This window comes from Aeromonas sp. R1-2 (genome assembly GCF_040908505.1).
GTDB classification, from domain to species: Bacteria; Pseudomonadota; Gammaproteobacteria; order Enterobacterales; family Aeromonadaceae; genus Aeromonas; species Aeromonas veronii.
Window position 1 is genome coordinate 57,672 of sequence record NZ_JBFODU010000050.1, and the last position, 55,225, is coordinate 112,896.

The 55,225-nt window shown below is 57.2% G+C and carries 61 protein-coding genes and 1 other RNA gene (2 of these 62 only partly in view); 17 read left to right on the plus strand and 45 right to left on the minus strand.

Features of this window, described 5'->3' with window-relative positions; all coding sequences use genetic code 11:
• From AB5Y76_RS17205 to aroG, 5 genes are all read left to right on the plus strand, one after another.
• A protein-coding gene (locus tag AB5Y76_RS17205; protein WP_263717085.1) for an electron transfer flavoprotein subunit beta/FixA family protein crosses the window boundary here: on the plus strand, window positions 1-9 show its final stretch. The gene continues 759 nt to the left of window position 1, outside the view; 9 of the gene's 768 nt are visible here — the last part of the coding sequence; its start codon lies beyond the left edge, outside the window; it ends in the stop codon at window positions 7-9.
• Window positions 6-932, plus strand: coding sequence for an electron transfer flavoprotein subunit alpha/FixB family protein (locus AB5Y76_RS17210; protein ID WP_263717086.1), 927 nt, complete (start codon window positions 6-8; stop codon window positions 930-932). Before AB5Y76_RS17205 ends, AB5Y76_RS17210 begins: the two co-directional genes overlap by 4 nt.
• Window positions 933-1,157: 225 nt before the next feature.
• A complete protein-coding gene (gene serC, locus AB5Y76_RS17215; RefSeq protein WP_263717087.1) occupies window positions 1,158-2,246 on the plus strand; it encodes a 3-phosphoserine/phosphohydroxythreonine transaminase in 1,089 nt (362 codons plus the stop codon).
• Between the two features lie 227 nt (window positions 2,247-2,473).
• On the plus strand, window positions 2,474-3,757 hold the full coding sequence (gene aroA / locus AB5Y76_RS17220) for a 3-phosphoshikimate 1-carboxyvinyltransferase (protein WP_005351267.1): 1,284 nt from the start codon (window positions 2,474-2,476) through the stop codon (window positions 3,755-3,757).
• Between the two features lie 220 nt (window positions 3,758-3,977).
• Window positions 3,978-5,033 carry a 3-deoxy-7-phosphoheptulonate synthase AroG gene (gene aroG / locus AB5Y76_RS17225; RefSeq protein WP_139732290.1) on the plus strand — a complete coding sequence of 352 codons (1,056 nt, stop codon included), beginning with the start codon at window positions 3,978-3,980 and terminating at the stop codon, window positions 5,031-5,033.
• 125 nt (window positions 5,034-5,158) lie between these two features.
• Here the strand turns inward: aroG and AB5Y76_RS17230 are convergent, their stop codons facing one another.
• Entirely contained in the window at window positions 5,159-6,754 is a 1,596-nt protein-coding gene (locus tag AB5Y76_RS17230; RefSeq protein ID WP_263717088.1) for a methyl-accepting chemotaxis protein, read from the minus strand.
• 256 nt (window positions 6,755-7,010) lie between these two features.
• Between AB5Y76_RS17230 and hutW the strand changes: the two genes are divergently transcribed.
• Window positions 7,011-8,372: a heme anaerobic degradation radical SAM methyltransferase ChuW/HutW gene (gene hutW / locus AB5Y76_RS17235; RefSeq protein ID WP_263717089.1), complete on the plus strand. Its 1,362-nt coding sequence runs from the start codon at window positions 7,011-7,013 to the stop codon at window positions 8,370-8,372.
• 111 nt (window positions 8,373-8,483) lie between these two features.
• Here hutW and AB5Y76_RS17240 read toward each other — a convergent pair whose 3' ends face one another.
• Together AB5Y76_RS17240 and AB5Y76_RS17245 are read right to left on the minus strand one after the other, a co-directional pair.
• On the minus strand, window positions 8,484-9,887 hold the full coding sequence (locus AB5Y76_RS17240; protein ID WP_263717090.1) for a DEAD/DEAH box helicase: 1,404 nt from the start codon (window positions 9,885-9,887) through the stop codon (window positions 8,484-8,486).
• Between the two features lie 182 nt (window positions 9,888-10,069).
• Window positions 10,070-10,546 (minus strand): glutathione peroxidase, encoded by a 477-nt coding sequence (locus AB5Y76_RS17245; protein WP_263717091.1) that lies wholly within the window; start codon window positions 10,544-10,546, stop codon window positions 10,070-10,072.
• Window positions 10,547-10,896: 350 nt separating this feature from the next.
• Here AB5Y76_RS17245 and AB5Y76_RS17250 point away from each other — a divergent pair, with 350 nt between their 5' ends.
• Both AB5Y76_RS17250 and AB5Y76_RS17255 read left to right on the plus strand, forming a co-directional pair.
• Window positions 10,897-11,505 (plus strand): 2OG-Fe(II) oxygenase, encoded by a 609-nt coding sequence (locus AB5Y76_RS17250; RefSeq protein WP_368177769.1) that lies wholly within the window; start codon window positions 10,897-10,899, stop codon window positions 11,503-11,505.
• A gap of 204 nt (window positions 11,506-11,709) precedes the next feature.
• Entirely contained in the window at window positions 11,710-12,699 is a 990-nt protein-coding gene (locus AB5Y76_RS17255) for a D-alanine--D-alanine ligase (protein WP_263717093.1), read from the plus strand.
• Between the two features lie 169 nt (window positions 12,700-12,868).
• Here the strand turns inward: AB5Y76_RS17255 and mngB are convergent, their stop codons facing one another.
• The 10 genes from mngB to AB5Y76_RS17305 form a co-directional block, all read right to left on the minus strand.
• Window positions 12,869-15,523 (minus strand): mannosylglycerate hydrolase, encoded by a 2,655-nt coding sequence (gene mngB, locus AB5Y76_RS17260; RefSeq protein ID WP_263717094.1) that lies wholly within the window; start codon window positions 15,521-15,523, stop codon window positions 12,869-12,871.
• Between the two features lie 86 nt (window positions 15,524-15,609).
• A complete protein-coding gene (mngA, locus tag AB5Y76_RS17265; RefSeq protein WP_368177770.1) occupies window positions 15,610-17,211 on the minus strand; it encodes a PTS 2-O-a-mannosyl-D-glycerate transporter subunit IIABC in 1,602 nt (533 codons plus the stop codon).
• A gap of 131 nt (window positions 17,212-17,342) precedes the next feature.
• Complete coding sequence (locus tag AB5Y76_RS17270) at window positions 17,343-17,567, minus strand: hypothetical protein (protein ID WP_111900168.1); 225 nt, start codon at window positions 17,565-17,567, stop codon at window positions 17,343-17,345.
• The gene (locus tag AB5Y76_RS17275) at window positions 17,564-19,513 is read right to left on the minus strand and encodes a hypothetical protein (RefSeq protein WP_368177771.1); all 1,950 of its coding nucleotides are present in this window, start codon (window positions 19,511-19,513) and stop codon (window positions 17,564-17,566) included. Before AB5Y76_RS17275 ends, AB5Y76_RS17270 begins: the two co-directional genes overlap by 4 nt.
• A gap of 12 nt (window positions 19,514-19,525) precedes the next feature.
• Window positions 19,526-19,930 (minus strand): hypothetical protein, encoded by a 405-nt coding sequence (locus tag AB5Y76_RS17280; protein WP_368177772.1) that lies wholly within the window; start codon window positions 19,928-19,930, stop codon window positions 19,526-19,528.
• 2 nt (window positions 19,931-19,932) lie between these two features.
• The gene (locus AB5Y76_RS17285) at window positions 19,933-21,513 is read right to left on the minus strand and encodes a hypothetical protein (protein WP_368177773.1); all 1,581 of its coding nucleotides are present in this window, start codon (window positions 21,511-21,513) and stop codon (window positions 19,933-19,935) included.
• Between the two features lie 3 nt (window positions 21,514-21,516).
• Window positions 21,517-22,716, minus strand: coding sequence for a hypothetical protein (locus AB5Y76_RS17290; protein WP_368177774.1), 1,200 nt, complete (start codon window positions 22,714-22,716; stop codon window positions 21,517-21,519).
• Between the two features lie 87 nt (window positions 22,717-22,803).
• Window positions 22,804-26,397 (minus strand): curculin (mannose-binding) lectin protein, encoded by a 3,594-nt coding sequence (locus AB5Y76_RS17295; RefSeq protein WP_368177775.1) that lies wholly within the window; start codon window positions 26,395-26,397, stop codon window positions 22,804-22,806.
• Window positions 26,394-26,762 (minus strand): hypothetical protein, encoded by a 369-nt coding sequence (locus AB5Y76_RS17300; protein WP_016350137.1) that lies wholly within the window; start codon window positions 26,760-26,762, stop codon window positions 26,394-26,396. Before AB5Y76_RS17300 ends, AB5Y76_RS17295 begins: the two co-directional genes overlap by 4 nt.
• Window positions 26,759-29,602, minus strand: a complete 2,844-nt coding sequence (locus AB5Y76_RS17305; RefSeq protein WP_368177776.1) for a tape measure protein — start codon at window positions 29,600-29,602, stop codon at window positions 26,759-26,761. The genes AB5Y76_RS17300 and AB5Y76_RS17305 overlap by 4 nt, the downstream gene beginning before the upstream one ends.
• 94 nt (window positions 29,603-29,696) lie before the next feature.
• Here AB5Y76_RS17305 and AB5Y76_RS17310 point away from each other — a divergent pair, with 94 nt between their 5' ends.
• The 4 genes from AB5Y76_RS17310 to AB5Y76_RS17325 all read left to right on the plus strand — a co-directional run bounded on the left by AB5Y76_RS17310 (window position 29,697) and on the right by AB5Y76_RS17325 (window position 32,551).
• On the plus strand, window positions 29,697-30,395 hold the full coding sequence (locus AB5Y76_RS17310) for a hypothetical protein (RefSeq protein ID WP_368177777.1): 699 nt from the start codon (window positions 29,697-29,699) through the stop codon (window positions 30,393-30,395).
• 130 nt (window positions 30,396-30,525) lie between these two features.
• Window positions 30,526-31,197: a hypothetical protein gene (locus AB5Y76_RS17315; RefSeq protein ID WP_139747531.1), complete on the plus strand. Its 672-nt coding sequence runs from the start codon at window positions 30,526-30,528 to the stop codon at window positions 31,195-31,197.
• A gap of 217 nt (window positions 31,198-31,414) precedes the next feature.
• Window positions 31,415-31,699, plus strand: a complete 285-nt coding sequence (locus AB5Y76_RS17320) for a hypothetical protein (RefSeq protein WP_368177778.1) — start codon at window positions 31,415-31,417, stop codon at window positions 31,697-31,699.
• A 177-nt stretch (window positions 31,700-31,876) separates the two neighbouring features.
• Entirely contained in the window at window positions 31,877-32,551 is a 675-nt protein-coding gene (locus AB5Y76_RS17325; protein WP_368177779.1) for a hypothetical protein, read from the plus strand.
• An 89-nt stretch (window positions 32,552-32,640) separates the two neighbouring features.
• On the opposite strand, the gene AB5Y76_RS17330 is transcribed toward AB5Y76_RS17325, so the two are convergent.
• The 6 genes from AB5Y76_RS17330 to AB5Y76_RS17355 all read right to left on the minus strand — a co-directional run bounded on the left by AB5Y76_RS17330 (window position 32,641) and on the right by AB5Y76_RS17355 (window position 37,046).
• Window positions 32,641-33,390, minus strand: a complete 750-nt coding sequence (locus tag AB5Y76_RS17330; RefSeq protein ID WP_368177801.1) for a hypothetical protein — start codon at window positions 33,388-33,390, stop codon at window positions 32,641-32,643.
• A complete protein-coding gene (locus tag AB5Y76_RS17335) occupies window positions 33,390-33,836 on the minus strand; it encodes a hypothetical protein (protein WP_368177780.1) in 447 nt (148 codons plus the stop codon). Before AB5Y76_RS17335 ends, AB5Y76_RS17330 begins: the two co-directional genes overlap by 1 nt.
• Window positions 33,833-34,258, minus strand: a complete 426-nt coding sequence (locus AB5Y76_RS17340) for a gp436 family protein (protein ID WP_368177781.1) — start codon at window positions 34,256-34,258, stop codon at window positions 33,833-33,835. Before AB5Y76_RS17340 ends, AB5Y76_RS17335 begins: the two co-directional genes overlap by 4 nt.
• 1 nt (window position 34,259) lies before the next feature.
• The gene (locus tag AB5Y76_RS17345; protein ID WP_368177782.1) at window positions 34,260-34,733 is read right to left on the minus strand and encodes a Rho termination factor N-terminal domain-containing protein; all 474 of its coding nucleotides are present in this window, start codon (window positions 34,731-34,733) and stop codon (window positions 34,260-34,262) included.
• 103 nt (window positions 34,734-34,836) lie between these two features.
• On the minus strand, window positions 34,837-35,745 hold the full coding sequence (locus AB5Y76_RS17350) for a Mu-like prophage major head subunit gpT family protein (RefSeq protein ID WP_368177783.1): 909 nt from the start codon (window positions 35,743-35,745) through the stop codon (window positions 34,837-34,839).
• A gap of 80 nt (window positions 35,746-35,825) precedes the next feature.
• A complete protein-coding gene (locus AB5Y76_RS17355) occupies window positions 35,826-37,046 on the minus strand; it encodes a phage protease (protein ID WP_368177784.1) in 1,221 nt (406 codons plus the stop codon).
• A 73-nt stretch (window positions 37,047-37,119) separates the two neighbouring features.
• Between AB5Y76_RS17355 and AB5Y76_RS17360 the strand changes: the two genes are divergently transcribed.
• Window positions 37,120-38,274 (plus strand): HNH endonuclease, encoded by a 1,155-nt coding sequence (locus AB5Y76_RS17360; protein WP_368177785.1) that lies wholly within the window; start codon window positions 37,120-37,122, stop codon window positions 38,272-38,274.
• Between the two features lie 82 nt (window positions 38,275-38,356).
• Here AB5Y76_RS17360 and AB5Y76_RS17365 read toward each other — a convergent pair whose 3' ends face one another.
• Window positions 38,357-39,694, minus strand: coding sequence for a DUF6161 domain-containing protein (locus AB5Y76_RS17365; protein WP_148610706.1), 1,338 nt, complete (start codon window positions 39,692-39,694; stop codon window positions 38,357-38,359).
• Window positions 39,695-39,756: 62 nt separating this feature from the next.
• Entirely contained in the window at window positions 39,757-40,068 is a 312-nt protein-coding gene (locus AB5Y76_RS17370; protein WP_368177786.1) for a phage virion morphogenesis protein, read from the minus strand.
• A 172-nt stretch (window positions 40,069-40,240) separates the two neighbouring features.
• On the opposite strand from AB5Y76_RS17370, the gene AB5Y76_RS17375 reads away from it, so the two are divergent.
• A complete protein-coding gene (locus AB5Y76_RS17375; RefSeq protein WP_335838131.1) occupies window positions 40,241-40,384 on the plus strand; it encodes a hypothetical protein in 144 nt (47 codons plus the stop codon).
• A gap of 44 nt (window positions 40,385-40,428) precedes the next feature.
• Window positions 40,429-41,091, plus strand: a complete 663-nt coding sequence (locus tag AB5Y76_RS17380) for a hypothetical protein (protein ID WP_335838130.1) — start codon at window positions 40,429-40,431, stop codon at window positions 41,089-41,091.
• Between the two features lie 359 nt (window positions 41,092-41,450).
• Here AB5Y76_RS17380 and AB5Y76_RS17385 read toward each other — a convergent pair whose 3' ends face one another.
• The 12 genes from AB5Y76_RS17385 to AB5Y76_RS17440 form a co-directional block, all read right to left on the minus strand.
• A complete protein-coding gene (locus AB5Y76_RS17385; protein ID WP_368177787.1) occupies window positions 41,451-42,749 on the minus strand; it encodes a DUF935 domain-containing protein in 1,299 nt (432 codons plus the stop codon).
• Complete coding sequence (locus AB5Y76_RS17390; RefSeq protein ID WP_368177788.1) at window positions 42,749-44,317, minus strand: terminase family protein; 1,569 nt, start codon at window positions 44,315-44,317, stop codon at window positions 42,749-42,751. Before AB5Y76_RS17390 ends, AB5Y76_RS17385 begins: the two co-directional genes overlap by 1 nt.
• On the minus strand, window positions 44,317-44,892 hold the full coding sequence (locus tag AB5Y76_RS17395) for a DUF3486 family protein (protein WP_106843604.1): 576 nt from the start codon (window positions 44,890-44,892) through the stop codon (window positions 44,317-44,319). The genes AB5Y76_RS17390 and AB5Y76_RS17395 overlap by 1 nt, the downstream gene beginning before the upstream one ends.
• A 14-nt stretch (window positions 44,893-44,906) precedes the next feature.
• On the minus strand, window positions 44,907-45,203 hold the full coding sequence (locus AB5Y76_RS17400; RefSeq protein ID WP_068982158.1) for a hypothetical protein: 297 nt from the start codon (window positions 45,201-45,203) through the stop codon (window positions 44,907-44,909).
• Entirely contained in the window at window positions 45,200-45,514 is a 315-nt protein-coding gene (locus AB5Y76_RS17405; RefSeq protein WP_016350122.1) for a DUF2730 family protein, read from the minus strand. The genes AB5Y76_RS17400 and AB5Y76_RS17405 overlap by 4 nt, the downstream gene beginning before the upstream one ends.
• Window positions 45,495-45,722, minus strand: coding sequence for a TraR/DksA C4-type zinc finger protein (locus AB5Y76_RS17410; protein ID WP_368177789.1), 228 nt, complete (start codon window positions 45,720-45,722; stop codon window positions 45,495-45,497). Before AB5Y76_RS17410 ends, AB5Y76_RS17405 begins: the two co-directional genes overlap by 20 nt.
• A 167-nt stretch (window positions 45,723-45,889) precedes the next feature.
• Entirely contained in the window at window positions 45,890-46,111 is a 222-nt protein-coding gene (locus tag AB5Y76_RS17415) for a hypothetical protein (RefSeq protein WP_005353373.1), read from the minus strand.
• Window positions 46,104-46,421, minus strand: coding sequence for a hypothetical protein (locus tag AB5Y76_RS17420; RefSeq protein ID WP_368177790.1), 318 nt, complete (start codon window positions 46,419-46,421; stop codon window positions 46,104-46,106). Before AB5Y76_RS17420 ends, AB5Y76_RS17415 begins: the two co-directional genes overlap by 8 nt.
• Window positions 46,418-46,993 carry a glycoside hydrolase family 108 protein gene (locus AB5Y76_RS17425; RefSeq protein WP_368177791.1) on the minus strand — a complete coding sequence of 192 codons (576 nt, stop codon included), beginning with the start codon at window positions 46,991-46,993 and terminating at the stop codon, window positions 46,418-46,420. The genes AB5Y76_RS17420 and AB5Y76_RS17425 overlap by 4 nt, the downstream gene beginning before the upstream one ends.
• 440 nt (window positions 46,994-47,433) lie before the next feature.
• Window positions 47,434-48,015, minus strand: a complete 582-nt coding sequence (locus AB5Y76_RS17430; protein WP_257124841.1) for a hypothetical protein — start codon at window positions 48,013-48,015, stop codon at window positions 47,434-47,436.
• Window positions 48,016-48,020: 5 nt separating this feature from the next.
• Window positions 48,021-48,359, minus strand: coding sequence for a hypothetical protein (locus tag AB5Y76_RS17435; RefSeq protein WP_257124840.1), 339 nt, complete (start codon window positions 48,357-48,359; stop codon window positions 48,021-48,023).
• Window positions 48,360-48,470: 111 nt separating this feature from the next.
• Window positions 48,471-48,905 carry a Mor transcription activator family protein gene (locus AB5Y76_RS17440; protein WP_368177792.1) on the minus strand — a complete coding sequence of 145 codons (435 nt, stop codon included), beginning with the start codon at window positions 48,903-48,905 and terminating at the stop codon, window positions 48,471-48,473.
• Window positions 48,906-49,035: 130 nt separating this feature from the next.
• Between AB5Y76_RS17440 and AB5Y76_RS17445 the strand changes: the two genes are divergently transcribed.
• Together AB5Y76_RS17445 and AB5Y76_RS17450 are read left to right on the plus strand one after the other, a co-directional pair.
• Window positions 49,036-49,413 carry a hypothetical protein gene (locus tag AB5Y76_RS17445; RefSeq protein WP_368177793.1) on the plus strand — a complete coding sequence of 126 codons (378 nt, stop codon included), beginning with the start codon at window positions 49,036-49,038 and terminating at the stop codon, window positions 49,411-49,413.
• Window positions 49,414-49,483: 70 nt separating this feature from the next.
• Window positions 49,484-50,278: a toll/interleukin-1 receptor domain-containing protein gene (locus AB5Y76_RS17450; protein ID WP_368177794.1), complete on the plus strand. Its 795-nt coding sequence runs from the start codon at window positions 49,484-49,486 to the stop codon at window positions 50,276-50,278.
• Here the strand turns inward: AB5Y76_RS17450 and AB5Y76_RS17455 are convergent.
• The 12 genes from AB5Y76_RS17455 to AB5Y76_RS17510 form a co-directional block, all read right to left on the minus strand.
• Window positions 50,265-50,729, minus strand: a complete 465-nt coding sequence (locus AB5Y76_RS17455) for a gp16 family protein (RefSeq protein WP_368177795.1) — start codon at window positions 50,727-50,729, stop codon at window positions 50,265-50,267. The genes AB5Y76_RS17450 and AB5Y76_RS17455 overlap by 14 nt on opposite strands.
• Window positions 50,729-50,995 (minus strand): hypothetical protein, encoded by a 267-nt coding sequence (locus AB5Y76_RS17460; protein WP_368177796.1) that lies wholly within the window; start codon window positions 50,993-50,995, stop codon window positions 50,729-50,731. Before AB5Y76_RS17460 ends, AB5Y76_RS17455 begins: the two co-directional genes overlap by 1 nt.
• A complete protein-coding gene (locus tag AB5Y76_RS17465; protein ID WP_368177797.1) occupies window positions 50,982-51,239 on the minus strand; it encodes a hypothetical protein in 258 nt (85 codons plus the stop codon). The genes AB5Y76_RS17460 and AB5Y76_RS17465 overlap by 14 nt, the downstream gene beginning before the upstream one ends.
• 45 nt (window positions 51,240-51,284) lie before the next feature.
• Window positions 51,285-51,354: hammerhead ribozyme type II (locus tag AB5Y76_RS17470), an RNA gene on the minus strand.
• A gap of 7 nt (window positions 51,355-51,361) precedes the next feature.
• Complete coding sequence (locus AB5Y76_RS17475; RefSeq protein WP_368177798.1) at window positions 51,362-51,556, minus strand: hypothetical protein; 195 nt, start codon at window positions 51,554-51,556, stop codon at window positions 51,362-51,364.
• Between the two features lie 12 nt (window positions 51,557-51,568).
• Complete coding sequence (locus tag AB5Y76_RS17480) at window positions 51,569-52,189, minus strand: DUF3164 family protein (protein WP_167567774.1); 621 nt, start codon at window positions 52,187-52,189, stop codon at window positions 51,569-51,571.
• Between the two features lie 10 nt (window positions 52,190-52,199).
• The gene (locus AB5Y76_RS17485; protein WP_368177799.1) at window positions 52,200-52,379 is read right to left on the minus strand and encodes a hypothetical protein; all 180 of its coding nucleotides are present in this window, start codon (window positions 52,377-52,379) and stop codon (window positions 52,200-52,202) included.
• 19 nt (window positions 52,380-52,398) lie between these two features.
• Window positions 52,399-52,647: a hypothetical protein gene (locus tag AB5Y76_RS17490; protein ID WP_005353401.1), complete on the minus strand. Its 249-nt coding sequence runs from the start codon at window positions 52,645-52,647 to the stop codon at window positions 52,399-52,401.
• 56 nt (window positions 52,648-52,703) lie between these two features.
• Window positions 52,704-53,255 carry a transcriptional regulator gene (locus AB5Y76_RS17495; RefSeq protein ID WP_041217404.1) on the minus strand — a complete coding sequence of 184 codons (552 nt, stop codon included), beginning with the start codon at window positions 53,253-53,255 and terminating at the stop codon, window positions 52,704-52,706.
• Window positions 53,239-53,817, minus strand: a complete 579-nt coding sequence (locus AB5Y76_RS17500) for a hypothetical protein (RefSeq protein WP_052143514.1) — start codon at window positions 53,815-53,817, stop codon at window positions 53,239-53,241. The genes AB5Y76_RS17495 and AB5Y76_RS17500 overlap by 17 nt, the downstream gene beginning before the upstream one ends.
• 69 nt (window positions 53,818-53,886) lie before the next feature.
• Complete coding sequence (locus tag AB5Y76_RS17505; protein WP_029300291.1) at window positions 53,887-54,609, minus strand: AAA family ATPase; 723 nt, start codon at window positions 54,607-54,609, stop codon at window positions 53,887-53,889.
• A gap of 42 nt (window positions 54,610-54,651) precedes the next feature.
• A protein-coding gene (locus AB5Y76_RS17510) for a DNA-binding protein (RefSeq protein WP_368177800.1) crosses the window boundary here: on the minus strand, window positions 54,652-55,225 show its final stretch. It continues 1,640 nt past the right edge of the window; only the last 574 of its 2,214 coding nucleotides appear in the window; its start codon lies off the right edge, out of view; its stop codon occupies window positions 54,652-54,654.

A 55,225-nucleotide genomic window follows, 5' to 3' on the forward strand; every position in this document is an offset into this window, starting at 1 on the left:
CTGCCATGAGCGTGCTGATCATTGCCGAACATCATCAGGGCCATCTGGCCGACAATGTGGCACAACTGGTCACCGCCGCCGGATCCATCGGCGGTCAGGTTGACCTGCTGTTGCTCGGGCAGGGGCTGACCGAGGCGGGTGAACAGGCGGCTGCCATTGGCGGTGTCGACAAGGTGTTGCTTGCCGAACATCCCCGCTTGGCCGACGGGCTGCTGGATGGGGTGGACAAGCTGCTGGCCAGCTGGTGCGAAGGTTACAACCACTGCCTGATGGCGGCGAGTGCCATGGGCAAGGCGCTGCTGCCACAGGTGGCGGCTCGCCTCGGGGTGGAGATGCTCTCCGAGGTGACGGCTATCGAGAGCAGCGACACCTTCCTGCGCCCCATCTATGCGGGCAATGCCATTGCCAGAGTGGCAAGCTCGGCGCCCGTCAAAGTGATGACGGTGCGGGCCACCGCGTTTGCCAAGGCGGCGACGGGCGGGCAGGCTCTCATCGAACGCTTGGCCGTGCCCGAATTCGTTGGCCGTACCCGGCTGGTCGAGCGCCGCGCGGTGCGCTCCAGCAGGCCCGAACTGACCGCCGCCCGGGTGGTGGTCTCCGGTGGCCGGGCACTGGGCTCCAAGGCGCAGTTTGCTTTGATAGAAGCGCTGGCCGACAAGCTGGGCGGTGCCGTGGGGGCATCGCGAGCCGCCGTTGATGCGGGATATGTCGCCAACGATCTGCAAGTGGGGCAGACCGGCAAGGTGGTGGCGCCCGAGCTCTATATCGCGGTCGGTATTTCGGGCGCCATCCAGCATCTGGCGGGGATGAAGGAGTCGAAGGTGATTGTGGCCATCAACAAGGACAGCGATGCCCCCATCTTTCAGGTGGCGGACTACGGGCTGGTGGGGGATCTCTTCACTCTGCTGCCGGAGCTCACCGCCAAACTGTAAATTTGTCAGAAATGGCTGAGCTGTGGTCGTTTATGCGCTCTGCCCGCCATTTCTGTGCATGTTCCCTGCAAGCCCTGACCCGTTCAGGGCTTTTTCTACTGCAAGGGGGATGCAGAGTGACGGTAAAAGGTTGAGCCAGCTCCCAAAAAGCCTTTGATCCGCTGGCTGCTCTTGTGTAAAACCTGACAAGTCATCGATTACTCTCATCCACTCACGGAAAGCGTCATGAGCAAACAGATTTACAACTTCTGCGCCGGCCCCGCCATGCTGCCGGTTGAAGTCATGGAGCGCGCCCAGCGCGAATTTTGTAATTTTCAGGGGCTGGGAGCCTCGGTCATGGAGCTTTCCCATCGCGGCAAGCCCTACATGGCGGTTGCCGAGAAGGCTGAAGCGGATCTGCGCGAGCTGCTGGCGGTACCGGACAACTACAAGGTGCTCTTCATGCACGGCGGCGGCCGCGGTCAGTTCTCCGCCGTGCCCATGAACCTGCTGGGCGGGGCCAACAAGAAAGCGGACTTTCTGCTGACCGGTGTCTGGTCCCAGAGCGCGGTGGATGAAGCCAAAAAGTATGGCGATATCCAGACCTTCCAGGGGGTTGCCAAGAACGAGCAGGGGAGCTCTCACCTGCTGCCGACGCCGGCGTTTCGCACCGATGCGGCCTATGTTCACTACTGCCCGAACGAAACCATTGACGGCATCGAGATGTTCGACATCCCGGCCACCGGCGAGGTGCCGCTGGTGGCAGATCTCTCTTCCACCATTCTCTCCCGTCCTCTCGACGTGAGCCGCTTCGGCATCATCTATGCTGGCGCTCAGAAAAATATCGGGCCGTCCGGGCTCGCCATCGCCATCGTGCGCGATGATCTGCTGGATCAGGCGAGAGCCGATGTCCCCTCGATTTTTGACTACAAGCTCACCGCCAAGAACGACTCTATGTTCAACACGCCGCCCACCTACGCCTGGTATCTGGCCGGTCTGGTGTTCGAGTGGCTGAAAGAACAGGGTGGCCTCGAGGCGATGGAAGCGCGCAACAAGGAGAAGGCCGACTTCCTCTATGACTATCTCGATCAGTCGAGCTTCTATGGCAATCAGGTGGATGTCAGCTGCCGTTCGCGGATGAACATCCCGTTCCAGCTGAAAAATGCCGAGCTGGACAAGCAGTTCCTGGCCGAATCGGAAGCCGCTGGCCTGCTGGCCCTCAAAGGACACCGCATTGTCGGTGGCATGCGTGCCAGCATCTACAACGCCATGCCGCTGGAGGGAGTGAAGGCCTTGGTGAGCTTTATGGATGGCTTTGCCAAGCGCCACGGCTGAGAAGAGAGTACTCACATGCTTGCTGGCGGCCTCTCGTAACAACTCGTGAGCCGCTTCCAGCTATTGCAGTGATTCAAGACGCCGGGGATACCCCGGCGTCTTTTTTTCAACAGAACCAGCGCGCTGGCGTTTGCCGTGCGATTTCCCCTGAAAGTGCCCTTGCCGAGCGGGACGCAGGCTGTTAACGTCCGGACAGGCGTTTATTTTTGAGATAGCACAGGAAGTCTATGAATTCGTTGCGTTTGGAACCCATTTCTCGTGTGGCCGGTGAGGTCAATCTGCCCGGCTCCAAGAGTGTCTCTAACCGTGCGCTGCTGTTGGCGGCGCTGGCTCGTGGCACCACCCGTCTGACCAACCTGCTCGACAGCGATGACATTCGTCATATGCTGGCTGCGCTGACCCAGCTCGGGGTCAAGTACAAGCTCTCTGCCGACAAGACCGAGTGTACCGTGCAGGGTCTGGGTCGCAGCTTCGCGGTGAAAGAGCCGGTCAATCTGTTCCTCGGCAACGCCGGTACCGCCATGCGACCGCTCTGCGCCGCCCTGTGCCTAGGCTCCGGTGAATACACCCTGGGCGGTGAGCCGCGCATGGAAGAGCGTCCCATCGGCCATTTGGTGGATGCCCTGCGTGAAGCGGGTGCCCATATCCAGTACCTGAAACACGATGGTTATCCGCCGCTGGTGGTGGATGCCAAGGGGCTGTGGGGCGGCGATGTGCATGTCGACGGCTCCGTCTCCAGCCAGTTCCTGACCGCGTTTTTGATGGCGGCGCCGATGGCGGCCGGTGATACCCGGATCCACATCAAGGGGGAGCTGGTCTCCAAGCCTTACATCGACATCACTCTGCACATCATGAAGCAGTTCGGGGTGGTCATCGAGCACGACAACTACAAGCTGTTCTACATCAAGGGCAACCAGACCTACATCAGCCCGGGTGACTTTCTGGTGGAAGGTGATGCCTCCAGCGCCTCCTACTTCCTCGCGGCGGGTGCCATCAAGGGCAAGGTACGGGTCACCGGTATCGGCAAGCACAGCATTCAGGGTGATATTCACTTCGCCGATGTGCTGGAGAAGATGGGCGCGCGCATCACCTGGGGTGATGATTTCATCGAGGCCGAGCAGGCGCCGCTGCACGGAGTGGATATGGACATGAACCATATTCCCGATGCGGCCATGACCATCGCGGTTGCCGCGCTGTTTGCCGAGGGGCCGACCTCCATTCGCAATATCTACAACTGGCGGGTGAAGGAGACCGATCGTCTGCACGCCATGGCGACCGAGCTGCGCAAGCTGGGCGTCGAAGTGGAGGAGGGGCATGACTTTATCACCGTGACCCCGCCGACCCAGCTCAAGCATGCCGAGATCGATACCTACAACGATCACCGTATCGCCATGTGCTTCTCGCTGGTGGCGCTGTCGGATACACCGGTCACCATCAATGATCCCAAGTGCACGTCGAAGACCTTCCCGGATTACTTCGACAAGCTGGCCAGTATCAGCCAGCGTGGCTGATCACTGACAAACCCGTCATCACCGACGCTTCGGGCCCGCGCTGAGCGGGCCTTTTTGCCTTCCTCATCCGCACTTCTATTTCGCCTAGCATCATTTCAATAACTTGCAAGATTGATATATAAAATAGTTTTGTGATTGCTGTAATTTCCTATTTACACATGCCCTGTCGCGGGCTATGTTGAGATTTCCTAATCGCAGTCATCTAGCAGGAAGCCTTGTCATGCAGCATCAAACCGACGACGTTCGTATCAGTGAAATCAAAGAGTTATTACCCCCGGTTGCGGTGCTTGAGAAGTTTCCGGCTACCGAGGTGGCCTCGTCCACCGTTTTTGAATCCCGTCAGGCCATTCACAATATCCTGGCCGGCGAAGATGATCGTCTGCTGGTGGTGATTGGCCCTTGCTCCATCCACGATCCGGTTGCCGCGCTGGAGTATGGCAAGCGCCTCAAGGCGCTGCGCGACGAGCTGAAAGGTCAGCTGGAGATCGTGATGCGGGTCTACTTCGAAAAACCGCGCACCACAGTGGGTTGGAAGGGGCTGATCAACGATCCGTACCTCGACAATAGCTGCAAGATCAACGACGGTCTGCGCATTGGTCGCAAGCTGCTGCTCGATCTCAACGACATGGGGCTGCCGACAGCCTCCGAGTTCCTCGACATGATCACCCCGCAATATGTGGCGGATCTGATGAGCTGGGGCGCTATCGGTGCCCGTACTACCGAATCCCAGGTACACCGCGAGCTGGCCTCCGGTCTCTCCTGCCCGGTGGGCTTCAAGAACGGCACTGACGGCACCATCAAGGTTGCCATCGATGCCATTGGCGCTGCCAGTGCGCCGCACCACTTCCTGTCGGTCACCAAATACGGTCACTCCGCCATCGTGGCGACCCGCGGCAACCCGGACTGTCACATCATTCTGCGTGGTGGTCGTGAGCCGAACTACAGCGAGGCTCATGTTGATGAGGTGGTGAAGGGGCTGGAGAAGGCCGGTTTGCCCCAGAAGGTGATGATCGACTTTAGTCATGCCAACAGCAGCAAGCAGTTCAAGAACCAGATGGTGGTGGCCGAGGATGTGGCTGGCCAACTGCGTGCCGGTAGCAAGGCGGTGTTTGGTGTGATGGTGGAGAGCCATCTGGTGGAAGGCCGTCAGGATCTGGTGGAAGGGTGTGAACTCACCGTCGGCCAGAGCATCACAGATGCCTGCATCGGTTGGGCTGATACCGAAGTGTTGCTGCGCAACCTGGCGGATGCCGTCGCAACCCGTAACGCCCGTTAAAGCTATCCTAGCGGCGCTGTTAATCGTCAACGCGCCGCTGGAACAGAAACCTGCCGTTCGGCCAAATCGAATCCATCAAGCAAAAGCGCGACCCTCGGGTCGCGCTTTTTCATTTGTGAAGCGGATTACCAACGGTAGGTTTTCAGCAGCGCCTCCAGTTTCTGACACTGCTCCACCAACTGAATGCTGGCGAGGTTGGCGGCGTGCGCCTGACCCAGGGTGTCGTTGGAGGTGTTGCGAATATTGCTCACCGAGCTGTCTACCTCATGGCAGACCCTGTCCTGTTCTTCGGCCGACTGGGCCATCTGGGCGTTGAGGTCGTTGATGCGGGCGATGCGCTCGATGATGTTCTGCATGGCTGCCAGGGTCGCTTCGGTCTTGCTGATGCTCTCATCGGCTTTGCTTTTTGCATCCCCGATCACCGTAACTGCGCTCTGGGCCTCTTTTTGCAGGGCGGCGATCATCTGGGAGATCTCCTCGCTGGCGGCGCGGCTGCGATTGGAGAGGGCCCGCACTTCATCGGCCACCACCGCAAAGCCACGGCCTTGCTCACCTGCCCGCGCCGCTTCAATCGCAGCGTTGAGGGCCAGCAGGTTGGTCTGATCGGCAATCCCCTTGATCACCTCGAGCACACCGTCAACAGCCAGGCAGCGGCTGTCGAGTTGCTGGATCACCTGATCCACCCGATCGATCTCTGCCGACATCTCGCCCATATCGGTGATGGAGTGCTGGGCGAGGCGGCTGGTGTCAGCAGCATCCTGATTGGTGAGGGCGGAGAGCTCGGCGCTGTGGCGGGCATGTTCGCGCACTTCGTGAGAGCTGGCGGCCAGCTCGCTGACGGCGGCGGCGACCTGGGTGGTCATCCCCTCTTGCTGGCGGGCCGAGTTTTCGGTCTGGGTCGCCACCTGACGGATCTGGTTTGACTCCTGATAGAGCTGGTGGGTTGCCCCTTCCACCTCCTGCAGGCTGTGGCGGAAGCCCTGCACCATATCATTGACGGCGCGTGTCATCTGGCCCAGTTCATCCCGGCTGTGATTGACCAGGGGGAGGGCGAGATCGCGCTCTTTGGCCATCCGGATCATGGTGAGCTGCAGCTGGCGCAGGGGGTGTTTCACGTAGCGTTGCAATACCCACCAGAGCAAGCCGAAGCCGAGACTGAAGACGGCGGCCAGGCTGCCGCTCAGGATCAGGTTGTTGTGGCGGATCTCGCCGAAGGTGTGGCTGAGGTCATAACTGATCCGGACTGCCCCCATCACGGTCCCCTCATTGACCTGGTGACAGGTGAGGCACTGGGTGCCGCGATACTCCTTGTAGGCTTTGAACGGTTTGATCAGGGTGAGCCGGTTGCCCTGCTGCTCCAGAATGGCTTCGCCCTGATTGATGGCTCGCTCATCGAGGGGATCCTGCACTTTCTGATCCGGGTGACCCGGGCCAAACAGGTTGCTTACTGCTGGTGCGCGCACCAGACGGGCCTCAACGATACCCGCTTCACTCTTGAGTTTGGTCTGCACTATCTGCCGGTTGGCCATGCCACCTGTCATCATCAGCACGTTCACCTGATCCATATAGGTGTTGGCCATGCTCTCAACTTTCTCCTCAGCCAGCCGGATGGCGAGATCCCGTTGCAGCCAGGCGGAGAGTTCGAAACAGAGGCCAAAGGTGGTGCTGATGACCAGCGCAAGAGGGAGGAATATTTTCCAGTTCAAGGAGAGGTTATGCATTTTGGGCAAGTTCCATGCGCTTGGTGTTGTTATGTGATCCCGTATCATCTTGATCGTAGACGAAGAAACGGTGGGAGATGGTTCTCTATCGGCACACGATAACCACTCTTGAGTAAATAATCTGTTAAGCAGATCGGTAATGCAGGTTGCCAAAATGCCTTTCGGGAGGGGGGCTGCTCCTCGGGTTGATCCAGAACAAATTGCCAGTAACGATAATCGTTATCATTGTCATTATTTGCTGATAATAGTGACCATCATGAATCTGACCCCTTCCATGACCGGTATTGCCACGCCGGATCCCCTCAAGTTTGCTTTTAGCGCCAAGACCTCGGCTCACGCCAGTCGGGGAGGGATGCGCCCCTTCCCGCTGGATGAGGCTGGCTGGCAGAGCTGGTGGCAGCGAGAGAGTGAAGCTGAGGAGCGCGCCCTCTACATCCACATTCCGTTTTGCCGAAAGCGCTGCAGCTTCTGCAATTTCTTTGAAAATGGCGCCAATCCGGCGCGGATCAACCGCTATGTCAACGCCTTGTGCGCCTCCCTTGCGCAGGCGGCTGACACCCCGCTGGCGCAGAGCATGCCATTTTCAGCCGTCTATGTGGGGGGCGGTACGCCGACCGACATGAGCGCCGACGAGCTGGCCATGCTGGCCGCCGTGATCCGCCGTTTTCCGCTGGCGGCGGATGCCGAGGTGACGCTGGAGGGACGCCTCAACGGCTTTGATGATGAGAAATGGCAGGTGGCGTTGGCGGGGGGCTTCAACCGTTTCTCATTCGGGGTGCAGAGCTTTGATACCCGGGTGCGTCAGCAGGCGGCCCGTTTCGATGACAGGGAGACCTTGCTGACCCGTCTGGGTGAGCTGACCCGGGATGATGCGGCTGTGATCGTGGCGGATCTCATCTTTGGTCTGCCCGGTCAGGATGATGCCGTGTGGCAGCAGGATATCCGCGATGTGATGGCAAGCGGTGTACACGGGGTCGATCTCTACCAGCTCATCGCCATGCAGGGCACCAATCTGGAGCGGGCGCAGGAGAAGGGCACCCTGGATTGGCTCGCCGATGGCCAGCAGCGGGCGGCCATGTATGCCTATGGCGGGGCGCAACTGGAAGCTCACGGCTGGGAGCGTCTCTCTTGCAGTCACTGGCGGCGCAGCCCGGCCGAGCAGAGTCGTTATAACCAGATGGCCAAGCGCGGTGCCGAGATCCTCCCCTTTGGTGCCGGTGCGGGGGGCAACATTCTTGGTCACGGTTTGATGTATGGGCGGGATCTGGCCCCCTGGCATGACGCGATGGCCAGTGGCAAGCGGGCGCCCGGGATGGTGATGGGACGCAATCCCAATGCAAGGATGGACGGTCTGCTGCGTGGTGCCCTCGACAGCGGTGTGCTGGCACTGGATCGTCTGCCAGCGCCTTTGCTGACCCATCTGATGCCGCTTTTTGCCGCCTGGCAGCAGCACGGGCTGGCCGAGGTCGAGAATGCACGGTTGCAACTCACCCTCGCCGGACGCTTCTGGAACGTCAATATGCAGGCTGGCTTGTTCGAGTTATTGCAGCTCAATCCGCTCGATGGTTCAGCGCCGCCCAGCCATGGTACTGCCGCGGTACGCCATTCGCTGGTTTGAGCCCGAGCTGAGCATTGGCACGGAGCACTTGCACGACTCCGTGCGATCCATAACGAAAGAGGGAGCCTTGCAGGCTCCCTCTTTTGGCTTGGCAGTTAGCGTCGCGCGAGCTTACTCGTCGCTGCTCTCCTGATAGCTGTCGCGCATTGCTTTGGGCAAGCGGCGCATCGGCGCAAAGCCGATATCCTCGCCCACTACTTCCCGCTTGCGGGACTTGTTTTGAGAAGACTGGGCGGGATTTTTGCTGGCGTCACCCTTGGCTTTGCCCTTGCCCGCGGCTGGCTTGCCCTTGGCATTGCTGCTCTTGGCGTTGGCATGACCGCGAGCCCGAGGCGGGTTCTGCACCGGCTTGCTGCCCGGCAGAGTCTGGCGACTCGGCTTGCCGCTTGGCTCATACCCTTCCAGGATCTCCACGGTCAGGGATTGGCCGATCAGGGCTTCGATCGCCTTGAGCTGACCCAGCTCGTCCTGACTGACCAGCGAGATGGCCTCGCCGCCACGACCGGCGCGGCCGGTACGGCCGATACGGTGGATGTAATCCTCCGCCATCTGGGGCAGTTCAAAGTTGATCACGTAGGGCAGTTGATCGATGTCCAGACCGCGGGCGGCGATATCGGTCGCTACCAGCACCCGCACCTCGCCACTGCGAAAATCGGCCAGCGCCCGGTTGCGGGCACCCTGGCTCTTGTCACCATGGATCGCCACGGTATTGAGACCATCTTTTTGCATCTGCTGGGCGAGGCGGTCGGCGATCTGCTTGGTGCGAACAAACACCAGCACCCGCTGCCAGTTGCCACGGCCAATCATGTGGGAGAGCAGCTCGCGGCGGCGTTCCCGATCCACCTGAATGATGCGTTGGGTTACCTGCTCGGCAGCAGTATTGCTGGGGTCAACCTCGATCAGGGTGGGGTCGTTCAGCAGATCATCGGCCAGCGCCTTGATGTCGTTTGAGAAGGTGGCAGAGAAGAGCAGGGTTTGCCGCTCTGCAGGCAGCGCCTTCATTATGCGGCGGATGTCGACGATAAAGCCCATGTCGAGCATGCGATCCGCTTCATCCAGCACCAGCACTTCCAGCTGGCTCAGGGTCAGGGCGCCCTGGGTCAGCAGATCCAGCAGACGGCCCGGGGTGGCGACCAGAATGTCCACCCCCAGCTTGATGGCGTCCAGATTGGGCTTGATGCTGACACCGCCATAGGCGATCAGAGTCTTGAACGGCAGGTGGTGGGCATACTTGATGATGCTCTCGCCCACCTGGGCTGCCAGTTCGCGGGTCGGGGTCAGTACCAGTGCGCGTACCTGACGACGGCCACGACCGTGGTTGGCCAGCAGACGCTGCAACATCGGCAGGGTGAAACCGGCCGTTTTGCCTGTGCCTGTCTGAGCGCCGCCGAGCACATCCTGACCGGCCAGAATGGCCGGAATCGCTTGCTGCTGGATGGGGGTTGGCTGTTCGTAACCCAGCTCCTTGACGGCCCGCAGAATATGCGGAGACAGACCCAGTTCGTTGAATGACATGTTCGAGAGAAACTCCTGAGATGAGCCTTTGGCTCAACGGGCAGCCAGCATGTTGGGGCCAGCCACGATATGGAAAAGATAGTGGGGCCGTAATATAGCAAAAGAGCGGCCGCTGCGCAGTAGCTGTCGCACCGGCCGCCACACAATCGTTCAACGCAGTGGCGTAAAACGGTGCGGGAGCATCAGAGCATCTCGTGGATCTGCTCGGCCAGACTCTCCGGTTTGGCCTGGGGGGCAAAGCGCTCCACCACGTTGCCATCGCGGTCGATCAGGAACTTGGTGAAGTTCCATTTGACGTTTTCCAGCCCAAGAAAGCCCGGTTTCTGTTGCTTGAGCCACTGATAGAAGGGGTGGGCATGCTCACCGTTGACATCGCACTTGGCCATGATGGGGAAGGTGACCGGATAGTCGAGGGAGCAGAAGCGGGCGATCTCGTCCGCATCCCCCGGCTCCTGCTGACCGAACTGGTTGCAGGGGAAGCCTAAAATCACCAGCCCCTTGTGGCCTAGCTCCCGATAGAGCGTTTCCAGCCCTTCATATTGGGGAGTAAAGCCGCAGCGACTGGCCACATTGACCACCAGCACCACCTTGCCCGCCAGTTGAGTCAGCGGGTAGGGGGTACCATCCAGTCGTTGCAAAGTGAGATCGGGCAGAGGCATAAGAAGATCCTTTCGTGGGTGATGCGCGGGTTGTGCCGTGAGTGGTTCGGTCGGTGACAGAGACAAGCGCCGGATGAACAGCAACATGGCGATGCGGCTACGGTATCGGTTGGCTCTTGGCACCGCAAGGAGGCCGCGGCGCCTCCTCATCCCGATTGCAAGGGCCATCACAGTTTCGACAGCCAATACGCTCTTTGGCAGGGCGGGATCACAACTGGCGACAAAAATGCGGGGCGGCGGGCAGCAACTCGCGTATTGATGTTGGGACTTCTCAAGAGAAGCAAACCGGTTTGTGACTTTGCCGGTAAGTCGCTACAAAGCGCCCTCTTTCCACTCATTGTGAGCCAATCTTGGACTATCAAGCTGCCATGGATGCCATTTACACCCGGGGATGGGTGATAGTGGATGATTTTTTGACCGCCGCCGAGGTGGATGCCCTCAAAGCCTGTTTGCCAGGCGAATGGCAACCGGCCGGGATCGGCCGTGACGCCCTGCACCATGGCAATCCCGATATTCGCCGTGACCAGATCCACTGGCTGGAGCCCTCCCTCGGTGCGCCGGTGGCTGACTACCTCGCCCGGATGGAGTCCCTGCGTCTTGCCGCCAACCGGATGCTGATGCTGGGATTGTTCGACTACGAGGCACACTTCGCCCGCTATCGCAGCGGGGATTTTTACGCCACCCATCGGGATGCCTTTGCCGGTCGCTCCAACCGCCGTCTTACCACCGTATTTTACCTCAACAACGACTGGCTGCCCGAAGCGGGTGGAGTGCTGCGCATGTATGACGACAAGGAGCAGTTTCTGATGGATGTCAGCCCCAAGGGGGGGCGGCTGGTCATGTTTCTCTCCGAGGAGTTTCCCCACGAGGTACTGCCTGCCAATCGCGAGCGCTACAGTATTGCCGGCTGGTTTCGGGTCAATGGCAACGGCATGGGAAGGGTCGATCCCCCGCGCTGAGGGGCAATGTGTCCCGATTTTGACACAGGAGAGACTTTTCACTGCAAGAAGTGGGGTCATGGGTCTCCCATCAGCTGACAAGGGTTGATCTCCCTTGCTACACTGGCGCGCACTTATGTTCGTATCTGGCTTCGTCCGGTTTTTATGGTGGTTGGCTTATCAAATGGTCATGACGAGGCCGCTTTTCCCAAGGGATCACATCTAATGAAGAACATGCATGTCTTGCTGCTGTGCGGCGGCGGTGGCTCAGAGCACGAAGTTTCTCTGCGCAGCGCCAATTTCCTCGAGCAACAACTGGGCCTTCTGCCCGGTGTCGAAGTGACCCGCGTCGAGATGTTCGCCGATCGCTGGCTCAGTGCCGATGGCCGCGAGTGCAAGCTGGGGCTCGACAAGCTGCTTTCGTTCGACAGCGTGGCCCGTCCGGTGGATTACGTGGTGCCCTGCATCCACGGCTACCCGGGTGAGACCGGCGATCTGCAATCCTTCCTCGAACTGGCCGGATTGCCTTATCTCGGTTGCGATGCCGAGGCGAGCAAGATCTGCTTCAACAAGATCAGCACCAAGCTGTGGCTCTCCGCCATCGGCATTCCCAATACCCCGTACCTGTTCCTGACCGAGCAAAATGAGACGGCGCTGGCCGAGGCCAAAGCCGCGCTGGTCAAGTGGGGCAAGGTCTTTATCAAGGCGGCCTCCCAGGGCTCTTCCGTTGGCTGCTACTCCGCCAGCAACGAAGCGGACCTGGTAAAAGGTATTGCCGATGCCTTCGGTTACTCCGAACAGGTACTGATCGAGAAAGCGGTCAAGCCGCGCGAGCTGGAAGTGGCGGTTTACCAGTACGGTGACGAGCTGGTGGCGACCTATCCAGGCGAGATCTGCGTGCCGCAGGACAAGTTCTACACCTATGAAGAGAAGTACAGCAGTGCCAGCCATACCGAGACGGCACTGCGTGCCGAGGGGCTGACCGAGGCGCAGGCTGACGCTATTCACGAGTATGCCCTCAAGGCGTTCCGTCAGCTGAAACTGACCCATCTCTCGCGCATCGACTTCTTCCTGACCGAGGAGGGGGAGATCCTGCTGAATGAAATCAACACCTTCCCGGGCATGACCTCCATCTCCATGTTCCCGAAACTGCTGGAGCATCATGGTCACCGCTTCGCCGACTACCTTGAGCAGATCCTGCGCAAGGCCAGCTAAGCGCGCTCTCCCGCTCGCGGGATGAAGCAGAACCCAATAAAAATCCCCGCCAATTGGCGGGGATTTTTTTATGTCTTTATCAAGCGGGGCAGGCCAGCTTGAAGGGATAAACAGGCGGGGAGGGGATGACTCTTCCCCGCCTGTTGCTACCTGTGGGTGTTACCGGTGGTTAGCCGCGAGCCACCCGAAAGCGCACGCTGCGGGAGTGGCAGGGCGCCAGCTCGCCAAACTCGCCAGCGGCCAGTTCAAGGGGCAGGGGTTGCTCATCCATCCGCACCGCTTGCCAGTCGCTCAGGGTGTGTTCGCTGCTCACCTTGCCCCCTTCCAGTGCCGCTTGCTCGCTCGGGTTGTAGACCCGGATCACCAGCGCCTCTTCATCTTCGGCCTTTTTCAGGGCGCTCAGCACCGGACCGGAGGGATCCATGGTGAGCAGGCTGAAGTGGAGCGGGGTGGTGAAGCTCGCCTTGTTGAGCTTCATGGCATCGAACGGGATCTTGTTGTAGCAGCGCACCGGGGTGAGGTAGCTGCGCGCCGCCTGCATCACGTTGGCGCTGATGTGATCACCGGCAAACGCCAGCAGGCTGAAACGGCAGCTGAGCTTGCCGCGCACCTGGGAGTCCGGGGTCGGCAGCTTGATGCCGGAGGGGCGACCCGGGCGCAGCAGCAGCTCCTCTTTGCCGAGTACGCCTACCCCGCGTAGCAGGGTGAGCGCCAGGGTGTCGCACTGCTCGCCGATCACTTCAAACTCACGCAGACCGTCGCTCAGCACCGCCAGACCCTGCTTGCCATCTTGCAGGGCGACGAAGTTCATCAGCTGCCAGACCGGAATGGGGGCCTCTTTCCACCCTTCTGCTTCCCAGTTCGCCATGGCGCTGTCGCGGGTAGGGCGGGTGATGCAGCCAAACTGGTTGTCAGAGACCACAGTGTCGCTCGGGAAGGGGGTGGGGATCAGCACCCGCACTCTGTGATCATCGGCCTGATTGTCGAGCTCCAGTTCGATGTCGATGCGCGGACTCTGATGTGCAAGCGTGATGCGGCAGGTGACATCGAGGTGACCGCTGCACTGGCGGCTGGCCCGCTCGGCGAGGTTGGCTGGCACGGCCATGCGAAGTTTGAGCGTAGCGATGCTCTGCCACGCTTCATGGGTGATCTCACGGGTCACCGCAAACTCGGTGGAGTAACGCAGCCACTCGTCCCGCGATGGCGAGTAGTCATACTCGTCGCCATCATCGGAGCCCTCTTCCAGCATGAGTACCTGATCAAAGGTGGTGCCGCGCAGCTTGTCCAGGATCTGCAAGGTGCCGTTGTCGTTGAGGGCGATGCGGTAAAAATCGTTCTCCAGCAGCTCGCCGCGGGTGGTCACCGATTGCTCCAGTCCCGGCTGGTTGCCTTCGATATGGAGGGCGCAGTAGCCCATGGCCGGCAGGGGATGGCAGAGCTGGATGTCGTACTCCATAAAGGGGTCGTAGTTGCCGTAGTGCACGATCTGCCTGTCCACCAGTCCCGGGTCAATCTCGCGTCTGGCGCGGATGAAGTAGGGGACCGGCTGGCCCGCTTCATCGCGCAGGGCAAAGGATTGGGCGCGAATGCGGATGCTGGTATTGATCACCTCCTGACGGGGGAAAGGCATCAGGTTGAACAGGCAGAGCTTGTCAGCCACCTGCATGCCGTCTTCGCACAGCGCCACCGGCATGTTGTCGACAATCTTGCGCATGTAGAAGCGGATCAGGTTCTCGGCCATGTCGTCGGCCAGAATGAAGCGGGTCATCACCTCCTGATGCACCTTGTCGCTGCAGCAGCAGCCGATGCTGTCATGGGCGTGGTTCTTCATGATCTCCTTCCACATCTTCTCAAGCAGCCCGTGGTGGTACTCGAAGCCGAGTGCCCAGGCGATGCTTGCCAGCGGTTCGAGGATGTTGACGATCTTGTTCTCGATGGCGGCGTGAGCCAGCTTGATGTCCATCCGGGTGGAGGAGATGGTGCGGTGTACCCGCATGTATTTGCCGTCGTTGAACTCCCCCTTGAGGGTGGCCAGCTGGTCGCGGCACGCCTCGATGCGCTCGAAGACCTGCTCGAAGCGGCTCATGTGGAATTCACGCTGGGGGTAGATCTCGCGCAGCTTGTCGATGATGGCGAAGATGTTCTGCTGCAGCGGCATCTGATCGTGGCCGTTGGGCAGCAGGATATCCTTGGTCACCGAGGCCTTCTCCAGCACCTCGAAATAGGATTCGAGCCGCTTGCGCAGGCCAGCCTCATCTTCCGGCAGGTACTTGCCGATGGCGTAGCCGAGCGGCAGTACCTGGGCGGTCACCTCGCTGCCGTCGTTGCTCTGCCAGAGAAACTCGGTCTTGTCGGTACCGTGGCGCTCGGAGCAGCCGCGCCAGAACATGGCACGGTCAATCCCGAAGCCGTTGAAAATGTGGGGCAGTTGGGAGGACATGCCGAACGAGTCTGGCAGGTAACCGATCTTCATCGGCTCGCCAAGGCTCAGGCAGTCACGCATCCCGTAGAGCAGGTTGCGCAGGATGGACTCGCCGCTCACCTGCATGGTGTCGGTCTGGGTGTACCAGGGGCCGATGATGAGCTTGCCCGATTCCACCAGCGCCTTCACCCGAGCCTTGTTCTCGGGCTGGATGGCGAAGTAATCCTCCAGCACCGCAGTCTGGCCGTCGAGCACATAGAACTTGTAGTCTGGGTCGGATTCAAGCCGCGCCAGGATCTCTGCCATGTTGTTGACCAGCAGGATGCGGGACTCCTCGGTGGTAAAGTACCACTCCCGATCCCAGTGCATGTGCGGCGTGATGTGAACTCGTGAAACTGTCATGACAATGATCCTTTGCTGACGCACGGCGGCCCTTGCCTGCCGTGCGGAAAAATAGTCTGTTGAAAAAGCGGCTGTGAAGATGAGCCTTACTCTGCGGCGACCACCTGATAGGTGCCGCGCTGCATGGCGTGACGGCGCCAGCCGATCAGCACCACAGTGGAGATAAGGGTGCCCACCAGCGCCGCACCGAGCCAGACGGCGGCCGCCATCAGGGCGCCGTGGCCGCCATCGTGGAGCAGGAACAGGGAGAAGATGCCGGCCCCCGGGGTGGAGAGACCAATCCCCATGGCTCCCACCATGGCGCCGGTGACCACCGAGCCTGCGAGGAAGGAGCCGATCACCCGGATTGGATCTTCGATGGCCATCGGAATGGCGCCCTCGGTGATCCCTGCCAGCCCCAGCAGCCAGGTGGACTTGCCGGTCTCGATCTCGAAGGTCTGGAACAGGCGCGGCGCCAGCAGGGTGGAGAAGGTGACGGTAAAGGCCGAGACCATCTTGACCGCGCCGAAGATGGCGTAAGGGCCGTAGACCCCGTTGGCCATGGCGCCGAGGCAGAAGGCGTAGGCCGCCTTGTTGACCGGGCCACCCAAGTCAAACGAGCACATAAAGCCGAGCAGGGCGCCCAGTACCAGCGCATTGGTGCCGGAGAGGCCGTTGAGCCACTCGGTGAGGCTGTTGTTGAGCCAGGCTACCGGCTGGCCGATGACAAACAGCATCAGGCTGCCTGCCACCAGGGTGCCGATCACCGGATAGAGGTAAAAGGTGAGAAAGCCGTTGAAGTTGGGGCTAAGGCGCACATGCTGCTTGACCCAGCGCATCAGGTAACCGGCGATAAGACCGCCGACCACGCCGCCGAGGAAACCGGAGCCAATCATGTTGGCGGCCAGTCCCGCCGCAAAGCCCGGGCCAAGCGCCGGTTTGTCGGCCAGCGAATAGGCGGTATAGGCCGCCAGCACCGGCACCATCAGGGTGCCCAGCATGCCACCGCCGAGTTTTCGGTACATCCAGAGCCAGGAGTTCTCGGTGTCAAACAGATGTTGCAGGCCGAAGATCTGGGCCAGCAGCACAGAGACGGCGAGCACGGTACCGCCTGCCACGATCAGTGGCACGGCAAAGGAGATGCCGCTCAGCAGCGCCTGCTTGAGCTCGGTCTTGAGGCTCACCTTTTTGCCGGTCGGCGCGTCGCTCTGGCTGGGGTTTGGCGTCGGGGCGGTGCGACCGGCCTTGGCCGTTTCCAGCGCGTCATTCAGGATCCGCTCGGCATGGCGGATGGGCTCGGCCACCGGCGTCTCGATCCGGGGGATGCCAGCAAAACGCTCCTGCTCTTTGATTGCCACCTCGGCGGCGAAGATGCAAGCCACCGCAGCATCGAGCGCCTCTTGCGGCAGGCGATCCTCGATGCCGTTGGCACCCTGCTTTTCGACCAGTACCCGAATGCCCAGCTTGCGCCCCGCCTTTTCCAGATACTCGGCAGCCATATAGGTGTGGGCGATCCCCGCCGGGCAGGCGGTGACACAGACCACTGTAGGTTGATTTGTATTTGATTTGTCTTCTTTTTCTGGTTGCTTGCCACTATCCCCCTCACCATCAAGCAGTACCATCAGTTGCTCGGCACTTTGAGCCGCCAGCACCGCCTCGCGGGTATCGTCATCCACCAGGGCAGTGGTGAGGGTGGTGAGCAGTTGCATGTGGGTGGAGCTGTAGCCCGCCGCCGAAAATGAAAAAGAGTTACGGGGAAAATGAAAAGCTATCGGCCCAGTAGTTTATCAAACTTGGTGGCACCGGAATCACTGAGTTTGATAAGCAAGTTAAACCGGCATTAAACCTCTATCTCATAGGTCGGTAAATCCGGCGCCTCTCCTGCCAGCTCCCCTCCCCTGTAAAATGCCTTCTTGCCGATGGCTACCCCGGTGCCCCGTACTGTGACCGTTCCACCCGCCAACGCGGTGAGAGTGGTGGTCGTGGTGCCTACTGCTGTCACGGTACCAACCTGCAAGGGATCAGCGCCCGGTACCAGCTCAAGGAATCGCTTAAACAGGTTCATACAAATCGCTCCACACTCAGTTGCTGGCGCACCGTCATGGCCCTGTTCTGCAGCGCAGCAGAGACCCTGACGCCCCGGTTGTAACCCTTCCAACCGTCCACGGCGAGCAGCGCACCCGGCAGGATCAAGCCGGTATCAGCTGACAACGGCAGTTCAATGGTCTGGGTACGCTTGGGCATAGTCTTGGCCAGCCCCACCACACCCTGGGCACGGGCGGCCGTCACATCACACACCAACGGGTGGGTGATGGTCGGCGCTTGTTGCTCGCCAGCCGTACCCTGGCGCACCACCCGCGCACTGATGCCCTGGTGGCCACCGCTGACCCAGATCCCGTTGGCGGCATGACCCGGCTGGAAGTCACTGCCCAGGGTGGTAATGATGGCGCGGGGGATCGCCACATCGGCCTCTGCAGTATCGAGCTGCCACGGCACCGTTGGATAACGTGGTTTGATGACCAGATGACGGTTGCGCTGGTGTGGCAGCACAAAGCCACCGGCCGCCTCGGCCAGGTACCTGACCACCTCGATCGGGGTCTGGTTATCCAGGCTAAAGAACCCGGCAGGCACCAACCAGTCAGCCGCTTGCCAATCCAGCGTCCAACCCACCGGCAATACGGCCGCAGCCAGCTGGGCCATGGTCGCGGCTGCACGCTCACTCACCGCCTGCGCCAATACATGAGTCGGCGACAAGTAAGCGGTGCGAGAGCGTCCCGTCAGCGTTGCCGACTCACGGCCAAAGCTCTGGCTCGATTGCCAGCCATCACACACGCAGTCCCATTGCTGCCTATTGATATGGATGCTGACCTCTTCCTCATCGGTCAGCGCAGCCGCCGCGATACGGGGGATTTGAGCGCTGAACTGCCACGCCCAGGAGTCGGTATCGAGTTCGATACTCACCGCAGTAGCTGGGATATCTAGCCCATCGCGTACCCGCACGATCTTTGCTGTATTGCTCACCAGATAAACCCTCCGGGTTGGAATGACAATTGCCGCATCACAGCCCTGCCAGACGAACTCCAGCTCTGCCGTGTCGCGCTTGCGACCGAACGCCAGCCGCAACACCCGCTTATCGGGGCGAATCGATGGTTTAGGTGGTTCTGGCGGCGGCATTTTGCCCTTGGGTGGCCACATGGCCTCGTCCCAGCCATCACGCCAGCCCTCTATCAGCGGCTTGCCGTGGTGCCAGGCTTGAGCGGCCACCCCTTTACCGATGGGGATGCCCTCTTGCCACTGGTCAGCCTGCCAAACCTGGTCAAAGCGCGGCGGGTTGGTGAACCCGACCAGGCGCCAGCTGCTGACCGGCGCCGCCTCAACCCACAGAGACTGATTCGCCACATGGCCAGCGGCCAGGCTGTCATAGCCCTGGCGGCTCTGCTGGCTGATCGGCAGCCCCTCGGCAAAGCGCTGTCGATTGGCCATGAACGTCTGGGGCATCTGCTCGCCCTGCTCGGCCACCTGCTGCTGATACGCGGCGGCCTGTTGCCACAGGGATCGGTTGGTTGCTCGCTCGTTGCCTGCCTTCTGCCATTCGCTACTGAGGGCCTGGTAATGGCTATCCGCCCGCTCCCAGGCATCCCCCATTGCACTGGCAGGGCCTCGGAATACGTTCTGGTCATACTCCCCGGCGAGCATCGGCACCGGGATGCGGGATGTGCTGGCAATGGTGCATTCAATGACGAACGTGCCTACCAGCTCCCCATGGCTATGGGTTTGGCTGGCAATCACCGCATCAAGTACCACAGAGCCGTCCAGCATCGCGCGGGAGCGATGCGGGGCGCCAGCCAATACCGATGCGAGTACCAGACCAGGTGACGCACTCAGGCGTGGCGGCAAGTTGGTACTATTCAGGATGCCGACCAGGCGCACCACGTCGGACTGGTTCAGCTCCAGCTGACCATTGATGCTGCGAGCCTTATGCAGCGCTAGGCTGGCATCCTTTCTGGCCATATGGTTCCCCGGTTACGGTTCAGTGATTGTGGCGGTATTGATGCGGATCAGCGCACCGACAAAAAACTCCGCTGCGGGCAGCTCCAGATCGGCGCCACTGCCCGGTACTCCGACATCGAGATCCGCCACAAAGGCCCCATCCCGGTCAACAATGCGCCCCCAGGTGGGGGCACCGCTGCCAGTGGCCATCTGCTCCGCCAGGGGTTTCAGGGTCAGCACCCCACCAGCGATCGTCTTGGCGCAAGGGTGGCTGAACGTCAGCACCACCAGAGCCAGCTGGTCAGTCGTGGCCGCCCCCGGTGCCGGTTTGGTGCCGGTGTAGATGGTCAGCTTGGCACTCGCCCCGCTGCCCGTATCAATGGCCGTGGCCAATAGCTGGGCGCGACTGGTGCGCAGCCCTTCGGCATAGGAGATCATGGTTATTTCCTCTTGATCGGGGCAAGCTGGGGGAATGATGCAGGTGCCCCCCCACCACCAGGCGGATAGGGTTTTGGCGCCTGATAGTCGGCAGCCACAGCGTTGTAGTCGGCGGGGCCATATGCCGGGTCATCCTGGGCGACCACCATATAACGGCGATTCAGCCACAGCAGATCGAACCGATAGACCCCATCCGATGCGCGGCTGTAGGTCTCGCCAACCAGCTCACCATCCTGGGTAAAGCAAAGAACCCGGCGCCGCACTCCCATCCCGCTGATGGTCACCGTACTTTCAATAAACCCCTGCTCCACGTTGCGCACCCCATCGCGGATCCAGAAATAGTCCCGACCCTTGCATAACAACTGCTGATTCATTGGTTGGTTAATCAATCGGCCAGCGACAAATGGTGGGGTTCCTTTCCACGCCACATCTTGCGGCACGAACTGAGCGCGAGCCTCCTGGTTGGCCACGGTGACGGTCATCGGGGTAGTGAACAGCACATAGGTAAACTCGACCTGTAGGGGTACGGACTCAAGCCCTATCTTTCGCAGGGTTTGCCCTGGTTGCAGCTCTATCCATATTTTTGCTTTCGGCGGCGCAATCATTTTGATTGAACGGACGAAAATCTTGGTCTGGTAGTAGCCAAACACCTGGCCGTTGATGGTCGTAAGGCCAAGATATGGTGCATCTGCGGGGCCCTCTGTCGTTACCCCGCCAACTGTCAGCGTTGCCTTGCCATTGAGATAGGCAAGCGTTGCAACCACTGCACCAGCCGCATCAAACAGCACCCCAGTTTGACCAGGCAAAATCCCCCTGGCCAAGGTGTAGGATGGCGCGATACCAGAGGCGACCAGGCCAACCCCTGGTTGGTGGACAATAGCGGCACCGGTTGGCAATACCAAGTCAGGCTGCAAAATGGCGTACTGCTCTGCCGTCAGCGCGGCAAAGTCACCGTTAAACCCTGATGGCGCACTGGCAATCCTCAGATAGCTTCCAGCTGAACAGCCTGACCCACCGGTATAGGTTTCAAAGGCCCGCATATTGGTAAAACGCAGAGTGGTGACAGATGCCATGGCGCAAACCAAGGTAAATGACGCATTGCGATTATCCAGGCCATCATCGGTATAAATCAGACTGGTGTCGGTAAAGGTCAGCTCACCATAGGTTGCAGGATATGGCCCACGCTGCGGAGCCTTGGTCAGACTTGCCAACGTCTTGCCGTACCATAAACCGCTGCGATAGTTACCGTCAGTTCTGGTACGAATAGCCCCAACCACATTGCCCACAGCATCCAGAAACTCCAGATCCATATCGCATAGATCATTTACCCAGCAGTTATTGTATGCCCCTAACTTAAAGCGATACCCCAGTGGCCGGAACTGGATAGAGCCACTCCATGTCCCTGTATCTGCGGAAGAGCTTCGGTTGAAGTTATACCGAAACAGACCAATATCCGCCGTGTCACCAAACCAGTCTGCCCACTCGGGGCCTGTGGTAGCCGTTACATCACAGGTGGCGTCATACGTGACTGTTCCCGCTTTGGAAACCATCAGCCACCCTTTTGACGGCAAGAAAGTCGCCATGACTTACCTCCATGGGCCGGTTAAGTCGAACCCCATCATGGTGACTTGCCCCCATGTGTAGTTGTTCTCCTCAAACCCTACCCGAATAAACCGCAATAACTTTCCTGGTATGGCTGGCAGGTCTTTGAAGTTTTTTCGATCCCAAGCCGCAACCGTAGCGAACGGGCACACCAACCCCGGCAAATAACCACGCAGATGGTTACCGGCCTCCATCACGATGGTGGGATCCGGGGTCACATAAATGCCGTTGTCAGGGCCATTGGGGATGTTCAACCCGTTACCAAACCGACCGAACAACCCTTTAAACCACCAGTTAATGGCACCAAACAGCTGATGATATGGGCGGGCGATAGCTCGACAGTTCGAGTTATCAAAATACGGATACTGATTACCCCAGCTAGTATTACCTCCTGACCCGCCAGCCCAGTTACGGCCAGCATCATCTGCTGCCGTGGTCGGATAGTGGTTAAGAACGGCGTGATAACGGTCACCGGGGCGAATAGAACGGATATAGCCAAAGCTATACATGAATTGCCAGTTACCAGCAGCATAAGCTGGCATGAAGTAAAACAACTGGCTATCACCCACAAGATCCCAGCGTTTATTTGAATAGCGCCCGGTACAGGGCCAACGGTGCTCAAAAATCGTGGTGTAGGTATTGATATCAACTACATCCTCAACCATCGCTACCTTGGCCAAACAGGCACCGTAGCTGGCACCGATCCAACCACTAAATGCCGTGTTGTCGATACGCAAGGAGACATTACCCGACTCGTTAACATTGGTAGGGCGCACGATAAAGGTTTTGCTGTCGCCGCTTTCAAAGGTCATCGTCCACCCCAACGGGGCAACCTTCATGGTCATGGCTGCGCCGCTGCCTGCTGCACCAGGGTTACCACCGTCAATCTCAAACCAGACCTGAGTGGCGGTGACCTGCATCACTCGATGCTCGCCGTTGTAGGCGGCAGGCGATACCCCCTCGACCAGGACAACTGAGTCTTGCAGATAAGCATGACCACCGGTAAAGGTCGCCACTGCCCACCCCTTGGCAACATCAAAGGCCAGTGCATTGATGGTCAGAGTGCCAAAGCCAGTAACTAGCACCGCCTTGAGCAAGGCAGCCAAAGTACCAGCAGTTGTGTCGCCCAGGTTTGGGGCCCCCTGCATTTCACTGGCGAACCACTTCACCGGATAAACAGCCATATATGTACTCTCCATGGCGGGGCGCGGTGCCCCATTGCCAAAAGGTGGTGGGGCGCTCTCTGAGAAAAGAGTGCCCTACCCGGTTTGTTAACGGTTGACGTTGCCCCTGAGCTGGGCCTCGAAACGGTCGGTATCTACCGCCGCCACCGACTGCAAGATGGTGCGGATAAACCAGATCGGGTAATTGGCGGCGTAGGTGTTGAACCGCAGCACGTTGCCCGCAGCCCACCCGGCGCCCCAGCCACGGCGGTCAAGCCTGAAATAGGGCTGGCCGTTGTTGGGGTTGATGGGTGAAAAGTCGGTATTCACGTCCCCCACCGCAATTTGGCCCACATGCTCGCCGACCAAAATAAACGTGGTGGAGGTCTGGAAGATGATGGCCCATCGCTCTTGCAGCGTCGCCCGGTTGGTCACCACGATCGGGAAGTCCGTATCGTTGTATTCCGCCGTGCAGGGGTCGCCAATCAGAAAATCAGACCAGTTATTTGTCCAGGTACGTTGGTCGAACAGCGCCCCATAACGGGCCCACAAGTCACCGATGATCAGGGCGCTGGAGACCAGGGTATCCGCCGCCTCATAGTTGTGGCTGAGGGGCCGAGCCAGGGTGATCCGGCCAGAAATCTCCACATCGGTGGCCAAGCTCATATCCTCGATCCGGTGAACCACGGTCAGCGGCTCTACATAGCCGGTCAGGTTCAGCGGGCTGGCCAAGGTCACCATCCCGCTGTTCATGTTGACGCTGTAAAGCTGCGGCGCCAGCTCCTTGCCGTTCTTGTCCTCCACCCGGCAATAGGCCAGCCGTTCGCGCCCGGTGTTGAGCTGCTGCCCCGCCTGTACACCCATAGGAAAGGCGCTGCGCTTGGTGGAATGCACCACCACGATGTAACCCTTGCGAATGAAGGGCACCCGGCCATCGGATGGCAGGCGCACCGGATCCAGCTTGATGAGATCCGCATCGAGCGGCAGATAGCTATAGACCACCGCATTAAACCGGATGGTGTCAGCCACCACCGACAAGGGGCGCCAGATCTTGCCATCGACCACCATATCCGGGTCGTACCAGGGTTTACCCTCGTTGCCCGCAGCCGTCACCAGGCGGCCAAAGCGCACCGATACCACCCCGGTCTGATAGTCCACCTTGCCGGTTACATCCTGGCTGGTGATGGTGCCATCGCCGTTGGCGGTCACCTCAAACCGGCGTCCGTCTGCGGTGTTGCCACTCAGGTAGAGGCTGGATGGGGCAATGGGTGCCCCCGGCGTCCTGAATGTCACCTCGTCCACCGTCTGGGCCACCAGGCTGGTGACCAACGAACTCAGGGCTGGCACGGGCACCGCGCCAGGGTTCCAGACCGTGACGGTCGCCTTGCCGGTGGCATAATCCAGTGTCCCGGCCTGCTCACCGGCCCCGGTGGCGGGGTCGATGTTGCGATAGAGGATCCCTTGCCTGTCCACATAGACAGACCCGCCCAGCGCAAAGCGCACTGAGTTGGCCAGGATCGCCTCGCCGTTGCGCGGGGTGATATCCAGCACCAGCGGGGTAGCCTTCACGGTGTCCTGGCCCGCTTGGCTTGCATTATTGCTGCGGTACTCCACCTCGACCCAACCACTGTCGTCCACCGGGAACAGGTAGGCGGCCTGCACATAGTAGATTTCCACCAGTGTCCAGCGCTGGCGGGCAATGGTGTTGCCGTGACCATCGCCATAGGTACCGATGGTGCGCCACTCATAGCGGGTTTTCGGAATGCCGCCCTGGCCATCCGGCTTGATGGTGATCTGGCCGGTGGTGTAGTTGACGCTGCCCCGTTCAACCCCTGCCGCATCCAGTAGCTTGCCCGCGCCGTTGTCGCGCACACTGATGATCGGGTCACGGGTAGCGATCACCAGTTCGGTGTCGTCCTTCACTTCCTCATAAAGGGCATTCCAGCGCAGCGAGACCATTCGGGGGGTCAGGTTTTGCTTGGCCAGCTGCATGGTGATCGTCCCGTCCGGGTTGCGGGCCGGGTAGTCAAAGCGTTGGGTGTCCGGGTCGCCGTACTGGTAAACAACCTGGTACTCCTGACCGCCATCGGGCAGGGTCGCTACCCGCAGGGCCAGATCGCCGGTCACATAATTGATGGTGCCGGTGGCATCCCCGGTCAGCTGACCCGCCCCGTTGTCGATGGCGGTTTTGGTCGCACCACCGGCTTGCCAGGTCAGGGTCAGGCTGTTGGGGGTGATCCCCTCATGGGCCAACTTATGGGCCAGCTGCACCGGATCCAGCACCATGCTGGCGCGGTTGAGGTAAGAGACCTTGGTACCCCAGCTGAACATGATCGCGCTGTTCACATCCGGCAGCGCCCCCAGGGTCAACACCACAGAGCCGGTGGTGAAGTTGAGCAGGCCAGAGCCATAGGATTTGTCCTGGCCAAACAACTCCCCGCGCCCGTTATCTTTCAGGTCGTACCATTTGCCCTGGGCCAGATAGCTGACGGTCAGCGAACCAGGGCAAGGGGTGGGCAGCAGGGTCGCGGTGTAGGCATAGCCCCGGTTGTTGGCGGCGATCTGGATCTGGGCCGTGTCAGCAATGCGCGATGGCATCACTGCCGGGCGAAAACTCACGGTTTTGCTGGCCGCGCCATAGTTCGGGCACTGGCTGTTGAAGGTCAGCAGGCCGCGCCCGTAGTCGATAGCCCCCACCACGGTACCGACCAGGAACAGCTCGCCGCCCTTGTCGGTGATCACCGCCGCACCGATGGTGACCGATACGCTGCCCGGCATGGCACCAATCCCTAGGAACAGCCCTTGACTAGGGCTGACCGGTGAGGTGGTGGTGAAGGTGTGGGGACTGCCCACCCCGGATTCCAGCAGGGCGCCCAGCTCACCGGCAGCGGTCAGATCCACCACCGGGGTTTCACTGCGGGCACTGGGTACCAGCTGGGTGAAAATGGTCTTGGCCTGCACCCGCATTGCCCCCAGCGCCGCATCCGCGACCAGCTTGGTGGTCGAAAAGTAGTTGGCGGCATCGGCCACCACGGTTTCCCGCAGGGTGGTCTTGGTGGTTGCCTGGTCATAAGGGCTGGGCTGCTCCCCTTCAAAGGTGTGGCGCAGCGGGTCAGTGATCACGCAGGTGACCACGTTGCGGGTGAACTCGCCCTGATAGCCAGCCACCCCGAACTTGCGCAGCTCGGCGGTTACCCGGTCAACCCGTACATACTGCTCAACCTCGTTCCCCTTCCCTTCGTTGCCGACCAGTACCAGCACCTCCCCAACCTCCGGCAACCGTACCTCTACCCGTTGCAGGATGCGGATCGCCCGCTGCCCTTCCAGCTGGGTATCGTAGAGCACCCCTTGCCACTTCGGGCCTCTGGCCTGATAGCGTTCCAGGGTGTTGCGGGCGTTGCCTCTGGTGTCGTTGTGGTCTTTGGTGGTCATCAGCGTCAGGTTGACGCTGGGGTCACTGGGCGGCAGCAGCACCATGGCATTGGCGCCATAGTAGGTGTCGGTGTCGTCCGTCTGCACCGCCAGAAACGCCTTGCGCATATTCACGGTGCCATAGGCCCGATCCATGTCGCTGACATCAGGGAACAGACTGTTATGGTTGCCGCTGATGATCTCGCGGCCAGTGATGCGACCACCGCCGTCATCGGTATCAACCAGGCGCTGGCTGGCCAACAACACGATATCGCCAGATAGAATGGTCATGGGGTTACCTCTGTGAGATTCAGGGTCAAGGCATAGGGGTCGCCCCCTTCCGGGTCGGCCATCTCGATCAGTGGCATGGCCACCACACCAGGGCGGCGCCACACCACGGTGCGAGCCAGGCCATCGAGCAGGGTCAACGTCATCAGCCGGGCCACCTGAGCCTCCAGCACCTTGATCTCCAGCACCTTGGCGCGGGAGCAATGCCCGCTCAGGGTCAGCGGTCGTCCCTCGGGCTTGGCGGTCTCCTCCACCAACAGGGCGCCGCTCAGGGTCGGGGTCACCACCTGCTCGACCGGCGCCCACTCGAACTCGTCGCGCCAGACCAGATCATCTGGTAGCAGCACGCTGTTTAAGGTCACGTTCATTGCCGCAGTCCTTGCTGTTTAAGAAGGGAAATCAGGGCATTCGCATTGGCCTCATCCGCCTGCAGTTCGGCCGAACCCCCTGCCCCTTTGAGCTCGATGGTGATCCGCTCGGACAACAGCCTGCGTGTCCCTGGGGTGTTGGTGCTGGGGGTAGATGGCGCGACAGCCGGGGCCGGTGGCTGGGCGGCGGCCTGATTGGTTTTGGCACTCTCTTTGGCCAACGCTTTGTTGAGCTCCTCTTTGAGGCGAGCCTGCATCGCCTCCATCTCTTTTTGGAACTTCTCGCCGTAATACTTGCTCCACTCGCTGTAGGCCGGAATATCCTTGACCTTCTGGCTGTAGCGGGCCAGTTCCTCCTCCACCCCGGCCAGGGTATTGGCCAGCCCCTCGGCATTACCGCGCAGGCTATTGATATCCACGCTCTTGTAGTAGAAAGAACCGGCGTTCACGGTACGGGTGATATCGCCTCGACCTCCGCCCCCGCCGCTACTGGCAAGGCTGGCATTGGTCTGCTTGGCTTCATCCTGTACCCCTTTAAGCCCCGCCCGCATCGCATCGGTGGCGCCTTTGGCCCGTGCGGCGGCCTCATCAAAACCATCACCAATGGCCGCGACGGCCTGCTTGGTATCGCCACTCCCCCCTTTCACCTTGGCCATGGCATCGGCTGCGATGGCCATCGACCGCGCCAGCGCATCCCCGGTGATCTTGCCCTGGGCGGCAAGTTGCTTCTGACGCGCGATCAACGCATCGATCTCGGCGGTGGTCTTGGCGCTGTTGTAGGCACTGGCCAGCGCCTCCTCGATGGCGGCGCTACTGGCCCCCGTGTGCGCCACCAATACATCCAGGGCGCCGATGGTCTTCTGAAAGCCCGCACCGATACGGCCATTGGCCCGTTCGAAGTCCAGCCCCAACGCCTCAAACGCCTTGGCCAACTGGGCCGGGCCATCGGCGGCGGTTTGCTTGGCCACCGCATTGATCTCGGCCAGATAATCACGGGAACTCTTGGCCTCATCACCCAGCGCTTTAACGGCTGCGGCGCCTTGTCGCCAGCTTCCAGTGGCCTCGTCGTAATGCACCTTGCCCTCGGCGACTAGGCGATCGAGATCCGCCATGCTGGTGATGGCAAACCCCAGCTCCGTTGACAGGGCGGCAAACTGACCATTGAGGCGGGCCTGAGTCTCGGAGCGCAGCCCCTGCGCCTCCCGGAGTGCCAGCTCAGCCTGCACCAGCTGGCGCAGGGCAGAGGCAAACTGGGTGATCTGGATGATGGACTCGACCGCCATGGCGGCCAGCAGCCCCTTAACGGCAGCGCCCAGTGCCCTGACCCCAATGGCAGCTCCTGCTGCTGCCGTGCCCGCTGTCGTCATGCCGCCTGCTGCTGTCGCGGTCGCCGCGGGTATGGCAATAAACTGGGCGTAGAGGCTGCGCAGATCACCAATCCAACCCGCGATTTTCAGGCCGACCCAAGCCTGAGCCAGCACGGTCAGCGCGGTGCGCCACTCATAGAGGGTCTGGATCAGTGACTTGAGGGTTTCCCCCATGGTGATAAAGCCATCGGAGAGGCGCTTGGCCCACTCCTGCAGGCGGCCATCCCTGGCCATCGCCTCAAATTCGGCATTAAGGTTGGCCAGCTGGTTTTTGAGCCAGGCCAGCGCCCCGTTCTCGGCCACCATCCGGTAAAACTTGGCGAGGTTGTCCTGGGCATTGGAGATAAGCCCGGAGAGCAGGCTCATGTTGTCGGCAGCCGCACCGCGCGATTGGGCTGCAATCTCGTTCATCAGGGCAGAGATGGTCTCGCGGCCCAGCTTGCCCGCCTCAGAGAGCTTCTGCAGCTCGGCAGTATTCTTGCCCGTCACCTGCTCCAGCATCTGCCAGACCGGCACGCCTCGCTCAATCAGCTGCAGGATCTCCTCACCCTGCAGCTTCTGCTTGGCCCAGGCTTGGCCAAGGGCCAGGGAGATGCCCTGCACCTCTTCAAAACCGCCGCCCAACTTGAACGCCTGATCGACAATGCCCTGCATGGCCCCCGCCATGGGGTCGATGCCGAACGCCTTGAGGCGCACGAATACCTGGGTGACTTCACTAAGCTGCAGGGGGGTGTTTTTGGCAAAGTCCTGGATCCAGGCTGACGCCTCTTTGCCACCTGCAATCGACCCCATCACAGCCTTGAGCTGCACATCGAGGCGCTCTGCCTGATCGCCGGTCTGGAACATGGCGAGCAATTGGGTAGTCAGGGTCTGGATACCGAACCAGGTACCCGCCAGCGCCACCAGGCGCCCGGTCAGACTGCCGATGGCCCCCTGCAAGCTACCGGCCTGCTGACTGCCGTGGCTAAACTCGCGCCCCAGCCGTTCGGTCTGGGCGACACTCTTGGTCAGCTCACGCTGCAGGCGCTGCTGTTCCTGGGCAAGGTTCTTGGTATCGAGCCCGGACTGCTTGAGCCCTGCATGCAGGCGGGTATGACTGGCTGACTGAGCGACCAGCTGGCGCTCCAGCTGCTTGACCTCGGAAGTCAGCAACCGCTCTTGTTCGGCCAGCGCCTTGGCATCACCGGCGCCTGCTTGGCTGGAGCGGCGCAACTGCTCCAGCTTGTCACGGCTGAGCACGGTCGCCAGTTCGAGCTGGGTCAGGGCGGCCTTTGAGTCATTGAACTGCTGGATCAACGCCTGCTGGCGACTTAACGCTTCGAGGGTTTGCGCCAGTTGCGCCGTTTCGGCGGCCGTCTCATCCGAGATCGGGCCCAGCTCCTGCACCTCACCCACCAAGGCGGCCAGGTCTTCCCGGCCGGTGACCTTGGCAGCCAGCTCCAAGGCTAGTTTCAGGGTGGTAGAGGTGGACATGGGGCATTCCGATCAGATTCAGATATGCCCTATTGTGAAGAAATGGCAGAATAGGAGGGTTTATGGCTAATTACTGAGAATTAATGAGGGAATAATGAAGCTGATAGATAATATGTCGCTTAAAACGAAATGCTATCTTGGTGGACTCACAGCTGCAGGGCTGCTGACTCCTTTCATTTTCTACTTTTATATTTTCGGTCCCCAGTCAGGCTATAGCCTCGCTCGTAATGATCAAGCATGGGCTAACTTTGGCAGTTTTATTGGAGGCACTCTCGGCCCACTACTCTCTGCTTGCGCTTTCTACGGCGTTTGGGCCACTTATAAAGTACAGCGAGAACAACTGACCATAGCTAAAAACCAAGGCATTTTAGATGAGCTGCAGCGCTTAATTAGCAATCAGCATCAAACTATAGAACTTATGTTACAACAATTAGTGTACTGTTCTTTTCCTTTGGAAGACACACGGAAGATGACAATCCAAGAATACCTTTTAATGTTTATGAACTTAAAGTCAAAAACAAATGAAAGCCTTAGTCCTATCAGAGCAAATAATATAACCCATCGACTTAGCTGCATGGATGATGTTTTTCCATACAGAGAAATAAAAGAGATCACGAAGATACTAATAAATACAGATGAGATTTATGAGGAATATCTCTCATGCGGAGGGTCATCGAAAGTACTAAAATTCTATGTCAAAGAACATCGACTACTAATTGACTGTATCATTTCAACCACGAAGTTCGCTGATGATTTATTGTCACTAAAAAAACGGCAAAATGAATTTTTATAAATATTGAAAAATACGCCCCCAATATGTTACCAGATGCATAGACAGCAACTAAAAAAATGATATATTACATTTATGACTTTATATCAACTGGCACTTTTAAAACTCTATAATAAATCTGGAGTCTATCTATATGGATTATTCAGCCCTCATCGCATTCACTACCTTCATTGCTGGGGTTCTTTTGAACCCAGTAATAAAAAAGTGGGATTATTTATTAAACACCAAACAACACAATGAACGCCTATACATAGAGATTGAGGATTGCTGTTCATATCTCGAAAATATAATAATAAGTCATTTTGATTTTTTGTATCATTTGGAAAAAAACAAAAATGAGAATGGTTTGATTAACTTAAGCAATCCGATAGTAGTGCCTCTGGTTGAAAAATATGACACTCAATTCATTCATACTTTTTACTGCGAAGCATTAAAAATGCTTAATCCAGCGCAAAGAAACACTATCAAAATAATTGATGGTTCTGTCCTAATGTTGGTTGAACAGTCAGAGTCTTTGCGTAGAGACATTCAAGATGAATGTTATTACAACACTCGTTCTATCAGGAATATAATATCTAAATCGTGCTATGTATATTACCACTTGCATAGAATGAAAATTGAGAAGGAACGTTATACTGGTAGTTCATCACTAAATTCTTTTGATTCAACAAAGCACGTGCTGCTTGCCTTTGGCTATTCAATGGAGTCCATTGAGATTGCGAACCCTCTTAAGACAATGTTGTCTAAGGAACAAATAGATACCCTATCAAAAGCAAGTAATCAAACTCACTCTATTTCAGGTTAAGGCTATAGATACTATTAATTGATAGATATCATAGAAATCTCGAGACAATATAAAATAGCATGACGGCGGGCTCCTCCCGCCGCTTTCCGTTCTCTTTGTCTCTAATCTACGGCTAACAACCTTCCCACTTTTACAAGTTAACTGTCATTTCTGACAGTGGCAAGTTGGCCTAGACGGTCAAAACTTAGATTTACTTGTGTTGAAAGGTATGGGCGGAATGCATCAATTTGGCATCTGGCATGAAGGGGGGCACCACACCATACAAGGGCTGCCAATCCTGAAACATCTACTGCGCTCACTCCATGGCGATGTGATGGTGCGCTATGTGTGTCGTGCCGATACGCCTTGCACCCTGTTTCTGACCATCAAGGATGGCGTGCCATATCAGAAATTTAAGGAAGGCACTCCGCCGCTGGACTGGCAGTGGTTAGAGCAATCCATCTTGCCCCTTTCTGCCTCATCTCAACCACTGGTCATGATTAAGCGACTGGCATTACGCTAAGCCTAAGCCCCTTCTTATCTGATCACATCAGCCAACTGTTCCCAATCGCGAGATCCAAGGTAAGCTTAGACTTTTGGAGCTGAGCATGAGGTATTCCTGTCAGGTAAAGATATACCTTATTATAAATAAATGGCAAAATGGATAGGTTTATGCTGAATCACGAATAAAAGGTCCGACATGGTAAAAATTGCATTCAGAGCTCTCATTTGGCTAACTCTTTTACTTCTACTTGTAATGATAGTTTTTTTTCCTCTTCACTTTTACTATTCGGAGTTTGGCCTTTTATCAAAGTATAGCTTTCAGAATAACCAAACATGGGGAAATTTCGGCAGCTTCATTGGAGGAACAGTCGGCTCTGCCCTATCATTTTTCACTGTCATTGGAGTCCTGTACACTTACAATTTACAGCAAAAACAACTGGATATTGCTAATTCACAGAAGAAGCTAGGGGAACTACAGCCCTTACTGAACTCTACTACACTAAGAATAGATGCCATACTAGACAAAGATGTCGACGACATAATCCATAATATTATTCCTTGTGAAAAGAACAGGAAGATATGGAGTGTATATTTTTGCTTGATGTATTTTGGCGGCAATCGAAGTGGCAAAGTCACCCAGAATGAAATTGATGCTATAAAATCAAATCTTAAAATTGAGATTGCTGTTTTATGCCAAGAAGCCGAGAACTTGTCTTATTTGATAGAAAAGGTAGAACTTATCACTAAAGATGAAACAACTCGTGAATTTTACAACTTTAGATATGGTCGAGCATTTAAAAACATGTACGATACCAACTGTGATATTCTCGAGAGAACGATATATATCTTTGGACTAGATAGAGATCAATAAAACATCAAGCTTCTGACCAATGACTATGAACGATATGAAAAACGGCGGGCCTCCCCGCCGTTTTTCATTCCCCTTCCCCACCCCAATCATCACACCGTCACCGGCCGATCCACATAGAAGGGGGCGGTCTCGCCATCCACGGCCAGCAACTCCCCTTCCAGCTCGATCTCGATGGGCTTGTCGCTCATAAAGTCCACCGCCTTCTTGGGGGACAAGCTGGCACGGGGCACCGTCAGTTTGATGGCCTCGCCGCTGACGATACTGCGGCCATCGAGCAGCAGCCGCGCCTTGATCTCCGGCTGGATGTTGCCCGCGATGCGGGTACCGGTCACCGCGTTATAGGTACCGCTGACCGTCAGGCTGCCGCCATCTGCCACCGAGCTCCCCTTGATCGCCCGTACCAGCCCGAGCGCATAGTTGACCTCGATATCGGTACCCACCACCAGCGCCGTGGCCCCTTCCTTGATGGCCAGACCGGTTGCGGCAATATTGCTTTTGCCCAGCTGGGCCCACTTCGGCCAGGCGGGCAGGGTCACCGGCAGATCGGTAAGCGTCCCGGCCCCCTGATTTATGGGGCTCTCCAGACCCATAAAGGCGGCAGCCAGCAGCACGGGCGGGATCTCGGTGGTCTTGATGGTGACCATGGCGGGCTTGGGAATGTGGTAGTTCTCCCGCGCCTGACCGTATTGCCCCTTGCGCTTGCTGGGAATGGAGATCTTCTGGCTGTCGGGTTTCACTTCCAGGCTATCCACATCAATGGGGCCAATCACCCCGCCCGAGACCCCGTTGGTAAAGGTCTCGATAAAGAGATCCCCTTCCAGGTGCAGTGTTTCGCTCATCATCGCTCTCCTTTGAATTTCACTCGGGTAGTAAAGGCAAGCGGCAAATAAGCCGCACCGCCGCTGTAACTGGGTTTGACCGGTGGGGTGACCCGGCGAAAGGTACTGTCACCACATGCTCGCCCACTGACGGCCTGCAGGATGCGGGCAAGCCACACTCCGGCACTGACCTCCTTGGGGCTGGCACGATGCACAAGCACCAGCAACCAGAGTTGATCAAAGCTGCTGGCCCGGCCTGACTGGGAGCCTTCGCTCTCACGTTCGCCCTGATAGACCACATGCACCGCCGGGCTGTGCTGGCCCAGATTGGCGATGGCCGCCACATCGGTGGCCACAAACACATCCTTGAGCCCCTTGGCGATCAGGGGGGCCAGCAGCTCACGCAGCCGCTCGCCCGCCTGCAGGTAGTCGAGTTCGGTACCAGACTGGTTGGCGGGCTGGCTCATAGAAAGCCCCCCTTGTCGCGCCCCTGACTTCGGCCAAAGATGCGCCCATCCGACTGCAGTTGAGCCAGGTTCTGGCTCTCCAGGGTGGCCCCATCAGATGCCAACCCCAGCGCCAGCTCCCCCTTGCCAACCAATTTCAAAAAGGCCAGAGCCGCCTCGTTGCGCTTGGCTATCTGCTCCGGTGCCTGTTCACCATAGAGACGGTGACGGGCGATATCGGCGCAGATAGGTACCAGGGCACTCGGGATATGGGCCAGCGGCAAGGGATAGCGACCCGCCAGATAGCCATCGATCAAGGCACCTGCATCCTGCAGGGCGAGGCGCAAGGCCACCTCGTCCAGCTCACCGGTCGGCGTCATACTCAAGCGCAGCAACTCAGCCTCGCCAAAGCGGATCACCATGTCATTGACGCTGGCGTACATATCACTGCTCTCCGTTCTGGCCAGATGACGGCTCATCCTTGACCGGGTATTGCACGTCGGTCGCGGCGATCGCTGTCACCAGCTCTGCCTTCTTGAGCTTGGCCGCATCCGGGATACCCATCTGCACCGCCAGATCGCGCAGCTCATCGACCTTCATCTCGGCCAGCGGCGTGACCTTGCCAGCCAAGGTGGCAACCCCTGCCAGATAGCCCGAACCGGTCAGGACGCCCAGTGTTGCGTCCAGATCCCCAGGCGCCGATGGTGCATCACCTGCCTGAAGGCTGGTGTCTTCAGCCAACCGGACGACCACCAGACGCGGGTCGTTCTCCAGGGTCGCGCACTGCTCAGGCGACACAACCATCTCAGACTTGCCCGGTACAATCGGCAGGCCCGCGCGAAAATAGACCTGACGAACTGTTGACCCTGTTTGGCAATAAATCCCCACTCGAATAGCCAGTTCCATCTCTTGTTCCATCTCATGTTTTCCTCGTCGTATCTGATAGAGAGGCTGTTTAAACCGGGGGTTAAACAGTGCCTGGCAGCTGTTTAACCCCGCTTTAAACAGGCATAACGCAGGGTTAGAGGTAGTCAGCCACCACCAGCTCCAACTTGCCTTTCAGCTCGTTGCTGCTGCTGTTCGACAGCTCTCGCTCCAGCATCTGGGTAGCCAGCTTCTCAAGGGAGGGGTGTACCACCAACATGGTGGCCTTCACCCCGAGCTTGCGGCCGCCATCAGCCTGAAACTCCCGCATTTTGGAGAAGGAATCCCACAGGTTGTCGGGGGTCAGCGCCCGCTTGTTGGCAAAGGCCAGCTGCCAGAAGCCAAAGCCTGCGGCATCACGGCAATCGACCCCGTAACGGAACTCCTTGCGGGTAAACACCGCTTCGTCATCGATCTTGGTCATGGCAATCAGCTGCGGTGACTTGCGATCCTGGAAGATGACCGGCTTGAGGGCGCGGCTGGTATCGAGCAGGAACCAGGGCTCCCCCTGATAACCGGCATCCACCACCACGTTGGCAGTCAAGACAGGGGTACCGGTGCCATCGGCCTTGGGATAGACCGGGTGATCGGTGTCGAAGAAATACTGGCCGTCATAGCAAGGCGTGGTGAAGCCAGCACCGAGCAGACCGAAACAGAGCTCATCGGGGTGAATGCCCGCCGAACGGCCCATCTCGGCAAACATCGGCGCGTAGATACCCAGCTCGTCATCTTCGATATCGTTGCGATCGACCGCCACGGTGGCCTCGAAGTCTTCGTTTACGATCTGGTAACCGTGCGCCTTCATCGACTCGATCACCCGATCACCGACCCACTTGCGCAGACTGGGGAACTTGCCCAGCCAGCCATAGGTGTTGGACTTGGTGGTCGATTTGATCACGGTGGCGATCTTGGTGTACTGGGCAGGTGCTTCACCCTTGGCGTCTTCAAAGTTCTTCTTGAAGCCGGTGAAGAGGGCCTGCAACAGCGCGGGAGTAACAATGGCCATACGGGTGTTCCTTCTCTGGTTAAACAGGTTGGTCTGGCGGTCGCGTTCGTCCGATTACGCCGCTACGCGGCTAAGCGAATCTACCGGCCTTTTGCCTTGGCAAACTCTTCATAGGAAATGCCGAGCTGATCGGCGGCATACTTGTCATCCGCCGAGAGCACTGCCTCTCCCTTCTTCTCGGGCAGGGTCACCTGGGTGGTCTGGCTGGCGGCCAGGGCGGCAATCGCCGGACGGGGCTCCAGCAACGCCTTGAGGGCAGCCACCCCTTTCTGGGCGGCATAGGCGGTCAAATACTCCTCTTCTGCTGCCACCACCTTGCCCTGGGTACGGGCTTCCTTGATCAAGGTCGCGGCATCCGTGGTCTCAACCTTGGCGCTCAAGGTGGCGACTTCCGTCACCAGGGCGTTATAGGTCTCCACCGGTACATACTTGGCCAGGTCAATCTGGCCACCCTGCCCTGTGGCGACGGTCGCCTTGAGCGCAGCCAGCGATGCCTTCTCGGCAGAGAGTGCCGCCTCCAGCTCCGGCGCGCTCGCAGCGCTGGCCTGCAGGGTATCCAGAGCTGCCAGAGCGGCAGTCCCCTGCTCGGCGGTAAACTGGCCATCGGCACCCGGCTGGATGCCGAGTTTGCCGAGCAGCGCGATCAGGTGTTCGTTCATGGATTTCTCCTGTTGTGCAACATGGGATGAGGTGGCCAGCTGGCCGGGTTGGATAGACATATGGCTTGAAACGGGTAACGCACTCAAAGCGGCAAGCGCCTGCATGCCCACCACACCGGGGTCATTGGTAATGGCTGTCATCCGCAGTTCCAGCGGGCGGCCCTGAGCGTCATAGGGGAAGACGGCAGAAAGGAATCGATACTCTTTGGCAGCCACCAGGGCGGCAGCCCGCTCCGTCCAGCGCGGCTTAATAAAGAGCCCCTGCCCTTCGCGCCATACAATCTCGTCGGCGTTGTACCAACCGGCCGCAGGGGCTGGCTGGCCGTTCTGGTCAGTCTTGAGGGTCTGGTGGTCGTAATCGATCAGGATGTCTTGCCCGAGCGCTTTGGCACGGGCAATCAGGGCTGCAGCGATCTGCCCGTCCAGTTGCCAGTGACCACTCGCCACATCGAACGGACGACCATCACGGGCCTTGAACGGGCCGACAGGCAGCAGCTGGTACCAGCCATCGCCTTGGGGGGTGAGCTGCGCATCGAGCACCGCCAGCCGCTCCCCGCTGACAGGGTTGGCTTGGAGGATAGCCACGAAAGGCGCTGAGTATGGGGTCTTGGATATGTTCATGCCGCCATAGTGCGGCGGCATGAAGGGGGATGGGGTTTATGGTAGATTAATGCTGTAAACTCTAGCTCTTATATAACCAGCTGAGGATGAAACAATGAGTAATTGCTATATATGTAACACTGAGCTGGCCGGTAAGAATGTAACTGAAGAACATATTATATTGAATGCATGTGGGGGAAAACTTACATCCAAGGATTTAATATGTGTCAAGTGCAATTCTACCTTAGGTGAGAGGTATGATGCGACTCTAGCATCACAACTCTTATTTTTATCTAATTCGTTCAATGTAAAAAGACATAGAAAGACTGTCCCTAATATTGTCGCAACAGATATAAACACTGGAATAGCCTATAATATCAGGCCCGGTGGTTACCCTGAGCTAAAAGTACCAAAAATCAAAATAGAGAATTCTGACAAGGAAGTGACTATAAATGTCAACGCTAAAGACAAGAAGCAACTAGAACAAGTGCTTTCTGGCCTCCAAAGAAAATACCCACAAATCAATACAGCAATGCTTGAATCAAAAATAAAAAAAGAATCAGTGTATCTTAATGACTCTCTTCGGATTAGTTCTAGCGTAGGGGGAGATGATACCTTCAGAGCAGTATGCAAAGCAGCAATAAATTTCTATATACATTCTGGTGGTGAACGTTCATTTATACAACACCTTCTTGGTTACATAATTGGAAATGATGAAGTGGATTGTGTATTTAACTATCCATCAGATATGGTCATGGGGTCACTATCAGAATATGAGATAGCACATTTGATTCATTTACGAGGCTGCCCTCAGACAAGATTACTATACTGTTATATAGAATATTTTAGTGCTCACTGTTTTTTGATTATATTAAATGATAATTACACTGGAACTGCTCTCAACAAAACATATAGTCACAATATTGTTACAGACTTGGAGGAAAGCAAAGACATTCCATTATTAATTGACAGAGATACGATTCCAGCATCGTGTGAACTTGACGATGCAACTGTTTGCAAAATTCGTGAGCGACTTATAAGAGCAAATTCGATATCAAGTATACTTCAGAATAAGAAACACTTTGACGATTTAATAAAATCAGCCACAAATGAATTTTTTAGCATGTATCCTGAAGGTGCTATTTTGACGGAAGAAATCAGAGACTCTTTGGTAACATCTATTATGAAAAGATTGATACCTTATTACCTTAGACATCTTCAAATACCATTTCCTGTCCAATACTACAATGATGAACAATCAACCGATTAGTGTTTAATGGTGTTTAAATCTCTCTCAAATGCAGCTAAAGCATGTGCCCCACCTAGTGGGATGGGGCAGCTATCCAAAACGTCTACACCTTAGCCTTGTCAGCTAGTGACTTCACTATGATATCAACGGGACTGTTAAAGGAGGTTTCGGCAATCATGCCGGTCTGAGAAGTTCGGAACAAAGCTTCCAATGCCAGATGGCGATCCTGATCGGACTTGAGCTTGCCTTCATTAAGCAAGGCTAAGTAAGTTTTAACCATAGTGACCCGTTCCTCCGCCTCAAGGCTAAGATGGGAATAGGTGTTGAATTGACGTAATGCAACTCTGATAATAACAGCCATCAGGGTGACTACAAGAGCGGCTCCTGTAGTGTTAAATACCAGATGCTCCATGCCACTACTTATCACAGGAGTAACAGATTGGAGTTTATTAACACCTGCTGTGCCAGCCTCCCCCACATCAGCCAACTTTGCAGATATACCAATAATACCTCCTTTTGCATAGTATTTTGCCAATAAATAAAAGGTAGCCCCCACAGATCCTCCAATTCCAAAAACAAACCATATGAAAGCTTTTCTATTATTTCTGGTTTTTTTTGAATTCCAGTAAGTTACTGAAGCATCTAAATCGATCTGCTCATGGTATGCAGCTGCTGCTTGGCTTATATCCAGTTTGGACTCATCGAAGATTTTCTTTGCAAAAACCCTAGTTTTATTAATTCCTGACAAGCATCTATAGCTCCATCTTTTTATTTTTTCTTTTGTTTTTTTGTGGAGTAGTTCATGCTTGTTAACTATTTCAGAGAGTTTATTGCTATAGTCCTCTACTGATTGGGAGAGATCTTTTTCCACTGATTCTAATGTAGACATAAATTGTCTATGTGAATTTTCAACAGAGCTTATATATGAAGAAACTTGGTTTATACAAAGTTTATTGCCAAATGAAAGAACCAAACTAACTGCAAATGAATTTTGAGTAGAGAATATTTTCATCATTTCCGCACAATGACTGTTACGCTGACATTCCGTTGACAATCCATTATGGGTTAGATCCGTGATATGAATCAGCGCAAACATGGCAATTATATGACCATATTCACTCTCTAGGGACTTAACAAACTCCCCTTCAGGGGTGAATGAGTAAATAGGCAACCATTGATGTTGCCTATTTACCAATATATCCCACTGACTTTTAGCATTACCATCATTAATTTCTATCAATAAATTGTTAATACAATAAGACCTCACGAAGTCTTGCAGATGGTTCAATGGATAATCAAATCTTCTATCTGTCCATTTCCAGAATTCTCTCTCCCCTCTAATGAAATCGTTATATTGGTCAATTGATGAAAATACTTTCTCACCTCTTCCATTACCTAGCGGAACAGAAATTTTAGTATCAATACTTTGTTCGCTCATCATGCACCAGCCTCAATCGAATTCTGGATATGATGACATTGGCACTAGCTAGATCTCAATCCTTTTCAATCAGTTATGAGATACCCCTCCAGCGTCTCCAACACGCTCTTTTTATCCCCTTCTGACAGCCCCAGAGCGCGGCGCTCTGGCAGGTTGATCTCTGGGCGCCCGAACTGGTGGGCCGCGCCATATTCAAGCGGGGTACCGAAGTAGAGAGAGCGGGGATCGGGCTGGGCAGCCAGCAATTCTGGCAACGCGCTGACCGCAGCCACACCGTTCCCCTGCTCCAGTGCAGCGAGCCGTGCCAGCAAGCTGGCCAGATAGTCGCTAGCCTCCACCAACCCCACCATATTGAGCACACTCTCGTTATTTGCCATCTGATTCCCCCTGCTGCTTGTTGTGCCAGTGCTTGTATCCTGCGCCCAATGAAAATTGGGCAGCCAGGTCAAATATCACGGTTTATCAACTTTTATCATTAAATCATCAATGGTATAAGATTATGAATTAGCTAACATTTCTCTCGTCATCACACACACAAGGGAGAATGTTATGACCAAGCAATCAAACCACAATGCCGATATCAGCAACCCCAACAAAGGCTCGAACGGTACGAACCATACCTATGACCGTAATCAGGGGAACCGTGGCTGGCAATTGAATCCGCAGACCCCGAAAAGCGGCGGCAAAAAGTAAGCAAGAGGCACCGGGGGGCTCAGTCCCCCCTTATCTGGATCCTTATGACACAGAACGAGCAATCCACCGGCGCCAAGCGCCCTTTTAAACAGACTCGGGCCCTTATCCGGCTTGCTCTCAACGATGGTCTTACGCAAAAAGAGATCGCCGCACTTTGCCGAACCCAGCAATCTATTGTCAGCGCGTGGGCAAAAGGGACGAAACTGGCCAATGAGGGGCAACTGACCGAATTGCTGACCCGCTATGGCCATACGCTGCGCCGCCAATCCTTTCGCCTCTATTGGTCTATCGATGATGAAACCAAGACGAAGAAATTTTATCGGGTTGAGGGCAAGGTGATTTTCCAGCACATCTTCTACAACCTGCGGCGCGATGCCCGCAGCGGAAAACAGCACAAGATCAACCCGGAAGAGCGCCTGATTGTGCATCACCAAGGGCAGGATACCTTTCGAATAGTTTTTCAAGCGCGCATTCAATTTAACGATGGGCTGTTACTCGATAGCCATCAGGATGATTCGATTTGGTTCTCATCCATTTCTCCCCCACTAACTTGCAAACAACTGGTGGGCCACCTTGATAAGGCCAGCGCTGAAATAGCGTCCACATGGCCTAGCGATGCTCACACTGTCCCCTTTCTGATCCGCCAAGCCCTGCTGCAACACGGCTTTCAGGTGGAAGGGATTGAGGAGTTCCCGGCACAGTGGTAGCCTCACCGGACACCCAAACAGGTGTCAGAGCACCTTAACGCTCTGAAAGGCGGCAATACCGCCACAGATTTGAGCACTCTTGCGAGTTAAGCCCTGTGAACAGCCCTTTGCTCTCACGGCGCGATTCAAATCAACAAGGGGTATGCAGGCGGCTCATACAGAGCTAGGCGAACAGGTCTCCCAGTAGCCGAAATGGCTGTATACCAACAGGGATAGGGGTGGGCGCGATACCCAAGCCGTCAGTATCTGGCCGCTTGGGTATTTTTATTTTCCCCCTGCAACCTCCCCCTCACCCCACCCCTCTCCCGCAAGGGGAGAGGGGGCTAAAGAAGATCGGTCGCTAAAAACAGCAACCGCCATCACCCCTCCCCTTTATCAGCTGGCGGTTTGCTGGCCGACGTAGCAGCAACCAGTTGCGGCTCATCGGGCTCGGCCTGCGGGATCTGCATCTTCTTGTGGGCCCAGTCGAGCGGGATGCGCATGCCGCAGGCTGCCAGCTTGGGCAGGCTGTCGGCATAACGGCAGATATCCTCCGGCTCGGTCACATCAAACTCCAGCCGGGGGCTACGGCGCGGGCCCTGATAGCTCTTGCCGTTCAGGGCATAGAGGGGATAGACCAGATCGCGGGTCAGGGTGGCGGCCAGCTGGCGGAGATCTGCATCCCGTACCTCCTGACGCACCTCGTTATGGACATTACCCAGAGCATTGGTCGAGCTCTTGCCATCGGCCTGCGAGGTCAAGGTGCCCCCCAGAATGGCCTTGCTCATGGAGCGCTCGCACCACTCCATCATCACCACAAAGGGGTCGGCCTGACCGCTGGCGGCGTTCTGGAACTCAATCTCCATCCCACGCGGAATAATGCCCCCGGCGTTATGACCGATAGATAGTACCGCCTGCAGCAGAGTGGCCTTCTCTTTCTCGGTCGCCCCTTCCGGGTATTTGCCAAGGCGCACCGGCAGGCCGTAGATCTCCAAAAACTCGGCAAGATCCCGCACGCTGTAGTTCTTGAACAGAAACGGCCAGATCAGGGTACGGACAAGACCGGTGCGGGCCAGATACCCCGATTTGGACTTGGCCTTGTGCAGCAGCCAGCCAAAGGGGTTGAGGGCAACCCCTTCCTGGCTGCCGTCTCGCAAGCGCAGCTGATTGCGATCATCCGGGTGGGTCTGGAACCAGGCAGGGTCGCGCCAGACGATGCCCTTGGGGATCTGCAGCCCCTCGACCATCTCCCAGCCGCAGAACTCCTGGGCACTGAACCCCTTGAGGATCCCGTCGGTGGCATCAAAGATGGCATCATCCAACCAGGTGAAGTCCTCCAGCAGCTCCCGGATAAGCTCGGCATCGCGCTTCTCGGCTGGAGACGCATTGCGGGGCGGCTCGATTGTCCAGCTCACCCCCAGCAGGGCGCGGCGGCGTTTGCCGAGCTCACTCTGCAGGTGGGCATCCTTCTCCTCCATATCTTCGGCCAGCTCGCACTGGGCGAGCAGGCCCCCTTCCTCGGCCTCTTTCAACGCAGCCGCCGCTTTGCCGGGGGTTAGCCCGATAGTCGGGTGATCGCTGTAGTGACGGCGCAGCTGGGCCAACTTGGCATCGTTCTCGGTCTGCGGCTCTTTTTCCAGGCTCATGGTTTTGCCATGGATATCAATGATCCTGCCCATTACCAGGCTCCTCGCTCATATCGGTGATAGTCATCGTTGTTGTCGCTGCCATGGTCATCACGTTTACCTGGTAGTGGGGTGAACTCGATGGCGCCCCCCTCCATCCAGCTGGCCCGCACCGCCATGGCCAAGGCCACCGCAAAGTCACCGTGGCGCTGTTGGCCCCCTTGGCCGGTGTTCTTGCCCTTGTCGATCTTGGGGATGCCGTTGATGACCTGGATTTTCCCCAAGTCATCCTGCACGTCTGCATGGCGCGGGATGGTCAGGTTGCCATCCTCAAACTCTGCCTTGAGCTTGGGCATCCACTCCCGATACCAGGGGTCATTGAGCATCACGCACTCGATCATGCTGGCGCCCCAGCGCAGTCTGGCAGCCTCTGCCAGATAGCCGCCGTTACCGGTGGCATCGAAGGCCGCCGCCGTGAAACGGTGCAACCCCTGCAGCAGGTAGAACAGGATCTGGCGCTGACTCTCATAGGGGGCATTGACCAGCTCCACCACAAAGGGCACCTGTTTGCGCAAGTTGGTGGTGATGGAGAGCGGAACGAACACCGACAAGTCCCCCTTGCGGGCGAAGTCCTCTCCAAACGCATGGCGGCAACTGCGATCGAGCGCTTCCAGACAGGGCTTGAGGTTCTCCTCGCACCAGATATCCACCACTGCCTTGCGGGTCTCCTCGCTCGAGAGCTCAAAGTCTTTGGGGGCGGTAAAGCGCAGGATGGGGATATCCGGTTGCATCGCCCGCTCGATCAGGGTGCGCTTGATATAGACGCCGCTGCTCTGCTTGGGTACGCAGAAATACTCCTCAAGGGCATCCTCTTCGGTGGCGGTGGCCTTGAGCAGCCCCGCCTTCCAGGCGTCCTCTGCTTCCTGTGTCCAAAGGCCGCCCTTGACCTGGCAGATCCGGCGATAGAGCCCCTGGCGGCAAGCATCGTCCAGGCTGATGGTATGGATGGAATACTCTTTGCGGCCCGCGCGGCTGTCGTTGATGAGCTGGTTAAACAGGTTATCGACGCCGTTATGGGTACTGATCAACCGCACCTTGGCGCCCCACATGGTCAGCGCCATGGCGGCCTTCAACACCTCGGCCAGTCGGTCGTGGAATGCGGCCTCGTCGATGGTCACATTGCCCTGCATCCCCCGCAGGTTGGAGGGGTTACTGGAGAGCGCCTGCACCTTGAAGCCAGAGGCGAAATAGACCACGAAGGTGAGGATCGCTTTATCCTCATCGTCGGTGAACACCTCCTCCTGGATCTCACCGGCCGCCTTGTTGTACGCCTTGGCCCACATCGCTACCGCATCGATAAACTCGCGGGCCATCTCCTTGTTGCTGCCCACATAAAAGTGGTGGCAGCCCCCGGCCGTCTTGGTCTTGGAGGCCGTCAGGGCTGCATCAGCAGCCTCCGCCCAGGTGATACCGGTGCGGCGGCTCTTCTCGGCAATCTTGAGCGGGCTCTCGTCGGCAATCCAGATGCGCTGGTATGGCAGCAACACCTCGTCGGGGTTGTATTCGGTACCCAGGGTCTGGGCCAACTGTTGGGCGATAGGGGTCTGAGTAATGGAGGTCATCAGGCAATCCCCAGGATTTCGCGGCGTATCTCGGCGGCGGCTTCACCGCTCAAGCCCGCCTGAGTCACGATGGCTTCAGTCTTGGCGGCGATCTCTTCGGCAAATGCCTGGCGGATCTCTTTCTCCCGCTTGTGACTCTGCATCGCGGTCGATTCGAGCCGCTGGGCCGCCAGCATGGCGTTTTTCAGCATGTCGATATCCACCGCCTCCTCCGGGTTCTGCACCTGAGCCAGCATCGCCTTGAACAACTGGGAACGGCCCAGCTCCAGAATGAGCTTGGTGGTCTCCCCCATCGGCTTGTCGCCAAGCTGGGAGGTCAAGGCGGCCGTGGTTTCGCGCAAATCCCGCAGGTGCTGGCCGACCTGTTCAACCTGGCTGGCATGACGGCTCAACCCGGAGCGGGATAGCTTGAGATCATCGGGCAACCCCGCCTCCTCGATCAGGCCGTTGATCTCATCCAGGATGGCAGCCTGACTGTTGCCCTTGTCCCGCAGCATCTCGTTGAGCGCGTTGCGGATGGACTCAGGCAGCAGCCACACCTTGCTGGCGCGGCCTCGGGTAGGCTTCTCACTCATGCTTAATCCTCCCCTTAATCCCCAGCCCTGGGCTTCTTGACGCCGGGTACCGTTGCCCGGCCCTCTGCCGCATCCTGGCCACGACCGGTCAGGTGAGCCACCTGCACCGTAGCCAGTCGCTCGATGCGTACCAGCCCCTGCTCTTCCAGCCAGGCCAGCAGGATCTTCACCCGATCCCGCGTCACCCGGCCGGTACCCAGCTGGTCAAGGCAGTCATTGAGGATTGACTCGTTGGCGGCACCACCGATATCCAGCAGGGAGCGCAGGATCACCAGCCGCTGCTGGGCGTCCAATATTTGTTGAATGCTCATGGCTTCTCCTTCTGTACAGCGGCGAGCTCATTTTCCAACAGCAGATCGGCAAGGCGACGGGCTTGGCGCAGCTCCGGCTTCACCTCCCGCAACTCCCCCCGCAACTCGCTGATCTCCAACTGCAGCTTGTGCAGCTCACGCTCGCTCGGCAGATCAGCCAGTACCTGCTCCACCCGCTGGACTCTCTGCACCAGGGCCGTGAGGTCTTCGCGCTTGGCGTAGGTTTTGGAGAGCAAGATGATGACCACCAGACCCACCAAGCTGGCCAATGCATAAAGAGGCCCCCAGTTCTTAACGATGAATTCCCACACGGGTCGCCTCCTTGCGCTCATACAGGGTCTGGCACTCGATACAGCGCTCGGCACCAGGCTCGGCGGCAAGGCGGGAGGACGGGATGGCTTCGTCACAATCGCAACAGATACCATCGCCGTGTGGCCTTTCCCTGTTCTGGTGGGCTTCGATAATGCGCCCAGTTCGATCGGCATCGGCCAGCTGGGCACGGTCTATTTGGTCTGTCACATGACCTCTCTCGGAGCCCATCCCATTAGGCTATTTCACTTGCCATTTTGGCCCTGGGCAGTGCTCGAAAGCCTCACGTACTGCGTGTACGCTGCGGTTTCTGCGCGCTGTCCGAGACCAAACTGGCTGCGCCAATAACGCCTACTGGAACAGGCTCAAACAGTGTTTTAACGGACGGTATGGGTCGCCTTGATGCGGCCCCAGATGGCGAGCAGGCCACCCACCGCACTGGCCAGATCCACCAGAGTGGATGCCAAGCTCGCTTGGGTACCCGCATCGACCGGCACACCGAACAGACCCGCAATACCGGCCCCCACGGCAATCACACCACCGATCACGGTGCGGCTTTTAAAGGCAGACTTCGCTTGAGGTAACAGGGAATCAGGCATGATGGACTTCCTTCTTTTTGGGGTGAAATAACGGAGGTTGGCAATGACGGGCACGGGCCCGCAGGCGATCCAGTTCGGTCACCGAACGCCAGCCTTTCTCAAACAGGGATTGACGGGTCTGGTGGTGGCTATAGAGCGGGATCGCCTTCGGGTCAGCGATCTGATTGGCCAGAGCGGCCTTGAGATGGGCTTTGCGCCCATCCTTGAAGCAAGCGAGGTAACGGGGGTTCTTGAGCTCAGGAATGCCAAAGTAGCCCGCAGCCTGGATCGCGGCCGCCGCCTTCTGTTGCTTGATGGTCAGCACGCTCATGCCACCACCTCGCCAACCACGTCGGAAAGGAGGTAGCTCTGCAGACGCAGCAGCCGGTTGATCCAGCCATCGGCATTGGCCCACTGGCTCGGGTCTTTGCGCACAATGCCGTGCATGAAGCTGGCCCGCTGCATCATCAACGCCAGCAACAACTGGCCTTCACCCTTGGCGCCCAGTTGCTGCTTGAGCCTGCCAATCGATACCGGGCCAAGGCGACCATCTGCCATCACCCCCAAGACCTGCTGCAGCTGTTGGATGGCGCGTTTCGGCCCGTGATGCACCGCTGCATCAAACACGGCGATAGCGAGGGCCGGGCTTAAGCTGGCGATCAGGTCACAGCGGGCGGGCGCCCAGTAGTTCTGGCGGTAAAAGGGCTCGGTATGGGCCGGAGTCAGATCACCGATAGCGATATCGGGTACCCCATCCCGATCGAGGTCGGCCATGCCGTCCTTCTTGCCATCGGCGGCATCGGCGATGCCGTACTTGGTATGACCACCCCGGTCTGCCGGGTGGTTGACTTCCCCCCCTTCCACATCAGGACGAAGCAACCATTTAAGAGCGAGTGATAACATAAAGGCCCCTCGGTGAACTGCGTTATCAGCAGCGTACCGAGGGGCCTCTATGGCATGGGTTTATGGTGGGTTAGTTAACTTGAATGCTAGCAAAAAGCCCCTCAGCAAGTCACTGAAGGGCCGAAGCTATTCTTTTTTAAACAGTGTTGTGACCCAGCATAGAAAAGCCATCACGCCACCGGATAAAAATGCGATGTCTATGCGACTAATAATCTCGAGAACCAAGTCCATTTTGTCACTGTTGGTTACACCCAACGTTGCATACAAAATAAATGCGTAACAAACTATAAATAAGAGCGCAATTATATCAAATGTAAGATTGAATCTATGGTTGTCTTTGGTTGGCAAAAAAGATGCCAACTCTTTAAGAGTATTTGGTATGAAGTTAAACAACTGACTAAAATCAGGCATTTTATCAAATCATTTCCTTGACTGGGCCATTACTGTTTTCTTAAAGCATCAACTTTGTTCAGCTGAATGCCACAAGACCCCAGAACCCCAATGCCAGCTAAAACACCTGGAACAACATCTACCCAGCTTAGTAGACCAAAGACTGCAGACGCAATCCCCGCCCCTATGAGTAACGTCACACTATTGACGGTGGTCTTGAAGATTCTTTCACGGTGATCAAGATCGGCAGGACTCAGCATAGAACCTTCCTCCCTTACTGTTTCAGAGACTACAGAAGAGCCTTCAAAAGCTTGGCAATCGCTAGTTGGCTCGATGCTCTCTTCTTCAACGTACACGTCAGACTCACACTTGTCACGTCGTATAACACGAGAAACCTCTGTGGAAACAACGATTGGTGCTGGAGAAATCTTGACATTGCTAGCGCTAGATTGCTGCATAGGAGTCAACGAAACGACTGCAACCGCTGCGCATGAAGTTAAGACTTTAAGCACACCGTTAGAACTCCACGATGGAACTGCTTCATTGACTGAAGAACTCCGAACATAAGGAGGAAACTGCGCAGTGTTTTTTGCACCGTCTTTATGACCGTGAGTGACCATGTCTGTAGCCATCTGGATCAAGGATTGGGGCGCTGTTGCATAGAAATATCTTCAATTAGAGAGTTAAGCATATCCCTTAGACCCATAAGACTCTCTATTGACATACTAACCCCTGTTACATGTTCACGTAACGGGCTCGCCTCAATTTGACCATTCGCACGCATTACAGAGGGGTTGTGTTCATCAGTGACAAGTCCCTCTCGATTATATCGAACTCTATCAGCAAAAAATGACATCTCGATGCGACCATCCATCGGATTTACGGTGACACCACTAGCTACATGAACCTGATAGTTGGAGCTACGAGCATGTTCAACTGTCAGCATTGTTTGATTGTTAGTTGGATGTTCTGTCATTTTAGGACTCAAGCGAATTCATTTTGGTGCCAAATAGGGCTGAACTATATCACGCTAATATCGATAAATCACCATCAACCAATGACTTACTTTATCTTCATCACGAAAACTTCATGTATCAACCGACACAAATAGTCTTCCTTGTCGTTGTTTTAATGCTAATGATCTCTGCTCCGCAACCACAGCATAGGTCTGCGGAACCGAGAGGCCATGCTTACGGGCAAGCTGGTCGATATTGCGGCCATTGAACTCATCCCAGATAGCTCTGTCCCGCAGCGCTGCCTTGAGATGCTCCCCGGTGGGGATGTAGTAGGCACGCCCCCCCATGTAATGGGCCTGTACCAGCGCCAGCTTTCGCGCCTGAGCCTTGGCCTGTTCTTGCACCATTCCCCCTCTTACCAGTTCGCAGGCCAGCACATCCACCAGCTCGCTCAGGGCTTTGGGCCATTTGGCCGTCAGTTCCGAGGCCGGGACCTGGTCGAGGCGATCGACCAGTTGCCCCAACGAGGCGTGATCATCAGCAAAGAGATCCTGATTCTGTTCCATGACTCCCCCGACAAAATAGAAAAAGCGGTGCGCCGATTAGAACACAGGCCATTTTATGCGCACATTTTTTAGCGCATACTGAGTCCCTTAACTCTCTTCCCAACAAAATTCATGGAAAGGTCTGAAAACTATGGGCCGACGTTATTATCGACGGAGAAACCAGTCACTTATTACCGACACCGCCAGCACTATGCTGATGAGTTCCTGGTGGGGTGCTCTAATGCTGGGCCTGATCGGATATGGGCTTTTCTACTGGCTACTACCCGCATGGATCATCAGCAAGATTCAAGAAATCCCTCAGCTCACAACCGGTTTGGATCTCCGAACCATGGCCTTCCAAGCTGTTGCGCGCAGACTACATTGGTCTGAGTTCGTTGGAATGGCATTCCTATGGTTAGGTCTCTTGATTGCAGGTATCAAGCTGCTGGCAACGGGACTGGAACCGAGCCAACACCATTCAGGGCTGCTCGGTTTTCTAGCCCGCTTGCTGGCGCGGTGGAGTGACTAGGATTCTGCTGGCCCCTGTTTCGCCCATCAGATAAAATCCCCCTTCAATCAGCGGGTTAATGGGGTAAGCGATGAAGGTATTTCTGAGTTGGTCGGGGGAACGCAGTCGATTGGTGGCCACCTTGCTGGATGAGTGGCTGCGTTGCGTATTGCAGGCGATCCGCCCCTGGATCTCCACCAAGGATATTGACCGGGGTTCACTCTGGTTTAGCGAAATCCAAGACCAGTTGCAGGATGTGACAACCGGCATAATCTGCCTGACCCAAGAGAACAAAGAGAAACCCTGGATACTCTTTGAGGCTGGCGCACTGGCCAAGGGCCTCTCCAACTCTCGTGTCTGCACCCTGCTGATCGACCTGGAGCCCCACGATATTCGAGACCCCTTGGCTCAGTTCAACCATACCAAGCCAGACCAAGGTGGTATTTATGCCCTAGTGCATACGCTCAACAACCGCTTGGGGGATAACCGCCTAGACCCCGCTATTCTGACCAAGGTACTGGACACCTATTGGGCGCAATTTGAGCAGCAATTTCAAGCCATTATTGCTAATACCCCGGTTACTGAAAGACCAAAAACACGACCAGAGAAAGACATTCTGGCAGAAATTCTTGAGCATACACGTTCACTTAACCAACGTTTAAACCAATTGGAACGCTCACAGGAACAGCCAAAAGATACTTTTTCACTAGCTAGAACAGTGAATGATATTGAAATCAAAGACCGTGGGATTTTATGCTTAGAAATGGCAAACAGTAATATTGAACCAAAAGATATCGCCAAAGAACTTAAAGTTCCCTTGCAGTGGGTATTAAAAACCTTAGATAAATACGATGCCAAGACATCGTATACTTCTAATATGCCCTAATCTTCCTTTCCCACCACTTTTTCAGCGCCTCCAGCACTTTGACGGCCAGAGGCGCATCCAGCCAGCCCACCTCGGCCACCCCGACCCCACCGTTTAAACGGGCGGTCATCCGTTGCACCCAGTGGTTTAATGCGGTTTCCGAGCCATCCCTGATGATGCCAAGGCGGGCCATCTCGCACCAGATGGCCCTGATTTTGGCAATTTCATTGACCCTGACGTGGCTACCGGTCACCGGACTCAGCCGTCTGTTGGCGGCATGGCGAGCAGGCTTGGGCGTAAAGCCCGCCGTCTTGAAGGCAGCCAGCACCAGTTCCAGCTCCTGCTCGTTCAACAGGGCGGCGCTGCGCTTGCCGGTGTGGCTGGCCAACAGGTCGCGGTAACACTCGTCATCGAGCGCCAACGCACGGCGCCCTACCTGTACCAACCGGATCAGTCTGCTGCGTTTATCCATCACCTATCCCCTCCCCGTTCGGCCTTGCTGTCATGGTGCTGCCCGGCCACTCTCAGCTGTTGGTAGTGCTCATTGAGGCACCCCCGACACCAGCTGGAGAGCCCAGAGGCATCGCTAGCCATACCGAAAAACTCGGTATCCCATGGCCAGAACTCGCCACAACGGGGGCAGCGCTGCTCCAGCCCCAGTTCGGTGATGCAGGCCCGACCGCTTTGCAGGCGACGGGCCAGAATATGGGGAGCCAACAGGGGGCTATAGATGGCCATGGCAATCCCCGGCTTCGTGTACCCCGCCACAATCTCTGGCCAATTTCGCCTGCTGCAATTCGGCCACCAGTTGCCAGCGCATCTGGCAGGCTTCTCCGGCCAGCGCATGAAAACCACGGGCGCGCGCCTCTTTATCAAACTGTTTGAGCTGTTTGCACACAGCCCGTTTGTCAGCCGCTACCAGTGCAATGGCTGCGCTGCTGAATAACTTGGTAAGTCGAATATCCATCTCTGTTTTGGTCATCGCCGTGCTCCTTGTATCAAGACGGTGAAGACCTGGGCCCAGATCGTTTGGTTGCTCATCAGTACCCGGCCACCACACCGGGCAGACAGGGCGGCATCGTCGCCCTGTTTCGCAGCGGGCCATTACTCGAACTGCAGTGGCGTCACCCCTTGATACTCCTCGGCATTGAGGGGGGCAGGCCTCAGCCCCAGCGCCCAGAGCAAGGCGGCCTTGATGCCATCCTCATAGGTGTCGTCGGGGTAGCAGGTGCCCTCGGTTTCGGTGATCTGCTCACAGAGCAGCAGTTGCTCTTCGGCTTTTTCTACGTTGATTTCCATCACGCCTCCTCCCTATACCTTGGCCAGATCCAGGCTCATCTGGATGTAACGCCCGTGAGCGTCACGCTCGTAGAGCCGCAGATATTGGCTGGTGCCGGTCACCTGGATGGCATCGACAGCAGCTTGCATGGCCAATAGCCAATCCGGGTCATCGATATTGAGCTGGCGCAGGGAGAGCACCTGGTTCACGTCGATATGACCGCTCTTGGATACCCGAAAGGCATGGTCTACCAGAGCGCGGATCTCGCTGCTGGCGCCATCGCTCCAACGTTCGATGCACTGGTCAATTAGCGCTTTGGCGGCCTGGATCCGTTCATCAAATTTGCGGTGCTCCCCCACTGCCCGAATGAGCTTGTAACGGCCATCAAAACTGAGCAGGGTCACGTTGCCCTTGGTACCGCCCCACGCCACGCCGTACTGCTCGGCGGAGAGATCCACAAAGTCGGCGATCTGTTGCATGGCGCCAATCTTGAAGGCTGCCAGCTGCGAACGCTGCTCGCGGGCAGCAGCGATAATGGCCAGCACCACTTCATCGCGCAGCTTGTCTGCCGGGGCGATCAGGTTTTCCGGTACCCAGTGCCCCTGAGCGTTCTGGCGCATCGGGGTGGTACTGCTTGTTTGTGCTTCTTGCATGGACTTCTCCTTAATGGATCTTTTTGCTGCCGGGCACCGGAGGGCACATCACGGCGCAGTGTTGCTTTGCTGTCGCGCTCGCCAGCTCCTCCTGGTGGGCCGCGCTGCAGAATTCGAGAAACTTGGGTAACTGGCGCAGCACCACCCGCGCCAGCGCCTCGTCTTCTATCTCAAGCTGGATCTTGCTCATCTCATACCCCTTGCCAGTTTCAGGATTCTTGGCGCCAGTGCAGCAGGCACCCGCCAAAGCGCACCAGGGCAACTTCACGCACCACGCCCGCCAGACATTCACGGCTTAACACGGCGCGCGCCTGCATCTCTTTGGGCAGTGGCCCGGTAACCGCCAGCAGCGGGGTATGGCAAACCCGACTGGTGCGAACGTCATATCCCTTGGCCGTCAGCCAGTGGCTGAGTTGCTCGGCGGTCTTTTGCAAATTGCTGTGCAGATGCTTTTTCATCCCGTTCTCCTTGTGATCTCGTCACCGGGCCCACCGCGAAAGAGCCCCACCAACCCTTATTTGCCTTCTTGCTTGTCGAGCAGCCGGTTGTATTTGATGGCCATGATTTTCAGCTCTTCGGCCAGCAGCTCACTTAGGATGCGCAGGCTGCTGCTGGCATTGTCGCCATCGCTTTTGGCCTGACGGCGCAATCTCGAGAGGGTGGCCTCGGCGTCATAGCGAGCCGTTTTCTGCGACCCTTTGCCCTGCTCTACCGATAACCGCATCGGGCGGCGCAGTTGCTGCGCCTCGGTCAGCTGGCTATGGGGGCAACCGCTGCGGCATGCCTTCCAGAGCTTGATATCCATCGGACTGCTGCCCACTTCGCTGGGGCCTCGGCGTTGGTGCGCGAGACACTGATGCGCCGGGATATCACCCAGGATGGGGCACCTCACCTTGTTGCCCATCAGGGCCCCTTCCACCAGGGTCTGTACCCTTGCCATATCGCCGGGATACTTTTCGTTACAGACCTGGCTGATGGTGGTGCGAGAGAGCCCGAGCTTCTCGGCCACCTGGGCTAGCGAACTGGCCGCCACTTCGGCCTGCAACACCTCAAGCCACGTTTCCATGTGTCTCCTCCTCCCGTTGGAACGGGTATAACTGCTGCTGGTTTTGATCCCAGCAACCATGGTCACGACACAGCGGGGCATAACGGCCTGTATCCCTGACCAGCTGATAGCGTCCTGTCAGGCCGTGTCTGGCGGGTACAGGCAGCAAACTGTCAACTTTGAACAGCACTTTGACGTAACCGGCTTTTACCAACCTATCGGTGTAAAACCAGGCTTGTTTCTGACCCGTCTCTGCCGTCAGCATCAGGTCTGTCAGGGTGAAGAAGCGGCTGATCTTCATGGTGTTCCACATTTTCTGTTGATTGGTTTTGCGCTTGTTCCTGCATTTGGGCCGCTTCTGGCCACTGCTTTTGCCAATCGGTGGCATGTATTGAGCGCTAACCACTTTGAAATAGGCCGGGCGGGATACCACGCCGTCCGGGTGTTTAATGAGGTGGCCAGCGGCCAACCAGTCACGCACGACCTTGTAGATATGTGCCTCCGACATTCCCGTCACGGCGATCACGTCCTTGATCAGAAAAGTCTCTTGCTGGCACATCCATTCCCAGGCTTGCAACGTCATTAGCGTTGCTTTTGTATCAACCACTGGAATCCCTCCCGTGCTTTGTTTTTATTGGCTGTAGCCTGACGGCTAGCGGCTGCGACGCACGTCATGGAGCAGCTCGCTGGCGTCAACGTCCTCCAGCCGGATAATCCGGGCATCAGAGGCCATCGCCATTTTTTCAATCTTGTCGAGGGCCGAGACGATGGTGCGCACCACGCCATTGGAACGCTTGCGGATCAGATCCAGCAGTGCATCGTCGATCTCCACGTCCACCTCCAGCATTTCGCTGGCAATCAGGGACACGTCATCGAGATCGGCCGGTTTGAATTCGATCCACTGGGAGATGCGGTTAAACAGTTGCTTGCGCTGGCTGATGCGGCGGGCAATCTCTTCCATCCCGACCAGGATCAGGGGTTGTTCGGTGGCATCGTAGATATCGCGCAGGGTCTCCATGATGCGGGCATTGCCGACCACGTAATCGGCCTCATCCACGAAGATGGCCAGCTCTTCGGCACGGACGGATTCGATGATGCTATCGACCTGAGCACGCAGGTTATGGCGCTGGGGAATGCCGATCTCTTTGGCAATCTGTTCCAGCAGGCTGGTCACCGTGTCGGCCTTGTAGCAGCGGACATAGATGCCGTTCACTTCGTCCTGGTTGAACAGCCATTCCACAGCGGTGGTCTTGCCAAAGCCGGAGGGGCCATGGATCAGGCCAATGCCTGGCACTATGCTGGAGCGGTTGAGCAAGTTGTCGAGCAGCTGCTCGGTCTTGATCATGTTTTTGACTTCAACGATCTTGTGTTTCATAGTGGGTTTGTCCTTTGTTTTTGGGCCTTTTCGGGCTACTCGCTAACCTTTTGCCTGGGTGCGGCGGGTAGCCCGAACTTCATCCAGATGGCGGTTAATGCGTTTTGCCATCAGCTTGTGGCTGTAGAGGTATCGGGTCAGCCACTCCTTCTCCCGCTCTGTCAGCGGGGTATCCAGCTCCCGCTCTGCCAGATAGATGGCTTGCTCGTACTCGGTCTTGAGTGCTCTCGATTCCTGCCCTGCGGTGGCTTGCGCCCGCTGCGCTTTCGCTTCTCGTCTGGCTTCTATGGCGGCCAGCTCTGCCGCATTGAAACGGGCGGGTTCAGCGGGGGTTGAGACCCCGGTGAGCGCGGCCAATGCCGGGTTATCGAGGGTGAGATCGCGCCGACTGAACGCTTCAATACCCTTGGCCTGATCGACGAAGTGGCGCACCACATCCTGATGGAGCTGGTCGATGCCAAAGGTCTTGGCAAGGTTGCGCATCTCGCGGCGAAAACTGGCCAACGCCTTGGCATCGGCTTTTTTGGCCGCCCGGAAGGCATCGGGACTGATGCCATTGCCCAGCAGGTCGATGTTGATAGCCTCGATCCGCTCGTTCCAATCGCCGGTGCGGTAC

Coding starts and splice junctions, on each gene's coding strand:
- AB5Y76_RS17210 (WP_263717086.1), top strand. CDS start 6: ATGAGCGTGCTGATCATTGCCGAACATCATCAGGGCCATCTGGCCGAC.
- serC (WP_263717087.1), top strand. CDS start 1,158: ATGAGCAAACAGATTTACAACTTCTGCGCCGGCCCCGCCATGCTGCCG.
- aroA (WP_005351267.1), top strand. CDS start 2,474: ATGAATTCGTTGCGTTTGGAACCCATTTCTCGTGTGGCCGGTGAGGTC.
- aroG (WP_139732290.1), top strand. CDS start 3,978: ATGCAGCATCAAACCGACGACGTTCGTATCAGTGAAATCAAAGAGTTA.
- AB5Y76_RS17230 (WP_263717088.1), bottom strand. CDS start 6,754: ATGCATAACCTCTCCTTGAACTGGAAAATATTCCTCCCTCTTGCGCTG.
- hutW (WP_263717089.1), top strand. CDS start 7,011: ATGAATCTGACCCCTTCCATGACCGGTATTGCCACGCCGGATCCCCTC.
- AB5Y76_RS17240 (WP_263717090.1), bottom strand. CDS start 9,887: ATGTCATTCAACGAACTGGGTCTGTCTCCGCATATTCTGCGGGCCGTC.
- AB5Y76_RS17245 (WP_263717091.1), bottom strand. CDS start 10,546: ATGCCTCTGCCCGATCTCACTTTGCAACGACTGGATGGTACCCCCTAC.
- AB5Y76_RS17255 (WP_263717093.1), top strand. CDS start 11,710: ATGAAGAACATGCATGTCTTGCTGCTGTGCGGCGGCGGTGGCTCAGAG.
- mngB (WP_263717094.1), bottom strand. CDS start 15,523: ATGACAGTTTCACGAGTTCACATCACGCCGCACATGCACTGGGATCGG.
- mngA (WP_368177770.1), bottom strand. CDS start 17,211: ATGCAACTGCTCACCACCCTCACCACTGCCCTGGTGGATGACGATACC.
- AB5Y76_RS17270 (WP_111900168.1), bottom strand. CDS start 17,567: ATGAACCTGTTTAAGCGATTCCTTGAGCTGGTACCGGGCGCTGATCCC.
- AB5Y76_RS17275 (WP_368177771.1), bottom strand. CDS start 19,513: ATGGCCAGAAAGGATGCCAGCCTAGCGCTGCATAAGGCTCGCAGCATC.
- AB5Y76_RS17280 (WP_368177772.1), bottom strand. CDS start 19,930: ATGATCTCCTATGCCGAAGGGCTGCGCACCAGTCGCGCCCAGCTATTG.
- AB5Y76_RS17285 (WP_368177773.1), bottom strand. CDS start 21,513: ATGGCGACTTTCTTGCCGTCAAAAGGGTGGCTGATGGTTTCCAAAGCG.
- AB5Y76_RS17290 (WP_368177774.1), bottom strand. CDS start 22,716: ATGGCTGTTTATCCGGTGAAGTGGTTCGCCAGTGAAATGCAGGGGGCC.
- AB5Y76_RS17295 (WP_368177775.1), bottom strand. CDS start 26,397: ATGACCATTCTATCTGGCGATATCGTGTTGTTGGCCAGCCAGCGCCTG.
- AB5Y76_RS17300 (WP_016350137.1), bottom strand. CDS start 26,762: ATGAACGTGACCTTAAACAGCGTGCTGCTACCAGATGATCTGGTCTGG.
- AB5Y76_RS17305 (WP_368177776.1), bottom strand. CDS start 29,602: ATGTCCACCTCTACCACCCTGAAACTAGCCTTGGAGCTGGCTGCCAAG.
- AB5Y76_RS17310 (WP_368177777.1), top strand. CDS start 29,697: ATGAAGCTGATAGATAATATGTCGCTTAAAACGAAATGCTATCTTGGT.
- AB5Y76_RS17315 (WP_139747531.1), top strand. CDS start 30,526: ATGGATTATTCAGCCCTCATCGCATTCACTACCTTCATTGCTGGGGTT.
- AB5Y76_RS17320 (WP_368177778.1), top strand. CDS start 31,415: ATGCATCAATTTGGCATCTGGCATGAAGGGGGGCACCACACCATACAA.
- AB5Y76_RS17325 (WP_368177779.1), top strand. CDS start 31,877: ATGGTAAAAATTGCATTCAGAGCTCTCATTTGGCTAACTCTTTTACTT.
- AB5Y76_RS17330 (WP_368177801.1), bottom strand. CDS start 33,390: ATGAGCGAAACACTGCACCTGGAAGGGGATCTCTTTATCGAGACCTTT.
- AB5Y76_RS17335 (WP_368177780.1), bottom strand. CDS start 33,836: ATGAGCCAGCCCGCCAACCAGTCTGGTACCGAACTCGACTACCTGCAG.
- AB5Y76_RS17340 (WP_368177781.1), bottom strand. CDS start 34,258: ATGTACGCCAGCGTCAATGACATGGTGATCCGCTTTGGCGAGGCTGAG.
- AB5Y76_RS17345 (WP_368177782.1), bottom strand. CDS start 34,733: ATGGAACAAGAGATGGAACTGGCTATTCGAGTGGGGATTTATTGCCAA.
- AB5Y76_RS17350 (WP_368177783.1), bottom strand. CDS start 35,745: ATGGCCATTGTTACTCCCGCGCTGTTGCAGGCCCTCTTCACCGGCTTC.
- AB5Y76_RS17355 (WP_368177784.1), bottom strand. CDS start 37,046: ATGCCGCCGCACTATGGCGGCATGAACATATCCAAGACCCCATACTCA.
- AB5Y76_RS17360 (WP_368177785.1), top strand. CDS start 37,120: ATGAGTAATTGCTATATATGTAACACTGAGCTGGCCGGTAAGAATGTA.
- AB5Y76_RS17365 (WP_148610706.1), bottom strand. CDS start 39,694: ATGATGAGCGAACAAAGTATTGATACTAAAATTTCTGTTCCGCTAGGT.
- AB5Y76_RS17370 (WP_368177786.1), bottom strand. CDS start 40,068: ATGGCAAATAACGAGAGTGTGCTCAATATGGTGGGGTTGGTGGAGGCT.
- AB5Y76_RS17375 (WP_335838131.1), top strand. CDS start 40,241: ATGACCAAGCAATCAAACCACAATGCCGATATCAGCAACCCCAACAAA.
- AB5Y76_RS17380 (WP_335838130.1), top strand. CDS start 40,429: ATGACACAGAACGAGCAATCCACCGGCGCCAAGCGCCCTTTTAAACAG.
- AB5Y76_RS17385 (WP_368177787.1), bottom strand. CDS start 42,749: ATGGGCAGGATCATTGATATCCATGGCAAAACCATGAGCCTGGAAAAA.
- AB5Y76_RS17390 (WP_368177788.1), bottom strand. CDS start 44,317: ATGACCTCCATTACTCAGACCCCTATCGCCCAACAGTTGGCCCAGACC.
- AB5Y76_RS17395 (WP_106843604.1), bottom strand. CDS start 44,892: ATGAGTGAGAAGCCTACCCGAGGCCGCGCCAGCAAGGTGTGGCTGCTG.
- AB5Y76_RS17400 (WP_068982158.1), bottom strand. CDS start 45,203: ATGAGCATTCAACAAATATTGGACGCCCAGCAGCGGCTGGTGATCCTG.
- AB5Y76_RS17415 (WP_005353373.1), bottom strand. CDS start 46,111: ATGCCTGATTCCCTGTTACCTCAAGCGAAGTCTGCCTTTAAAAGCCGC.
- AB5Y76_RS17420 (WP_368177790.1), bottom strand. CDS start 46,421: ATGAGCGTGCTGACCATCAAGCAACAGAAGGCGGCGGCCGCGATCCAG.
- AB5Y76_RS17425 (WP_368177791.1), bottom strand. CDS start 46,993: ATGTTATCACTCGCTCTTAAATGGTTGCTTCGTCCTGATGTGGAAGGG.
- AB5Y76_RS17430 (WP_257124841.1), bottom strand. CDS start 48,015: ATGGCTACAGACATGGTCACTCACGGTCATAAAGACGGTGCAAAAAAC.
- AB5Y76_RS17435 (WP_257124840.1), bottom strand. CDS start 48,359: ATGACAGAACATCCAACTAACAATCAAACAATGCTGACAGTTGAACAT.
- AB5Y76_RS17440 (WP_368177792.1), bottom strand. CDS start 48,905: ATGGAACAGAATCAGGATCTCTTTGCTGATGATCACGCCTCGTTGGGG.
- AB5Y76_RS17445 (WP_368177793.1), top strand. CDS start 49,036: ATGGGCCGACGTTATTATCGACGGAGAAACCAGTCACTTATTACCGAC.
- AB5Y76_RS17450 (WP_368177794.1), top strand. CDS start 49,484: ATGAAGGTATTTCTGAGTTGGTCGGGGGAACGCAGTCGATTGGTGGCC.
- AB5Y76_RS17455 (WP_368177795.1), bottom strand. CDS start 50,729: ATGGATAAACGCAGCAGACTGATCCGGTTGGTACAGGTAGGGCGCCGT.
- AB5Y76_RS17460 (WP_368177796.1), bottom strand. CDS start 50,995: ATGGCCATCTATAGCCCCCTGTTGGCTCCCCATATTCTGGCCCGTCGC.
- AB5Y76_RS17465 (WP_368177797.1), bottom strand. CDS start 51,239: ATGACCAAAACAGAGATGGATATTCGACTTACCAAGTTATTCAGCAGC.
- AB5Y76_RS17475 (WP_368177798.1), bottom strand. CDS start 51,556: ATGGAAATCAACGTAGAAAAAGCCGAAGAGCAACTGCTGCTCTGTGAG.
- AB5Y76_RS17480 (WP_167567774.1), bottom strand. CDS start 52,189: ATGCAAGAAGCACAAACAAGCAGTACCACCCCGATGCGCCAGAACGCT.
- AB5Y76_RS17485 (WP_368177799.1), bottom strand. CDS start 52,379: ATGAGCAAGATCCAGCTTGAGATAGAAGACGAGGCGCTGGCGCGGGTG.
- AB5Y76_RS17490 (WP_005353401.1), bottom strand. CDS start 52,647: ATGAAAAAGCATCTGCACAGCAATTTGCAAAAGACCGCCGAGCAACTC.
- AB5Y76_RS17495 (WP_041217404.1), bottom strand. CDS start 53,255: ATGGAAACGTGGCTTGAGGTGTTGCAGGCCGAAGTGGCGGCCAGTTCG.
- AB5Y76_RS17500 (WP_052143514.1), bottom strand. CDS start 53,817: ATGACGTTGCAAGCCTGGGAATGGATGTGCCAGCAAGAGACTTTTCTG.
- AB5Y76_RS17505 (WP_029300291.1), bottom strand. CDS start 54,609: ATGAAACACAAGATCGTTGAAGTCAAAAACATGATCAAGACCGAGCAG.